The sequence below is a fragment of the Frigoribacterium sp. Leaf415 genome, assembly GCF_001424645.1.
GTDB lineage: Bacteria > Actinomycetota > Actinomycetes > Actinomycetales > Microbacteriaceae > Frigoribacterium.
Map to the genome: position 1 here is coordinate 113576 of NZ_LMQR01000002.1, position 56976 is coordinate 170551.

General features: G+C 72.9%; 52 protein-coding genes (2 of these 52 only partly in view). 23 read left to right on the top strand and 29 right to left on the bottom strand.

All coding sequences use genetic code 11. The annotated features are described in order from the left end of the window. Both ASG28_RS15195 and ASG28_RS15200 read left to right on the top strand, forming a co-directional pair. A protein-coding gene (locus ASG28_RS15195; RefSeq protein WP_055978018.1) for a hypothetical protein crosses the window boundary here: on the top strand, positions 1-226 show its final stretch. The gene continues 833 nt to the left of window position 1, outside the view; only the last 226 of its 1059 coding nucleotides appear in the window; its start codon lies off the left edge, out of view; its stop codon occupies positions 224-226. 134 nt (positions 227-360) lie between these two features. After that, the gene (locus ASG28_RS15200) at positions 361-1233 is read left to right on the top strand and encodes an endo alpha-1,4 polygalactosaminidase (RefSeq protein ID WP_055978020.1); all 873 of its coding nucleotides are present in this window, start codon (positions 361-363) and stop codon (positions 1231-1233) included. A gap of 36 nt (positions 1234-1269) precedes the next feature. Here the strand turns inward: ASG28_RS15200 and ASG28_RS15205 are convergent, their stop codons facing one another. From ASG28_RS15205 to ASG28_RS15215, 3 genes are read right to left on the bottom strand one after another with little or no spacing between them, the layout of a single operon-like run. Next, positions 1270-2115 (bottom strand): transglutaminase family protein, encoded by an 846-nt coding sequence (locus tag ASG28_RS15205; RefSeq protein ID WP_055978022.1) that lies wholly within the window; start codon positions 2113-2115, stop codon positions 1270-1272. Then, a complete protein-coding gene (locus ASG28_RS15210; RefSeq protein ID WP_043595802.1) occupies positions 2112-3038 on the bottom strand; it encodes an alpha-E domain-containing protein in 927 nt (308 codons plus the stop codon). The genes ASG28_RS15205 and ASG28_RS15210 overlap by 4 nt, the downstream gene beginning before the upstream one ends. Next, complete coding sequence (locus tag ASG28_RS15215) at positions 3032-4786, bottom strand: circularly permuted type 2 ATP-grasp protein (protein WP_082454800.1); 1755 nt, start codon at positions 4784-4786, stop codon at positions 3032-3034. Before ASG28_RS15215 ends, ASG28_RS15210 begins: the two co-directional genes overlap by 7 nt. 243 nt (positions 4787-5029) lie before the next feature. Between ASG28_RS15215 and ASG28_RS15220 the strand changes: the two genes are divergently transcribed. The 7 genes from ASG28_RS15220 to ASG28_RS15245 all read left to right on the top strand — a co-directional run bounded on the left by ASG28_RS15220 (position 5030) and on the right by ASG28_RS15245 (position 12019). Further along, positions 5030-5242 carry a hypothetical protein gene (locus tag ASG28_RS15220; protein WP_055978025.1) on the top strand — a complete coding sequence of 71 codons (213 nt, stop codon included), beginning with the start codon at positions 5030-5032 and terminating at the stop codon, positions 5240-5242. Between the two features lie 148 nt (positions 5243-5390). Further along, positions 5391-5660 carry a GlsB/YeaQ/YmgE family stress response membrane protein gene (locus ASG28_RS15225; RefSeq protein WP_043595797.1) on the top strand — a complete coding sequence of 90 codons (270 nt, stop codon included), beginning with the start codon at positions 5391-5393 and terminating at the stop codon, positions 5658-5660. Between the two features lie 782 nt (positions 5661-6442). Beyond that, positions 6443-7183, top strand: coding sequence for an aminoglycoside 3'-phosphotransferase (locus tag ASG28_RS15230; protein ID WP_082454801.1), 741 nt, complete (start codon positions 6443-6445; stop codon positions 7181-7183). A 58-nt stretch (positions 7184-7241) separates the two neighbouring features. Continuing rightward, entirely contained in the window at positions 7242-7436 is a 195-nt protein-coding gene (locus ASG28_RS17035) for an antitoxin VbhA family protein (protein ID WP_055978027.1), read from the top strand. Further along, positions 7429-7692: a hypothetical protein gene (locus ASG28_RS15240; RefSeq protein WP_055978028.1), complete on the top strand. Its 264-nt coding sequence runs from the start codon at positions 7429-7431 to the stop codon at positions 7690-7692. Before ASG28_RS17035 ends, ASG28_RS15240 begins: the two co-directional genes overlap by 8 nt. Positions 7693-7931: 239 nt before the next feature. Further along, positions 7932-9104 (top strand): hypothetical protein, encoded by a 1173-nt coding sequence (locus ASG28_RS16610; RefSeq protein WP_157485808.1) that lies wholly within the window; start codon positions 7932-7934, stop codon positions 9102-9104. A gap of 200 nt (positions 9105-9304) precedes the next feature. Beyond that, on the top strand, positions 9305-12019 hold the full coding sequence (locus tag ASG28_RS15245) for a phosphoenolpyruvate carboxylase (RefSeq protein WP_055978030.1): 2715 nt from the start codon (positions 9305-9307) through the stop codon (positions 12017-12019). 77 nt (positions 12020-12096) lie between these two features. On the opposite strand, the gene ASG28_RS15250 is transcribed toward ASG28_RS15245, so the two are convergent. The 10 genes from ASG28_RS15250 to ASG28_RS15295 form a co-directional block, all read right to left on the bottom strand. Further along, positions 12097-13083 (bottom strand): SDR family NAD(P)-dependent oxidoreductase, encoded by a 987-nt coding sequence (locus ASG28_RS15250; protein WP_055978032.1) that lies wholly within the window; start codon positions 13081-13083, stop codon positions 12097-12099. A gap of 268 nt (positions 13084-13351) precedes the next feature. After that, positions 13352-13675 (bottom strand): ferredoxin, encoded by a 324-nt coding sequence (locus tag ASG28_RS15255; protein ID WP_082454803.1) that lies wholly within the window; start codon positions 13673-13675, stop codon positions 13352-13354. After that, on the bottom strand, positions 13672-15078 hold the full coding sequence (locus ASG28_RS15260) for an NADH-ubiquinone oxidoreductase-F iron-sulfur binding region domain-containing protein (protein ID WP_082454804.1): 1407 nt from the start codon (positions 15076-15078) through the stop codon (positions 13672-13674). The genes ASG28_RS15255 and ASG28_RS15260 overlap by 4 nt, the downstream gene beginning before the upstream one ends. Then, positions 15075-15698, bottom strand: coding sequence for a ferric reductase-like transmembrane domain-containing protein (locus ASG28_RS15265; RefSeq protein WP_082454805.1), 624 nt, complete (start codon positions 15696-15698; stop codon positions 15075-15077). Before ASG28_RS15265 ends, ASG28_RS15260 begins: the two co-directional genes overlap by 4 nt. After that, complete coding sequence (locus ASG28_RS15270; protein WP_082454806.1) at positions 15695-16750, bottom strand: FAD:protein FMN transferase; 1056 nt, start codon at positions 16748-16750, stop codon at positions 15695-15697. The genes ASG28_RS15265 and ASG28_RS15270 overlap by 4 nt, the downstream gene beginning before the upstream one ends. Positions 16751-16752: 2 nt before the next feature. Next, positions 16753-17157: a hypothetical protein gene (locus ASG28_RS15275; protein ID WP_055978033.1), complete on the bottom strand. Its 405-nt coding sequence runs from the start codon at positions 17155-17157 to the stop codon at positions 16753-16755. Positions 17158-17582: 425 nt separating this feature from the next. Then, positions 17583-18209: a CDP-alcohol phosphatidyltransferase family protein gene (locus ASG28_RS15280; RefSeq protein WP_055978035.1), complete on the bottom strand. Its 627-nt coding sequence runs from the start codon at positions 18207-18209 to the stop codon at positions 17583-17585. A 150-nt stretch (positions 18210-18359) separates the two neighbouring features. Further along, the gene (locus ASG28_RS15285; RefSeq protein ID WP_055978037.1) at positions 18360-18794 is read right to left on the bottom strand and encodes a hypothetical protein; all 435 of its coding nucleotides are present in this window, start codon (positions 18792-18794) and stop codon (positions 18360-18362) included. A gap of 198 nt (positions 18795-18992) precedes the next feature. After that, a complete protein-coding gene (locus tag ASG28_RS15290; RefSeq protein WP_055978039.1) occupies positions 18993-20078 on the bottom strand; it encodes an alkene reductase in 1086 nt (361 codons plus the stop codon). Positions 20079-20184: 106 nt separating this feature from the next. After that, a complete protein-coding gene (locus ASG28_RS15295; protein WP_055978041.1) occupies positions 20185-21447 on the bottom strand; it encodes an MFS transporter in 1263 nt (420 codons plus the stop codon). 22 nt (positions 21448-21469) lie between these two features. On the opposite strand from ASG28_RS15295, the gene ASG28_RS15300 reads away from it, so the two are divergent. Continuing rightward, positions 21470-22045 carry a TetR/AcrR family transcriptional regulator gene (locus ASG28_RS15300; protein ID WP_055978042.1) on the top strand — a complete coding sequence of 192 codons (576 nt, stop codon included), beginning with the start codon at positions 21470-21472 and terminating at the stop codon, positions 22043-22045. Between the two features lie 52 nt (positions 22046-22097). On the opposite strand, the gene ASG28_RS15305 is transcribed toward ASG28_RS15300, so the two are convergent. Both ASG28_RS15305 and ASG28_RS15310 read right to left on the bottom strand, forming a co-directional pair. Beyond that, complete coding sequence (locus ASG28_RS15305) at positions 22098-22973, bottom strand: NAD(P)-dependent oxidoreductase (RefSeq protein ID WP_082454808.1); 876 nt, start codon at positions 22971-22973, stop codon at positions 22098-22100. 39 nt (positions 22974-23012) lie between these two features. Beyond that, complete coding sequence (locus tag ASG28_RS15310) at positions 23013-23762, bottom strand: lysophospholipid acyltransferase family protein (RefSeq protein ID WP_055978044.1); 750 nt, start codon at positions 23760-23762, stop codon at positions 23013-23015. A 377-nt stretch (positions 23763-24139) separates the two neighbouring features. Here ASG28_RS15310 and ASG28_RS15315 point away from each other — a divergent pair, with 377 nt between their 5' ends. Then, a complete protein-coding gene (locus ASG28_RS15315) occupies positions 24140-24613 on the top strand; it encodes a hypothetical protein (RefSeq protein WP_055978047.1) in 474 nt (157 codons plus the stop codon). On the opposite strand, the gene recQ is transcribed toward ASG28_RS15315, so the two are convergent. The 4 genes from recQ to ASG28_RS15335 all read right to left on the bottom strand — a co-directional run bounded on the left by recQ (position 24574) and on the right by ASG28_RS15335 (position 30770). Then, positions 24574-26694 (bottom strand): DNA helicase RecQ, encoded by a 2121-nt coding sequence (gene recQ / locus ASG28_RS15320; protein ID WP_082454809.1) that lies wholly within the window; start codon positions 26692-26694, stop codon positions 24574-24576. The two genes, ASG28_RS15315 and recQ, sit on opposite strands and share 40 nt — an antisense overlap. Positions 26695-26725: 31 nt before the next feature. Then, positions 26726-27688 (bottom strand): type II CAAX endopeptidase family protein, encoded by a 963-nt coding sequence (locus ASG28_RS15325; RefSeq protein WP_055978049.1) that lies wholly within the window; start codon positions 27686-27688, stop codon positions 26726-26728. 175 nt (positions 27689-27863) lie between these two features. Next, positions 27864-30152, bottom strand: coding sequence for a bifunctional metallophosphatase/5'-nucleotidase (locus ASG28_RS15330; protein WP_055978050.1), 2289 nt, complete (start codon positions 30150-30152; stop codon positions 27864-27866). Between the two features lie 198 nt (positions 30153-30350). Further along, positions 30351-30770, bottom strand: coding sequence for a GNAT family acetyltransferase (locus tag ASG28_RS15335; protein ID WP_055978052.1), 420 nt, complete (start codon positions 30768-30770; stop codon positions 30351-30353). 129 nt (positions 30771-30899) lie between these two features. Between ASG28_RS15335 and ASG28_RS15340 the strand changes: the two genes are divergently transcribed. From ASG28_RS15340 to ASG28_RS15350, 3 genes are all read left to right on the top strand, one after another. Further along, on the top strand, positions 30900-31775 hold the full coding sequence (locus tag ASG28_RS15340; RefSeq protein ID WP_055978054.1) for a shikimate dehydrogenase: 876 nt from the start codon (positions 30900-30902) through the stop codon (positions 31773-31775). A 2-nt stretch (positions 31776-31777) separates the two neighbouring features. Next, positions 31778-32617, top strand: a complete 840-nt coding sequence (gene aroD / locus ASG28_RS15345; protein ID WP_055978056.1) for a type I 3-dehydroquinate dehydratase — start codon at positions 31778-31780, stop codon at positions 32615-32617. Between the two features lie 219 nt (positions 32618-32836). Continuing rightward, positions 32837-33235 (top strand): hypothetical protein, encoded by a 399-nt coding sequence (locus ASG28_RS15350; protein WP_055978058.1) that lies wholly within the window; start codon positions 32837-32839, stop codon positions 33233-33235. A gap of 21 nt (positions 33236-33256) precedes the next feature. On the opposite strand, the gene ASG28_RS15355 is transcribed toward ASG28_RS15350, so the two are convergent. Then, positions 33257-33727, bottom strand: coding sequence for a DUF805 domain-containing protein (locus ASG28_RS15355; protein ID WP_055978060.1), 471 nt, complete (start codon positions 33725-33727; stop codon positions 33257-33259). 157 nt (positions 33728-33884) lie between these two features. Here ASG28_RS15355 and ASG28_RS15360 point away from each other — a divergent pair, with 157 nt between their 5' ends. Next, the gene (locus ASG28_RS15360; protein WP_043593189.1) at positions 33885-34139 is read left to right on the top strand and encodes a DUF6458 family protein; all 255 of its coding nucleotides are present in this window, start codon (positions 33885-33887) and stop codon (positions 34137-34139) included. An 84-nt stretch (positions 34140-34223) separates the two neighbouring features. On the opposite strand, the gene phoA is transcribed toward ASG28_RS15360, so the two are convergent. The 3 genes from phoA to ASG28_RS15375 all read right to left on the bottom strand — a co-directional run bounded on the left by phoA (position 34224) and on the right by ASG28_RS15375 (position 40609). After that, positions 34224-36158 carry an alkaline phosphatase gene (gene phoA / locus ASG28_RS15365; RefSeq protein WP_082454812.1) on the bottom strand — a complete coding sequence of 645 codons (1935 nt, stop codon included), beginning with the start codon at positions 36156-36158 and terminating at the stop codon, positions 34224-34226. Positions 36159-36380: 222 nt separating this feature from the next. Then, positions 36381-39383, bottom strand: coding sequence for an AAA family ATPase (locus tag ASG28_RS15370; protein WP_055978062.1), 3003 nt, complete (start codon positions 39381-39383; stop codon positions 36381-36383). Continuing rightward, positions 39380-40609, bottom strand: a complete 1230-nt coding sequence (locus ASG28_RS15375) for a metallophosphoesterase family protein (protein WP_055978064.1) — start codon at positions 40607-40609, stop codon at positions 39380-39382. The genes ASG28_RS15370 and ASG28_RS15375 overlap by 4 nt, the downstream gene beginning before the upstream one ends. Before the next feature lie 184 nt (positions 40610-40793). Here ASG28_RS15375 and ASG28_RS15380 point away from each other — a divergent pair, with 184 nt between their 5' ends. Further along, on the top strand, positions 40794-42005 hold the full coding sequence (locus ASG28_RS15380; protein WP_082454813.1) for a M20/M25/M40 family metallo-hydrolase: 1212 nt from the start codon (positions 40794-40796) through the stop codon (positions 42003-42005). 109 nt (positions 42006-42114) lie between these two features. Here the strand turns inward: ASG28_RS15380 and prpB are convergent, their stop codons facing one another. After that, positions 42115-43014: a methylisocitrate lyase gene (gene prpB, locus ASG28_RS15385; protein ID WP_055978066.1), complete on the bottom strand. Its 900-nt coding sequence runs from the start codon at positions 43012-43014 to the stop codon at positions 42115-42117. Further along, positions 43014-44672 (bottom strand): MmgE/PrpD family protein, encoded by a 1659-nt coding sequence (locus ASG28_RS15390; protein ID WP_082454814.1) that lies wholly within the window; start codon positions 44670-44672, stop codon positions 43014-43016. Before ASG28_RS15390 ends, prpB begins: the two co-directional genes overlap by 1 nt. Positions 44673-44823: 151 nt before the next feature. On the opposite strand from ASG28_RS15390, the gene ASG28_RS15395 reads away from it, so the two are divergent. Next, complete coding sequence (locus ASG28_RS15395; protein ID WP_055978068.1) at positions 44824-45576, top strand: Ltp family lipoprotein; 753 nt, start codon at positions 44824-44826, stop codon at positions 45574-45576. A 131-nt stretch (positions 45577-45707) separates the two neighbouring features. Then, positions 45708-46391 carry a hypothetical protein gene (locus tag ASG28_RS15400; protein ID WP_157485809.1) on the top strand — a complete coding sequence of 228 codons (684 nt, stop codon included), beginning with the start codon at positions 45708-45710 and terminating at the stop codon, positions 46389-46391. Between the two features lie 91 nt (positions 46392-46482). On the opposite strand, the gene ASG28_RS15405 is transcribed toward ASG28_RS15400, so the two are convergent. From ASG28_RS15405 to ASG28_RS15415, 3 genes are all read right to left on the bottom strand, one after another. Next, entirely contained in the window at positions 46483-47505 is a 1023-nt protein-coding gene (locus ASG28_RS15405) for an acetamidase/formamidase family protein (protein ID WP_082454815.1), read from the bottom strand. Then, a complete protein-coding gene (locus ASG28_RS15410) occupies positions 47502-48956 on the bottom strand; it encodes an APC family permease (protein WP_055978072.1) in 1455 nt (484 codons plus the stop codon). The genes ASG28_RS15405 and ASG28_RS15410 overlap by 4 nt, the downstream gene beginning before the upstream one ends. Positions 48957-49077: 121 nt before the next feature. Beyond that, the gene (locus tag ASG28_RS15415) at positions 49078-50004 is read right to left on the bottom strand and encodes a proline iminopeptidase-family hydrolase (RefSeq protein WP_235477951.1); all 927 of its coding nucleotides are present in this window, start codon (positions 50002-50004) and stop codon (positions 49078-49080) included. A gap of 127 nt (positions 50005-50131) precedes the next feature. Between ASG28_RS15415 and ASG28_RS15420 the strand changes: the two genes are divergently transcribed. The 3 genes from ASG28_RS15420 (at position 50132) to ASG28_RS15430 (ending at position 53835) form a co-directional block, all read left to right on the top strand. Next, a complete protein-coding gene (locus ASG28_RS15420) occupies positions 50132-50938 on the top strand; it encodes a FadR/GntR family transcriptional regulator (RefSeq protein WP_055978076.1) in 807 nt (268 codons plus the stop codon). A gap of 147 nt (positions 50939-51085) precedes the next feature. After that, on the top strand, positions 51086-52816 hold the full coding sequence (locus tag ASG28_RS15425) for a glycoside hydrolase family 13 protein (RefSeq protein ID WP_055978078.1): 1731 nt from the start codon (positions 51086-51088) through the stop codon (positions 52814-52816). Between the two features lie 326 nt (positions 52817-53142). Continuing rightward, the gene (locus tag ASG28_RS15430) at positions 53143-53835 is read left to right on the top strand and encodes a hypothetical protein (protein WP_055978080.1); all 693 of its coding nucleotides are present in this window, start codon (positions 53143-53145) and stop codon (positions 53833-53835) included. Between the two features lie 135 nt (positions 53836-53970). Here the strand turns inward: ASG28_RS15430 and ASG28_RS15435 are convergent, their stop codons facing one another. Then, positions 53971-54912, bottom strand: a complete 942-nt coding sequence (locus ASG28_RS15435) for a siderophore-interacting protein (RefSeq protein ID WP_055978082.1) — start codon at positions 54910-54912, stop codon at positions 53971-53973. A 143-nt stretch (positions 54913-55055) separates the two neighbouring features. On the opposite strand from ASG28_RS15435, the gene ASG28_RS15440 reads away from it, so the two are divergent. Then, entirely contained in the window at positions 55056-56654 is a 1599-nt protein-coding gene (locus tag ASG28_RS15440) for a pyridoxal phosphate-dependent decarboxylase family protein (RefSeq protein WP_055978084.1), read from the top strand. Next, positions 56651-56976 carry the start of a lysine N(6)-hydroxylase/L-ornithine N(5)-oxygenase family protein gene (locus ASG28_RS15445; protein ID WP_082454816.1) on the top strand. 1312 nt of this gene lie beyond the right edge of the window, so 326 of the gene's 1638 nt are visible here — the first part of the coding sequence; it begins with the start codon at positions 56651-56653; the stop codon falls past the right edge of the window. Before ASG28_RS15440 ends, ASG28_RS15445 begins: the two co-directional genes overlap by 4 nt.

Below are 56976 nucleotides of genomic sequence, written 5' to 3' on the forward strand. Positions count from 1 at the left end.
CGCCGCCACCCGCGCCCGCGACAACGCGCGCTCGCTCGCGGCCACCCGCGCCGCGTCCCGGGCCGCCGCCCGCCAGGCCGAGCTCGACCGGGAGTCGGCCCGACAGGCCGCGCGCCTCGACTTCCTGGCCTCGCGACGCGCCCCGACGACGCCGCCCACCGCGGTCGACGCCGCGGTGGACGCCGCGGTCGAGCGCGAGTCCGCCCCGCTCTCGCACACCGCCTGACGCGCGCACCCGCACAAGCACCCGCACTCGCACCCGCACCCGACGTCACCGCCGAGTGGACAGGGCACCTCGGCGTACGGGGGTGCCGTGTCGAACCGGCGGTGTCGCCGAGCGGTCTCCCCTAGGCTCGCCGCATGCGCGTACCCCTGGGATTCGTCGGCCTGGTCGCCGTGGCCCTCGCCGTGACGGGCTGCACGGCCGTCGGGGCCGGGGCCGGTGAGCGACCCGAGCGCGCCTCCTCGTCCGCGGTGGTGGCGTCGGGGGCCGCGACGGCCGACGGCGTCGTGCTGCCGCCCGAGGGTGCCCGCTTCGACTACCAGCTGGGAGGCGCGTCGCCCGTCCCCGACGGAGCCACCGTCGTCGCCCGCGACAGCACCGACGACCCCGCCGAGGGCGCCTACGGCATCTGCTATGTGAACGGGTTCCAGACGCAGCCCGGCGTCGAGTGGCCGGACGAGCTGCTCGTGCGCACGGCCGACGGCGAACCGCTGGTCGATCCGGGCTGGCCGGACGAGCACCTGTTCGACCTCTCCACCGAGGCGAACCGGCAGGCCGTGGCCGAGCGTCAGGCCTCGACGATCGACGGCTGCGCCGCCTCGGGCTACCAGGCGGTCGAGTTCGACAACCTCGACTCGTGGACGCGCTCGGACGGTGCCTTCGGCGAGGACGACGCGGTCGCCTTCGCGACCCTGCTCGTCGCCCGGGCCCACGCCGCCGGGCTGGCGACCGCGCAGAAGAACACCGCCGACCTCGGCACCCGGGGCCGCGACGAGGTCGGCTACGACTTCGCCGTCACCGAGGAGTGCGACCGCTACGACGAGTGCGACGCCTTCACGGACGTGTACGGCGGGCTCGTGTTCGACGTCGAGTACACCGACGACCTCCGCGGCTCGGTCGCCGAGGTCTGCGCCCAGGTCGGCGAGCTCGACCCGGCCCCCTCGACCATCGTGCGCGACCACGACCTGGTGCCGGCCGACGACCCGGCCCATGCCTACACGGCCTGCTGACCCGCGCCTCCTGAGCCCTCGGCGGGCCGGACCGCCCTAGGCCTCGCGGGTGATCTCGACCGTGACGAAGAGCTCGCTGTTCGACGAACCCGCGTAGACCCCGCGCAGCGGCGGCACGTCGCGGTAGTCGCGGCCCTGGCCGACGACGACGTGCCGTTCGCCGATGTCGATCAGGTTGGTGGGGTCGAAGCCGTGCCAGGTGCCGCAGAAGAACTCGACCCAGGCGTGCGACTCGCCCGTGACGGTCTCGCGCAGCTCGGCCGAGGGCTTCGGGTGGAGGTAGCCGCTGACGTAACGCGCCGGGATGCCCGCCGCCCTCAGGGCGCCGACCGTCACGTGGGCGATGTCCTGGCAGACGCCGGCCCGGGCGGCCCACGACTCCGCGGCCGTGGTCTTCACGTTGGTGACGCCCGGCAGGTACCGCACCGCGCCTCCGACCGTCTCGCAGATCGCCATCGCGGCGGCGCACGGGTCGGCGTGCGACGCCCGCGCCTCGGTGCCGACCTCGGCCAGGTCGGCAGGAGGCGCGGTGAGGGGCGTCTGCTCGAGGTGCTCGACGAACGACGTGCTGGCCCCCACGACCGTCGCCAGGTCGGCCCACGAGATCGTCTCGGACGGATGCGCCTGCGGCCGCACCTCGACGAGCGAGGTCGCCGTCAGCGAGAGCTGCCGGTGCGGCAGCAGCACCTCGAACGACGACACCCGCGTGCCCCAGTAGTCGACGTACTCGTGCGACGCGGCGACGGGTTCGATGCGCAGGTGCGACGAGAGCACGAACTGGCCCTCGGTGTGCGCCGGCAGCATGCGCGCCTCGTTGTAGCTCGCGACCGCCTCGCCCTGGTACGAGAAGCCCGTCAGGTGCCGGATGCGCAGCCTGCTCACGACCGCTCCCCCACCCAGGTCGGTGCCGCGCTCGTCGGGAAGTACCGCTGCCGGATCGCCTCGGACGCGGCGCTCGTCGCGGCCTGCACGGTGTCCATCTGGCCGGGCAGGTCGTCGAGGATCTCACCGATCGGCCGGTACTCGAGCTCGCTGCGCATCTGCCCGAGGATGCGCACCCCGCTGTCGGACGCCGCCACCCGGTGGTTCGTCGGCTCGACGTCGCGCAAGCAGGCCTCGGCCCGGCTGATCGCGAACAGCACGCTGCGCGGGAACAACCGGTCGAGCAGCAGGAACTCGGCGGCGTTGCGGGCACTCGGCACGCCCCGGTAGGTGCGCAGGTACGCCTCGTACGCGCCGCACGACCGCAGGATCGTCGTCCACGACGGCCCGGACGCCTCGGTCAGGGTGCGCGTCGCGAGCAGACGCGCGGTCATGTCGGCCCGCTCGATCGACCGGCCGAGGGTGAAGAACTGCCACACCTCGTCGCGGCTCGTGGCGCTCTCGATGATCCCGACGGCGAGCGCGCTGCGCTCCCGCACCCAGGCGAAGAACTCGTGCACCTTGTCGTCGGCGACCTTGCGCGGCATGCGGGCGCGCGTCGTGTTGAGGCACTCCCACAGCTCGGTCGAGACGATCTCGCGGGCCCGGCGCGCGTTCTCGCGGGCGGCACCGAGCGAGTAGGCGATGGAGGCCGGGTTGTGCCGGTCGACCGCGAGCATCGACAGCACGTCACCCCGGGCCAGGTCGCCCTCGGGGGCGTCGCTGCCCATCACGGCGAGGAGGCTGCGGCAGGCGACGTCCTCCTCGATCCAGGGGTCCTCGAGCAGCAGCTGCAGGTGCACGTCGAGGATGCGCGCCGTGCCGTCCGACCGCTCGATGTAGCGGCCGATCCAGAACAGGCTCTCGGCGATGCGGCTCAGCATGATGGCCCTTCGGTCGGGGTGGCTCCGTGGTCGGGAACGCGGGACGCAGGAGGCGCAGGTCGGCCTCGTGACCCGGCCCGCACCTCCTTCGTCTGTTGCTGTTGCGCCTGCTGGTCGTTGCGGGGGTCGTCCTGGGGCGCGTGGTCGGGGCTGTGGTCGGCCGCGGCGGCCGCGGCCTCGGCGAGCTGCTCGGGCGTGACGACCGGGATCGACTGGGTCGGGGTCGTCTGCTCGGCGATGAGCGCGCTGACGTCGTGACCGGCCCAGGCGTTGACGTCGCCGCCGACGATCCAGGTGTCCTTCGAGCCGCCGCCCTGGCTGCTGTTGACGACCAGCTGCCCCTCGGGCAGGGCGACCCGGGTCAGGCCGCCGGGCAGCACCCACACGTCGTCGCCGTCGTGCACGGCGAACGGCCGGAGGTCCGCATGGCGGGGGCGGAGGCCGTCGTCGACCAGGGTCGGGATCGTGCTGAGCTGCACGACGGGCTGCGCGATCCAGCCGCGCGGGTCGCGTTGCAGCTGCATGCGCAACTCGTCGAGCTCGCGACGACTGGCGGCCGGACCGACGACGAGGCCCTTGCCGCCCGAGCCGTCGACCGGCTTGACGACGAGCTCGTCGAGGCGGTCGAGCACCTCGTCGAGGGCGCCGGGGTCCTCGAGCCGCCAGGTGTGCACGTTCGGCAGCAGCGCCTCCTCGCCCAGGTAGTAGCGGATCAGCTCGGGCAGGTAGGTGTAGACGAGCTTGTCGTCGGCGACGCCGTTGCCCACCGCGTTCGCGATCGTCACCGTGCCGAGACGGGCTGCCATCAAGAGGCCGGGCGACCCGAGCACCGAGTCGGCGCGGAACTGCAGCGGGTCGAGGAACTCGTCGTCGACGCGGCGGTAGATCACGTCGACGCGTTCGGGTCCGCCGGTGGTGCGCATGAAGACGCGGCCGCCCGAGCAGTAGAGGTCGCGGCCCTCGACCAGCTCGACGCCCATCAGGCGCGCCAGCAGGGTGTGCTCGTAGTAGGCGGAGTTGAACACCCCGGGGGTCAGCACGACGACGGTCGGCTCGTCGACACCCGACGGGGCGCTCTTCTTCAGCGCGGCGAGCAGCCGGTTGGGGTAGTCCCCCACCGGACGCACCCGCATCGAGACGAACAGTTCGGGCAGCGTCTGCGCCATGACGCGACGGTTCGAGATGACGTAGCTGACGCCGCTCGGCACCCGCACGTTGTCCTCGAGCACGCGCCAGGCGCCCGCCTCGTCGCGGATCAGGTCGATGCCGCTCACCTGGATGCGCACGCCGTTGGCCGGGTCGATGCCGCTCGCCTGCCGGTGGAAGTGGCTCGAACTCGTGATCAGGCTCGCCGGGATGACCCCGTCGGCGATGGCGGTCTGCGGGCCGTAGACGTCGGCGAGGAACGCCTCGAGGGCCTTGACCCGCTGCTTGATGCCCCGCTCGACGGTCGTCCACTCGGCGTGCTCGACGACGCGCGGGACGGCGTCGAGCGGGAACGGCCGCTCTTCGCCGGCGAAATCGAAGGTGACGCCCTGCGCCAGGTACGAGTCGGCCAGCGCCGCGGTGCGACCCCGCAGGTCGTCCTGCGTCATGCCCTCGAGCGTCGCGTGGATCTCGTGGTACGCCCGACGGGGCGTGCCGTCGGGCTCGAACATCTCGTCCCATGCGGCCGCCGGCGGACGGGCGCCGGCCGGCCGGGCCGCGGCACCCGTGGTGGTCGCGTATCCCTCGAAGAGCTCACCCATGACTCGACGCTAGCCAGGGGGTGTTGCCGGGGTGTTTCGGCCGTGCGGCGGGGGTGTGTCGGGGGTCGGAGGTGGCTACGCGACACGTGTCGCCCGAGGCTCGGGCCGGGAGTCGACCGGCCGAGAAGGAGGGCAAAAGCGAACAACGGGCCTTTCCCGCCAATCCGATTTGTAACAGAGAACTCCCAGGAGGAATAGCGTCACCCCCGAACGACAAGAACGTCCCACTGGGAGGACCCCCACATGCGCTTCAAGTACCTCGTCATCGCCCTCATCGCGTTCCTCGCGTACACCTACGGCGCCAAGGCCGGAAAGGGTCGCTACAAGGAGATCAGCAACTTCTTCGACTCGTTCTGGAACGACCCCAAGGTGAAGAAGGCGCGTGCCCAGGCCAAGAAGGACGTCGCCAAGGCCCGCAAGGCCGCGGTGAAGAAGGCCCGCAAGGCCGCGCACTAGTCCTCTCAGCCGCAGGGGCCCGAGAGGACGACCTTCTCACGGGCCTCTTCGCATGCGGCCGTCACACAGACCCCGCTGGCACGCACCCGATCCCGACCGTCTCAGCAGCACCAGCGCAACCCGCGCACCAAACGAAAAGGAACACATCATGGGCTTCCTCGCCTTCATCCTCCTCGGCCTCATCGCCGGCGCCATCGCCAAGCTCATCCTCCCCGGCCGTCAGGGCGGCGGCTGGATCGCCACCCTGATCCTCGGTGTCATCGGCGCCCTCATCGGCGGCTGGATCGGCGGAGCCGTCTTCAACGTCGGCTACGACGGCTTCTTCAGCATCCAGAGCTGGATCATCGCGATCCTCGGTGCGCTCGTCGTCCTCGTCATCTGGGGCTTCATCACCGGCCGCAAGGGCAGCCGCGCGTAAGCAGCTCCCCCGCACCACGACAGAGCGGGCCGTCCCTCCGGGGGCGGCCCGCTCCGTCGTTGCCGGGGGTCGGGGGTCGTGTCGTTCCGGGTGTGCGAATCCCCACACGCGCCTCCGCACCCGGCGTGCCGAACCCGACCCGCGCCTCCCCGTCCCGCGTGCCTCCTACATCCCGCGTGCCGAACCCGACCTGCGCCTCCGCGTCCGGCGTGCCGAACCCGACAACCGCCGCGAACCACGCCGCTCATCTTCGCCCCACGGCCCCGATCCCCTGCCGACTGTCGCGAATTGCACGCCGCCGCGCGCCGGCTTCCCGACCCGCGCCTCCGCATCCGGCGTGCCGAACCCGACCCGTGCCTCCCCATCCGGCGTGCCGAACCCGACCCGCGCCTCCCCATCCCGCGTGCCGAACCCGACCCGCGCCTCCCCGTCCCGCGTGCCGAACCCGACCCGCGCCTCCCCGTCCCGCGTGCCGAACCCGACAATCGGCGCGCGCCACGCCGCTCATCTCCGCCCCACGGCCCCGATCGCCCGCCGACGGTCGCGAATTGCACGCCGCCGCGCGCCGGCTTCCCGACCCGCGCCGCCGCATCCGGCGCGCCGAACCCGACCTGCGCCTCCGCGTCCGGCGTGCCGAACCCGACAATCGCCGCGCGCCACGCCGCTCATCCCCGCCCCACGGCCCCGATCCCCTGCCGACTGTCGCGAATTGCACGCATCGGCCGGGCCGCAACGGCAGGAGGGGCGGGGCAGGGGCGCGGGACGGGTGCGAGACTCGGGGCATGTGGACGCAGAACCGGCCCGACCCCGACGTCGAGGTGCCGGAGGCGGTCGTCACGGCCGCGGACGGCGACACGATCACCGCGGTCTGGCGGAACGAGGCCGGCGGCACCACGTACCGCCTGGGCGACGGGCCGACCCGACGCTTCGCGAAGTGGGCCCCGCACGGCAGCGGCCTCGACCTGCACGCCGAGGAGATGCGGCTGCGCTGGGTCGTCGACTTCACCCCCGCCCCCCGCGTGCTCGAGATCGGCGGCGACGACGCGGGCGAGTACCTGGTGACGGCGGGCGTGCCGGGGCGCAGCGCCGTCGACCTGCTCTGGGCCGCCGACCCGGCGACCGCCGTGCGCGAGGCGGGACGGGGGCTGAGGCGACTGCACGACGTGTTGCCGGTCGACGAGTGCCCCTTCAGCTGGTCGGTGGACGACCGGATCGCGACCAGCGGGAAGGCGCGCACCGCACCTCCTGAACTCGGCGACCTGCCGGCGATCGACCGCCTCGTCGTCTGCCACGGCGACCCGTGCGTGCCCAACACGTTGATCGGCGACGACGGACTCTGGTCGGGGCACGTCGACTTCGACGCCCTCGGCGTCGCCGACCGCTGGGCCGACATCGCCGTCGCGACGATGAGCCTCGGCTGGAACTACGGACCCGGCTTCGAGCAGACCTTCCTCGACGCGTACGGCGTCGCCGACGACCCCGTCCGCACGGCGTACTACCGGGCGCTCTGGGCCGCGACGTGACCCGTCGAGCAGATAAAATGGGACGATCCGAGCCAGCCGCCATCGTCCGGGAGCGACCATGACACCGCCGTCCGACCCTGCACGACTGACCCTGTTCCGACAGCGGTCGGTCCACGAGGCCGAGCACAGCGGCGAAATGGAGGGCCTTCACGTCGACTCCGACACGTCGTCGCATGCAGACGACTACGTAGCGGGGCGGATCGACTCCGACGAGCTCGTCGCCCGAGCGAGGGCTCGCTACGGGCTTGCCTGACGTCGTCGACCCGTACGTCGATCCGGCCACGGGAATCCTCAGGAACCTCGTCGGCGCGACCGATCGACCGTCGTTGGACGAGGCCGAGGGTGCCCTTGCGTTCGCCCGGCTCGTCCAGCTCTCGGACCACGAGGCCCCCGGCACACGCGACCTGGCCGAGCTCTGCGGCATCCACCGTCATCTCTTCCAGGACGTGTACGACTGGGCCGGCATGCCGCGCGGCACCATAGACTCGAATGATATGACGAGCTATTGATACGAAAATCCGCTGTCTCGAGGCGGGGCAGTCAAACGGTCCGTAGCGTGAGGTGCCGCTAGCCTCCAGATATGTCAAAGATGCCTCATGCGCCCCTTTCGCTAACTTTGTTCATCTTTCCGGCTCGAAGCTTTGTCAACTCGATAGGTGCGACTCGGGCCGCGGCTACTGACTTGATGCGATCTCAAGCGCTCTCACCTAGCCAAGTCGAAGCTGACTTCGTTTCGGAGGCGGAGTACATGTATCCCAAGTACCCCCTCGACGCACATACGGCGGCGGCCAAGCTGGTCCATACAGCCGTTCATCGCTTTCAAGACGCGAGCGAGAATCTGACGGATAAAGCACAAGTTGATGCGGCCTACCGGAAAGCGTTCGGGCCATTGCAAAAAATCCTGCAGAAAATAACCGGCGATTCGGGTGCGGAGCATAACTATCAGCACGTGTGGGAGCGAATCAGCAGCCGCCCGTCAACGGAACGTCTTCTAGGTGCCGCCTTGCTCACGCAAGCAGTAAGCGAATTCGAAGTTCTTGTGGGGCGACTAATTCGCGGAGTGCTCGAGGCGAATCCTCAAATTCTCCTGGGCAATGAGCGTAAATTTACTCTTCGCGATCTGGAGACGTTCGACTCAATCGAGGGCGTTCGCACGTCCCTGGCAGAAGATGCGGCCGATCGAATCCAGCGTCAAGGTTTCGTTGCTTGGATGACCTGGTTCCAATCTCAATTGAAGATCGAGATACCTGGCGTCTTTGCGGACGCCCACGAATTGACTGAGGTTTTTCAGCGTCGTCATTTGATGGTGCACAACGGTGGCATCGTCAATGAGTCCTATCGCACGAACTTGGAAGGCTCGCCGTCTTTGCCCGAGGACGGGACTCGACTAAACGTGTCGCGAGCCTACTTGGCACACTCGATTGACCTTCTGGAAGCAGCAGGCGTCAAGATAGCCGCAGCCGCGGCCTTCAAGTACGCCGACGACGTAGACGGAAGGACGGCCTCCGAAGAGCAACTTGATAGAGCGTGCTTTGAAGCCCTCCAGCGGGAGCGTTGGGCCGTCGCAAGTGACCTCTCAGGCTGGCTTATCCCGCGAGTGCGGGACGATCCGGCCCGAATGCGACTCCAAGTCAATAACTGGGTGGCAAGGACTGCGCTTTTCGGTCCTGAGTCAATCGCGCCCGAGGTGGAGTCGTGGGATACGCGATCGCTGGAAGACCAGTACAAACTAGCGAAATTGGCTTTGCTCGGCGAGCTTCAGCAGGCGGTTGAATTGTCCACAGTCATGATCAAGGCCGGTTCACTATCCGAGGTCGGTTGGCGCACCTGGCCCCTTCTTGCTGTGGTCCGGGAACATGCAGAAGCAACCGGTGCCGGACTTCCAAGTTCGGACACATGGAACACCTCTCACGCTCACTAGTGTCAGGCGGGACAGCTTGAGGGGTAGGAAAAGCTTTCGCTGAGTGAGAGGCCAGCACAGTTTGAACACGCTTAGCCTCTGATGGTCTCGCGTCACGCTCCTGCCTCGACACCATGTTCTGGGCACCGCGCCACGAGAAAACCTGGCGGTGTGACCAGAACGTGGCGTCATACATCGCCCGGGTCGTCCAAGATGGTGCGGTGACCGACATCGAGACCACACGACGACACGACGGCAGCCGTGACGACATCAGCGGCGCCGTCGACGGCAGCCTGCGTCAGGACGTCAGCTACCTCGGCAGCCTGCTCGGCCGGGTGCTGCGCGAATCCGGCGGGGACGAACTCTTCCAGGCCGTCGAGGACGTCCGGGCGGCCGTCATCGCCGCCTACGAGGGGGCCGACGGCGCGAGCCTCGACGACGCCCAACGCCTCGTCGACGCCCTCGACCAGGGGCTCGCCGAGCAGGTCGCGCGAGCCTTCACCTGCTACTTCCACCTCAGCAACCTCGCGGAGGAGCACCACCGCGTCCGTGTGCTGCGCCGCCGCGGCAGCGAGGCGAGCGCCGCGGGCGACTCGGTCTCGGCCACGCTGCGCCAGCTGACCGACGAGGTCGGCGCCGACGAGGCCTCGAAGCGACTCGACGCCCTGCGCTTCCACCCCGTGCTCACCGCGCACCCGACCGAGGCCCGCCGCCGTGCGGTCGCGTCGAGCATCCGTCGCATCAGCGACCTGATGATCGACCGCGACCGACTCGAGAACGACGTCGCCGTGGCCGAGGCCGAACGCCGCCTGCTCGAAGAGGTCGACACGCTCTGGCGCACCTCGCCGATCCGCACCACGCGCCCCACCCCGCTCGACGAGGTCCGCACGGCCATGAGCATCTTCGACCAGACGCTCTTCGAGATCGTGCCGCAGGTCTACCGCCTGCTCGACGACCGGCTGCTCGGCGACGCCGCCGGCCGCGAACCCGCCGTCGCCCCCGCCTTCATGCGCCTCGGCACCTGGATCGGCGGCGACCGCGACGGCAACCCGCACGTCACGGCCGAGGTCACCCGGGCCGCGGCCGACATCGCCGCCGAGCACGTGCTGCTCGGCCTGCACCGCGCGACCACCCGCATCGGCGGCACCCTGACGCTCGACGAGGCCGAGACCCCGGCCTCCGACGAGCTCGTGGCCCTCGCGGAGGCGCAGCGCGGGATGGACGCGGACGTCGCGTCCCGCATCGGCGTGCGCTCACCCCACGAGCTGCACCGCCGCGTGCTGATGTTCGTCGCGGCCCGCATCGACGCCACCCGTCGAGAGGGAGCCCCGCTCGCCTACGGCCACCCCGACGAGCTGCTCGCCGACCTGCGGGTCGTACAGCAGTCGCTGCGCGCGGCCGGCGCGCACCGCAGCGCCAACGGCGACCTGCAGGGCCTCGTCTGGCAGGTCGAGACGTTCGGCTTCCACCTCGCCGAGCTCGAGGTGCGCCAGCACTCGCAGGTGCACCGCACGGCCCTCGCCGAGCTCCGCGCGGCCGACCCGGTCGCGGGCGGGGAGCAGTCGACCGGCGGCGACGCCGGGACCGACACCGCGCCTCCTGCACGCAGCGAGATGACCGACGAGGTCCTCGCGGTGTTCCGCACGATCGCCGACCTGCAGAAGCGCTACGGCGTGCGGGCCGCGTCGCGCTACATCGTGTCGTTCACGCAGTCGTCGGCCGACCTCGCCAACGTGTACGAACTCGCCGAGCGCGCGATGGGCGACGAGCCCGCGCCCGTGCTCGACGTGATCCCGCTGTTCGAGACGTTCGCCGACCTCGAGGCCAGCACGCGCATCCTCGACGAGGCCCTGCAGACCGAGGCGGTGCAGAAGCGCCTCGCGGCGACCGGCCGCCGCCTCGAGGTCATGCTGGGCTACTCGGACTCGTCGAAGGACGTCGGGCCCGTCTCGGCCACCTTCGCGCTCTACGCCGCCCAGGCCCGCATCGCCGACTGGGCCGCCGAGAACGACATCGAGCTGACGCTGTTCCACGGTCGCGGCGGCGCCCTCGGCCGCGGTGGCGGACCGGCCAACGAAGCCGTGCTGGCCCAGCCGCCGGCCTCGGTCGACGGCCGCTTCAAGATCACGGAGCAGGGCGAGGTCATCTTCGCCCAGTACGGCAACAAGACCATCGCCGCCCGTCACGTCGAGCAGATGGCGGCGGCCACGCTGCTGGCGTCGAGCCCGTCGAACGAGGAGGCCAACGCGACCGCCGCCACCCGGTTCGCCGAGGTCGCCTCGACGATGGACGTCGCCTCGCGTGAGGCGTTCTTCGGCCTGGTCAAGGCCGACGGCTTCGCGTCGTGGTTCGCCGCCGTCACCCCGATGGAAGAGGTCGGGCTGCTCGCGCTCGGGTCACGTCCCGCCCGTCGGGGGCTCTCGGTCGAGTCCCTCGAAGACCTCCGGGCGATCCCGTGGGTCTTCGCCTGGACCCAGGCCCGCATCAACCTCGCCGGCTGGTACGGCCTCGGCTCGGCCCTCGAGGCCGTGGGCGACCTCGACCTGCTGCGTGAGGCCTACGCGACCTGGCCGCTCTTCTCGGCGATGATCAAGAACGTCGAGATGTCGCTCGCCAAGACCGACGAGCACATCGCCCGCGAGTACCTGGCGCTGGCCGACCGCGACGACCTCGCCGGACGCGTGCTCGACGAGATGACCCGCACGCGGAAGTGGGTGCTCGCGGTCAGCGGCCACGGCGAGGTGCTCGACGGACGCCCGGTGCTGAGCCGCGCGGTGCGGCTCCGCTCGCCCTACGTCGACGCACTCTCGCTGCTGCAGCTGCGCGCCCTGCGGGCGATCCGCGTCGCGGGCGGTGGTGACCCGGCGGACGCCGACCACCGCCTCCTGCTGCTCAGCGTCAACGGGATCGCCGCCGGGCTGCAGAACACCGGCTGAGCCGCGGCGTCACATGGGACGCAGGAGGCGCGGGCTGGGTCGTCGACCCGGCCCGCGCCTCCTGCGTCCTCGGCCCGTCAGCCGACCAGCTGCTCGCTGAGCGCCCAGAGGCGGTCCGACTGCTCGGGGTCGAGGGCGTAGTCCTTGACGCCGCGACCGCGGGCGTCCTCGCGGAACGGCTCGGCCTCGGCGACGTCCTCGAAGTAGCTGGCGCCGACGCCCTCGACGAGCGGGTGGACGGCCACGAAGACCGACGTCGCGGCGCCCTGCTGGGTCGACTTGAAGGCCGGGTTGGGGGTGCCGTCCTCGTCGATCCAGCCACGGTCGAGCATCTCCTGCTTGGGCAGGTGGCGCTGCAGCGGAGTGAGGATGCCGCCCGGGTGCACGGCGTTCGCCAGCACGCCGTCGTCGGCCCAGCGCTGCGTGACGCCGACCGCGAAGAGCGAGTTCGCCGTCTTGGACTGGCCGTAGGCCGACCACGGGTCGTACTCGCGACGCTCGAACATCACGTCGTCGAACACGACGGGCGAGAAGTGGTGGCCGGTCGAGCTGAGCGACACGAGGCGCGACGGGGTGCCCGAGGCCTGTGCCCCCTCGACGAGGGCGCCGCGGAGCGCGTTGGCCAGGGCGAAGTGACCGAGGTGGTTGTTGCTGAACTGCAGCTCCCAGCCCTCGGGGGTGCGGGTCTCGGGCGTGGCCATGATGCCGGCGTTGTCGATCAGCACGTCGAGCGGGCCCTGCCACGCGTCGGCGAAGGCCTGCAGGGTGTCGCGCTTCTCGAGGTCGAGGATCGCGGCACGGACGGTGCCGGCGCCGTCGCTGCTGCCGCCGGACGTGCCCGCGCCCGTGCTGGCGCGGATGTCGGCGACGGCCTGCTCGCCCTGCTCGGGGCGGCGCACGGCGAGGGTCACGTCGGCCCCGGCGGCGACGAGGGAGCGGGCGGTCTCGATGCCGATGCCGGACGCGGCGCCGGTCACGACGATGCGTCGGCCGGACAGGTCGAGGCCCTCGACGACCTCGTTCGCGGTGGTGGCGGCACTGAAGGGGGTGGTGATGCGAGTCATGGGGTCGACGCTACGCCCGGAAGGGTGCACCTCTCTCGGCGCACCGGTGACGGCCGGGGACGTCGCGACCGACACCGCGGCTCCCGGGTGTGCCGATCCCGACCGGCGCCGCGCCTCCTTGCTGTGCCGTTCCCGACCGGCACTGCACCTCCCGGCGTGCCGAACCCGACAGAAGCCCGCCGACACACCGCTCACCGTGCCGCGGAACCGGGTTCGTCGGACGCGGTGGTCGCGAAGTGCACACGGGGGAGGCGGGAGGGCGGATAGCTCACGGCAGGGGCAGGGGACGGAGGCGCAGCGCGGCCCTCGGACACAGGGCGACGGCGTCCCGGGCGGCGTCGACGAGCTCGGGCGGGACGGTGACGTCCGAGCGCGAGGCGGGCGGCTGGCCCACGGCCACGGGGAAGCCCCATTCGTCGCGCTCGAGCAGTTCGGGCAGCAACTCGGTGCAGAGCCCCCGGCCGTCGCAGAGCGTCCAGTCGACGTGCACCGACCCCGCCGCACCGCGACCCGGCTCCGACCGACCGGACTCGACGGCACCGGCCGGCCGCGGGACCGACGACGTGCCCCGGCCGAGGTTCACGGCGCTCATCGCCGTCCCTCCCATCCGGTCGGCGTCGTCGGTGGGACGGGGGCCGAGGGAACACCGGTCGACGTGACTCCGGTCGATCGGACACCGGTCGACCGGACCCCGACGAGGCATCGACCCTCGAGGTGGCGCTGCACGTCGTCCGCGAAGACCTGCAGGGTGCTGAACACGAGCCGCGCCGTACCGTCGGGGTGGTGGCACGATCCGCGGCCGGTGACGAGCCCGGCCAACCGGGTCACCTCGCCCGGCAACCAGGCCGCGCGGTCGCCCCGGGCGAGCCGCCCGAGCACGTCGGCCAGCCGCGGCAGACCGTTGAGGCACGGCCCGCACTGCCGCGCCGACTGGCCCGCCAGGTAGGTCGTGACCTCGGCCGCCGCGGCGAGCCCGCACCGGTCGGCGGACAGTGCCCAGACGATGCCGGCTCCCGGGGAGGCACCCCAGGGCTGCAGTGCCTCCCGCGTGAAGGGCAGGTCGAGTGCCTCGACCGGCAGCCAGACCCCGTGGAACCCGCCCACGAGCACCGCGCGCAGCCGCGACGTGTCGATGCCGGCGGCCTCGACGATGCGGCGCAGGCTCATGGTGCCGGTGACCTCGAGGACCCGACCCGCGCCTCCCGGGCTGCCGGCGGTCGCGAGGGGCGACCGTCCGTCCCCACCGCCGACGGTGACCAGGCGCGTGCCGGGCTCGGCGGGGGCGCCGACCGAGCGGAACCAGTCGACGCCGAAGCGTGCCAGCAAGGCGAGCTGGGCGAGGGTCTCGACGTTCTGGACCAGCGTCGGCCGGCCGTCGACCCCGCTCGAGGTCAGGCGCACGACCCGGTCGGAGGGCACCGCGGGCCGCCCCTCGATCGCGGCCACCGCGGCGCTCGCCTCCCCCGACAGGAAGGTCTCGGGCGCCTCGACCAGCGTCACGCCCGAGGCGTCGCCCCGCTCGCGGAGCGCGGCCTCGACCCCCGGCAGGAGGCGCGAGGTCGTGTACAGGACGGCCCTCGACGCCCCCACGGTCGCCGCCGCCAGCAGCAGTCCGTCGATCACGAGGTGCGGTGCGTGCGCGAGCAGGGTCGCGTCCTTGCGGCTGAGCGGTTCGCCCTCGGCGCCGTTCGCGATGACCACGGCACGGTGGCGCCCTCGCGAGGCCGGGCCGCGACGGCCCTGCTGTTCGGCGCGGGCGGCCCCGAGCTTGCGCCAGGTGGCGAAATGGGCTCCGCCGCGGCCGTCGAGTCCGGCGTGCTGCAGGTCGGCGACGAGGTCGGGGCCGGCGTGCTCGAGCGGCAGAGGGCCGAACGTGTCGAGGTGGGTCGCGAACGACGCGTCGCGGGCGGCGAAGAGACGGCGGATGCCACTCGGGGCCGTGAGGCGCGGGCCTCCCGCCGGGGACGGGACGGGCGGTGGGGCGAGCGTGCTCATCGGGGCAGCCTCTCGAGGGGGCGGGACGGGGCGGCGACGGGGGTGACGGAGCCGAGGTCGTGCGGCGTCGCCCGGGGCAGCCGCTGCGCGTCCAGCTCGACGAAGCGCGTGCTCAGCCGCCAGACGACGGCGGCCACGACACTCGCGGTGCACAGCCCGGCGAGGGCGAGGAACCAGGCGTCGGTGCCGTTCGTGCCGTTGCCGATCGCGTGGGCCAGGGCGACGGGCCAGAGCAGGTACGTGCCCCAGTGCACGGCACGGAACAGGCGGCGACCGACGTGGCGGCGCAGCACACCGGTCAGCGCGATCGCGATCGTCAGGTCGAATGCGAGGGTGCCGAGGCCCTGCCAGAACGGCTCGTAGTCACCGAAGAAGGGCACGACCGTGTCGAGCAGGGTCAGCTGCGCGTAGGGGTCGAAGAGCAGCGCGACGATGTGCACGACCAGGAAGGCCGTCGCGAACAGCGACACGTCGCGGTGCACGAGCGTCACCGAGAAGCGGGGCAGCCCGGGCAGCGGGCGGCCCGAGCGGGTGACGACGCCCAGCACGACGGCGGCGGTGAACAGTACGAGGGCGGCGACGCCCATTCCTCGGCCCAGGGCCCAGAGCGCTTCGGTCATGAGCGGGTGCTCCCGCCGGTCTCGTCGGGCCGGTCGGTCTCGGCGGGCCGAGCGATCTCGGCGGACCGGTCGGTCTCGAGGGGCCAGCCGCCGGTCACGACGACCCGGCCCCGCGCGTCGACCAGGCGAGCCGGGGCACCGAGGGCCTCGAGCCAGGCGACGGCGCGCAGCCCCCGCACGACGGCGGCGGTGCTGAGCGTGTTCGCCCGCAGGCAGGCCGGCGCGGCGACGGTGACGCTGCGCCAGACCGGCGCGGCCGGCACGCCCCAACGCGGGTCGAGGATGTGGTGCACCGGCCGCCCGCCCGAGGTCCACCGCCGCTTCTGCGTGCTCGACGTGGCGAGGGCGTACCCGGCCGCGAGCTCGATCGTCGTGGCGGGATCGGTCGGCAGGTCCTGCACGACGACGCCCCAGCTCGTCCGTCCGTCGGGGGCGGGCCCCGCCGTGGCGATGTCTCCGCCCAGCGAGACCAGCACGCCGACGCCGAGCTCGTCGGCGATCCGTCGGGCCGCGAGGTCGGCGGCGACGGCCTTGGCCGTGGCGCCGAGGTCGAGGCGGACGCCGGAGGGGACGGTGAGGACGCGACCCTCGAGGCGGACACGCGGCCAGACCGGCGCCCGACGCGGGCCGAGGGCGAGGGTGACCCCCTCCGCAACCGTGAGCGGCGCCGGGGTCGTCATCGCGCCTCCTGCGGGGGTGTCGGTGGAGGCCGTGCCCGTCGGGACGCCGCGGTCGTAGCCCAGCGCGACGAGATCGGCGCCGAGGGTCGGGTCGACGTCTCCGTCGGTGTCACGGGCGGCGGTCAGGGCGGCGTCGACGAGCCCGGCGAGCATCGCGCTCACCTCGACCCCGCCGACGAGGGCCGGACCGAGCAGGCTCAGCTCGGAGTCGTCGCGGAACCGGCTGCAGGCCCGCTCGACCTCGTCGGTCACGTCGCCGACGACGGCCGCGGCCTCGGTGAGGAGGCGCGGGTCGGCGACCACGAGACGGGCGGCGGTCGTCCACAGGGTCCAGTCACGGACGCCGGGCAGGGTGGTGATCGTCGTCGACATGATCAGGACCCCGAGCTCTGGGCCTGCGAGCCCTGGCCGGTGCTCGGCTGGACCGGGGTCGTCACGGCACCCGAGCTACCGGAGTCCGAGGTGCCCGCATCCGTGCTCGTGCCGGAGTCGGTGGTGCCGCCCGACTCGGCGCTCGTGCCGGAGCCGGTGGTGCCGCCCGACTCGGTGCTCGTGCCGGAGCCGGTGCTCGTGCCGGCGCTGCCCGAGTCGGTGCTCGTCCCCGACTCGGCGCTCGTCGTGCCGCCGGTCGACGCGGCGGAAGCGTCGACGGTGCCGGCGACGTACACGCCGACCGAGGTGGCCCCGGCGATCGCCAGAGCAGACAGCCCGACCGCGGCCGTGACGGTTCGTGCGCGACGGCGTCCGGTGTCGCGGGTGGTGCCGGGTGTGCGGTCCATGGTGGCCTCCTCGGGATGATGGGCTCAACCATCGCTCCTGAGGCTTGCTCGTTCCCATGCGCTTCCCCTGAGGGGGCTTTGCGTCCTGGGCCGGCCCTGCTCCGCTCGTCGGTGCGCCGACCGGCACCGCGCCTCCTCACGTGCCGAATCCGACCGGCACCGCACCTCCCCGCGTACCGAACCCGACCGGCACCGCACCTCCCCGCGTACCGAACCCGACCGGCACCGCACCTCCCCGCGTACCTAACCCGACCGGCACCGCACCTCCCCGCGTACCCAACCCGACCGGCACCGCACCTCCCCGCGTACCTAACCCGACAACCGCCGGTCGACACGCCGCTCAGTTCAGGGGGAAATCGTTCTCCCCGACCTCGGTTGTCGCGAATTGCACACCAGGGCAGGGCGAGGGCGGGCGGGGGCGCGGGTCAGGCGGGGCGGCGGGCGCGGCGCGTGCGGACGAGCGCCGCGGCGTAGAGGGCGGCCGCGACCCAGTGGCCGGCGAGGCCGACCCAGAGCACCACGAGGCCGATCGTACGAGCGACGGCACCGGCGTCGGCGAGCGGGGCCGATGCCGTGCCTCCGGACCCGCCGAACTGGTCCACGACCGCCGCCGCGACCAGCACGAGCAGCAGCCCGACGAAGATCAGCGCCGTGCGGATCTTGCCGACCCACGTCACCGGGAACGACGCCCCGGCCAGCACGAACAACGCGTAGGCGCTCAGCAGCAGGTCGGGCACCAGCAGCAGCGGCAGCACGGGCCAGGGCACGAGCCCTCCGGCGACGAACGCGATGACGACGACGATCACCGTGATGCGGTCGGCGACCGGATCGAGCCATTTGCCGAGCTCGGACGTCGTGTTCGTGCGGCGGGCGATGAACCCGTCGAGGAAGTCCGTCACGAAGACGACCGCGATGACGACCATGGCCGACCAGTAGTGCTGCCCCACGATCAACACGAGGAACACCGGCAGCAGCAGCAGCCTCGCCGCCGAGATCGCGTTGGGCACGGTGCGCCACTCGTCCTGACGGAACAGCTTGTCGACGAGCGTCACGAGGCCCCCTCTGCGCGATCGCGCGGACTGTCGGTGCGGTCGCACCGGTCACACCCGAGGAGGCGCGGGTCGCGCCCCCGAGATCGCTCCGAGTCTACGGGTGCCCCGCCCCCGGCACCGGCCCGGGGCACGACCCGGTCGACGACGCGGTCAGGCTGTGCCGTAGAGCGCGTCGGGCAACTCGCGTGTGAAGATCTCGGCGGTCTTCGGGCCGACGCCCTTGAGGTCGGTGAGGCGGCGGGTCAGCTCGGCCCTGTCCGCCGACGACCGCACGAGGTGGTTCACCGACCCCCAGTCGGAGTCGACACGGCCCATCACCTCATGCAGCTCGTCGCTCATCACGTGGTCGATGCGGGCGTAGCCGGCCTCGTCGAGCAGGCGGCGCAACCCCTCGTGGTCGTGCTCGGCGAACCGGGCCGGGCTGGTCAGCCCGTGGTCGATCAGCACCTGGTACGTGTCGGCGGCGACGCTCTGCTGCACGGGTCGGCCGAACAGAACGCTCGCGAGCAGCCAGCGGTACAGCTGCTGCGGCGAGCCCTCGCTCACGTCGATCCCGAGGTCGGACGGGTGCTTCACGTCGCTCATGCCGTCCTGTCTACGCCCGGTGCGCGGCGCGGGTGACGCGACCCGCGCCTCCTCGGCCCGCCCCGGGCGGCGGATGCCGCGCGGACGGCGCGCGGACCGCGCGGACGGGCCTCACGACGACGAACCCCGTTCCGTGCGATGAACCACGAAGGAACGTGGTTCGTCGCACGGAACGGGGTTCGCGGTGCAGGCGATCGACTAGCGGTCGGCGTGCTGCAGCGTCGGGTAGTCGGTGTAGCCCTCGGCGCCGTCCGCGTAGAACGTCGCGGGGTTCGGCTCGTTGACCTCGTGGTCGCCCTGCCAACGCTCGACCAGGTCGGGATTGGCGATGGCGAAGCGGCCCACGGCGACGGCGTCGGCCTGGCCGTCCGCTACCTCGGCGATGGCCTCGTCGCGCGTGGTGATCTGGCCGAAGCCGCTGTTGGCGATGAAGGCGCCGCCGAAGCGGGTCCGCAGGTCCTGCACGAGCTCGCCGCGCAGGTCGGCCTGCAGCACGCTGAGGTAGGCGAGGCCGAGCGGGGCGAGGCCCTCGACGACCGCGCGGTAGACGGCGGTCACGTCGGCGACGTCGGTCTCGACGACGTCCTGGATGTTGTGCATGGGAGACAGGCGGATGCCGACGCGGCCGGCGCCGATCGCGTCGGCCACGGCGGTCGCGGTCTCGATCGCGAGGCGGGCACGGTTCTCAGGGGTTCCGCCGTACTCGTCGGTGCGGACGTTCGAGACGGGCGAGAGGAACTCGTGCAGCAGGTAGCCGTTGGCGCTGTGGATCTCGACGCCGTCGAGTCCGGCCTCGAGCACGGCGCGCTTCGACGCGGCGACGATGTCGGCCGTGACCTGGTGCACCTCATCGGTGGTGAGGGCGTGCGGCACGGGGAAGTCGACCTTGCCGGCCGAGGTGTGCACCTGACCGTCGATGGCGATCGCGCTGGGGCCGACGATGCGGTCGGTGCGGGTGATGTCGGTGTGCGAGACGCGGCCGCCGTGCATGACCTGCATGACGATCTGGCCGCCCTCGGCGTGGACGGCGTCGGCGACGCGCTTCCAGCCGGCGACCTGCTCGTCGGTGACGATGCCGGGCTGGCCGTCGTAGGCCTTGGACTCCTGCGAGGGGTAGGTGCCCTCCGTCGTGATCAGACCGAAGGAGGCGCGCTGCCGGTAGTGCTCCACCACGACGTCGCCGGGAACGCCGTCGTCGCCGGAGCGCAGACGGGTGAGGGGCGCCATGACGACGCGGTTGCGCAGCTCGAGCTGGCCGAAGGTGGCGGGAGAGAAGAGGTCCAAGGGTGGTCCTTCCGAACGGTGACGCGCCCTCGGGCGGGGGCGCTCGTGAGGCAACCCGGCGGTTGCACGCTGCATTCCCCGCCGGGTGCGCCGACACCCCGGGAAGTCATCGAGACCCCTGCGCGCGGGCTGGGGTGTCGGCGACTTCCCGGGGTCTCAGGCGGCCGAGGCCCGGGAGGGCGGCGAGGAGGGCGGCGAGCGCGGCCAGGACGAACGCCGTGCCGTAGCCGGCGGTTCCGACGAGCGCGCCCAGGACGACGGCCCCCACGGCCTGGCCCAGAACGAGCAGCACGAAGAGCAGCGCCGTCCCGCTCGCAGCCCGCTCGGCGTCGATCTCGGCGGTCCAGGCGATCAGCGCACCCGTCGCCGCCGTGTAGGCCCAGCCGAACGCCGCGCAGGCCGCGAACGACACGGGCACGACTCCGGGCAGGGCCGCCGCCCCGGCCGTGCCCGCCGCCATCACGGCCAGCGTGAGCGTCCAGACCGTCCCGGGGGCCAGGCGCGCCAGCGGTCGGGCGGTGACGATGACGGCCGTGCCTCCGGCACCGAGGCAGACCCAGGCCCCGACCGACAGCTCGGCCGCCACCCCGGCGTCCACCAGCAGGGTGCGTCCGTAGTTCCAGACCGCGGCCGAGGCGGCACCGGCGAGCAGGGCCGCGAGCAGCACCCACCGGTGGGCGACGAACCACGACCGCGGCGGCAGGAGGCCGCGGGGACCGGTCGGGCCGAGGCCCGTGGCGCCGCTCGGGCGGGCGGTGTCGGCGCGTGCGACACCGGTGGTGCCATCCGCGACGAGGGATCGAGCGGAGGAGGCGCGGCGGTCGAGCACGAGGACGGCCCCCGCCGCCGCGACGGCTCCCCCGGCGGCCACCAGCCAGGCGAGCCGCCAGTCGGGCAGCAACGCGAACGCCAGGAGGCCCGCCGCCACCAGCCCCGGCCCGGTGCCCGCGTTGACGACCGTCTGGGCGCCCGCCTGCCGCCCGTCGTCGAGACCGCGCTGCAGCACGCGCACGAGCGCGGGCGAGGCGAGCCCGGCACCGGCCGAGCCCAGCACGGCCGCGAAAGCGAACGGGACCACGTCGGGGGCGAGGGCCAGGCCCGCGGCCCCGACCCCGGCCGTGGCGCCGGCCGCGACGACGAGGGCCCGGGAGTGGCGACCGGCCGCGGCGAACCCCGCCACCGCACCGGCCACGTAGGCCAGCGAGCCTCCGGACGAGACCGTTCCCGCGACACCCGCGTCGAACCCGAGGTCGGCCTGCATCTCGGGCAGGTACAGCCCGAAGGCGAGGCGGACCAGGCCGTAGGTCACGGCGATCAGGGCCGTGCCGGCGGCGACGAGCCCGACGCCATTCGAAAACGTACGTTTCATTTTCACAGCCTAAGCTGTCCGCATGCCCCTGCGCCCGGCCAGCGAGAAGAAGATCCTCGACGCCGCCGACGAGCTGTTCTTCACGAACGGCATCGCGGCGACGCCCGTCGACGCCGTCCTCGCCCGCGCGGGCGTCTCGGCGGCGACGATGTACCGCGGCTACCGCAGCAAGGAGGCGCTGGTCGCCGCAGCGCTGACCCGTCGCCACCACGACTGGCTCGCCACCTGGGACACCGCCGTCGCCCGGTACGACGAGGCCGGCCCGCGCCTCCTCGCGGTCTTCGATGCGTTGGACGACTTCCGGTCCCGCCCGACGGGGGCACGCTGGTGCGCGTTCCTCGCCTCGGCGGCCGAGTACGTCGAGCCGCCCGCCGACGTCGCCGAGGCCGTGCGGCTCGACACCGAGACGCTGCGCACGCGACTCACCGACCTCGCCCGCCCGCTCGTCGGCGGGCAGGCCGAGGCGCTGGCCGAACACCTGTTGCTGGTCGTCACGGGCGACCTCGCCATGCATCTGCGCGAACCCGACCGTGACACCACGACCGCCCGCGCCGTCGCAACCGCGCTCGTGGCCGCAGCGAGCGGTCAGGGACGCTGACACCCCAGGAACGCGCCGAGACCCTTCCGCGCGCGCGAGGGTCTCGGCGGCTTCACGGGGTCTCGGCGGAACCGTTCCGGTCGAAGCCGGTGCGGACCGCGGCGATGTCGTCGTCGCCGTGGCCCTGCTCGGCGGCCGAGGCGTAGACGCCGGACAGCGCCTCGAGCAGGCCGGTGTCGAAGCGCGTGCCCTGGGCGGCCTCGCGCATCAAGCCGAGGTCCTTGCGGATGCCGTCGAGCGCGAACTGGGCCGGGTACTCGCCGGCGATCATCGTCGCGCCCTTGAGGTGCGCGTACGGGGTGTCGGACTGGCCGCCGTCGATCGCGTCGAGGAAGAGCTGCGGATCGAGGCCGAGAGCCTCCGTCAGCGCGAGCGACTGGGCCGTGGCGGCGGTGATGGTGGCGATCCAGGCGTTGGCGGCGAGCTTCAACGCCGTCCCCTGCCCGACCGTGTCGCCCGCGACGATCGTCTTCGAGCCCATGGCGTCGAGCACTGGACGCACGGCCTCGAGCAGGGCGCCGTCGCCGGCGGCCAGCATGACGAGCTTTCCCGTCGCGGCCGGCTTCTTCGTGCCGAGCATCATGGCCTCGACCAGCCGGAGCCCGTGCCCGTCGGCCGTCCGGACGACGCGGGCCGTGTCGGCCTCGCCGATGGTGCTGGCCTGCACCCAGACGGCGTCGGGACGGCTCGCGTCGGCCGCCTCGTCGAGGACCTCGAGCACGGCGTCGCCGTCGAACAGCACGGTGACGATCACGTCGACGCCCTCGACCGCCTGACGCGCCGTGTCGGCGACCACGGCGCCGTCGGCGGCCAGCGGCTCGGCCTTCGACCTCGTGCGGTTCCAGACCGTGACGTCGAACCCCTCGCGCAGCAGTGTCCCCGCCACGCCCTGACCCATGATGCCCGTCCCGAGCACTGCGACCTTCATGGCTCCGACGCTACGCCCGGCGCGGGCGAGCAGCGCGGCTCAGTCGAGCGGATCGGGACCCACGGGGTCGGGCCGCATCGCGCGGCGCACCCGCGCGACGACCGACGGGGCGGGCGGATCGTTGTACGAACCCGCCTCGACCTGCCCGCTGAGCCGCTGAATCGCCGCCATCACCTCGTCGGTCGCGTGCCGACGAGCCCGACCCGACTTCGCCTCACCGTGGCGCGAGAGGTCGAGGGGCTCGCCGAACTCGACGGTGACCTTCCGGAGGCGCGGGAGGCGCGCGCCCGCCGGTTGCAGTTCCTGGGTCCCCGTCAGGGCGACCGGCACGACCGGCGCCCCGCTCGTCAGCGCGAGCCAGGCGACGCCCGTCCGGCCGCGGTACAGCCGCCCGTCGAGGGAGCGCGTCCCCTCGGGGTAGATCGCGAACGCGTCGCCGTCCGTCAGCTTGCCGAGACCCAGGTCGAGGGCGTGCTGGGCGGCGGACCCGGCCCCTCGCTCGACACCGATGGCGCCGATGCCCGTGAAGAACGCGCGCGACGCACGACCCCTGAGACCCGTGCCGGTGAAGTAGGCGTTCTTCGCGAGGAACGAGACCTGACGGGGTGCCATGAGGGTGATCACGACGCTGTCCATGAACGAGAGATGGTTGCTGGCGAGGATGACGGCACCGCGCCGCGGGACGTTGCGGCGCCCGATCACCCGGGGACGCCAGACCACGCGCACGAGGGGTGACAGGACCGAACGGCTGAGGGTTGTGAGCACGCTCCACTGTGCCGGACACCACATTCCCCGAGGGGCATGGCTCGCCCCTGCGCCTCACCCGGGGCCCGTCGACACCCACCCGCACCACCCGATTCGGGGAACAACGGGTGTCCCCCTCAGGGAGGATTGCCGCCGACGGACCCGCGCCCTATCGTCGGAGGTCGATCGAAACAGGACACTCGTCCGGTTCACGACACCTCGAGCGAGTCCTCGTCGGGGGATCGACCCGAGACCCGGAACGGGCGCCGCGACTCACCGCCGAACCCCGTGGGCGGTGGCCCCGCCGTGCGAGCGGACGGTCCTGCGCATCGCAGACTCCGACGGTCGTGGACGCCCCAGGACGGCCCGGGGCGCCCGACACCATCTCCCGACGACAGCCCCGACGACCCGAGAGGACCGCCATGGACGACGAGACCGTGACCACCCGCCCCTCGCGCCTGCCGTTCGTCTTCGGTGCCACCGCGCTGATCTACACCTACTTCGCCGTCACCAGCATCGTCGGTGCGGCCACCTCGGTCGGCGTCGGTCTCACCGCGACGGTCGTGGCGACCGGCCTGTACGTGCTGTCGGCGATCGTCTGGCTCGCGCTCGTCGTCGTGGCGGTCTCGTCGGTCCGGCGGACGCGACGAAGCGCTGACCTCGACCAGACGAGCATGCGCTTCATCGGACTGGCACCCCCGGCGGGCGGCGCCCTGCTGCTCGCCGCGGCCTACGTCGCCCGCATGAACGGACAGCCCTTCCTCGGCGGGTTCGAGGCCATGGTGATCACGACGGTCGCACTGGTCGTCCTGTCGCAGGCGTTCCCGCTGCTCGGCTTCGGCCCGTCGGCCCCGGGTCAACGCCAGTCGTCGGGCGGCGGCGGCGCGTCGTCGTAAGGGTCGAACGGAGCGTCGGACGGCAGGTCGTAGAGATCGTCGGCCGGCACCTCGGGCACCTCGTCGACCGCGGGCGGTGCCGCACGGCGGGCAGCCCGACCGGCGGCCGGGGCCGTCGACGTCGTGCGGGGCGAACGGGCCGTGACGCTGCCCGCCGCGGACACGGACGCCGTCGCGACGGACCCGACGGCCGCCGCCTCGGCCGGGGCGGTGCCGCCCACGACGGCGAGGACCTGCTGACCGTAGGTGTCGAGCTTCTTCTGACCGACACCGCTGATGCCCGCGAGCTGATCGAGCGAGGTGGGCCGTTCGGACGCGATGCCCCGCAGGGTGACGTCGCCGAACACGACGTAGGCCGGGACGCCCTGCGCCCGGGCGACCCCGGCGCGCCACTCGCGCAGGGTCTCGAACAGGGCGGCGTCGTCGCCGGTCAGCTCGGCGGCACCCCGCGACGAGCCGCGGCTCGACGAACCCGAGCCACCCCGCGCGCGGGCCGAGCGCACCGGGCGCTCGGGCTCGCGTCGCAGCCGGACGGTGCGGCTGCCCGAGAGCACCTCGCCCGCGGCCTCGGTGAGCAGCAGCGTGCCGTACCCGTCGGGTGAGACCGCCAACAGCCCCTGGGCGAGCAGCTGTCGGACGACACCCCGCCACTCGACGTCGCTCAGCTCGGTGCCGATGCCGAAGGTGGACAACTGCTCGTGGCGGTTCTGGAGGACCTTGGGGGTCGACTTGCCGACGAGGATGTCGACGATCTGGCCCGCGCCGAACTGTTGGTTGCGCTCTCGCTTCAGCCGGACGACCGTCGAGAGCAGCTTCTGGGCGGGCACCGTGCCGTCGAGCGACTCGGGCGGCGAGAGGCAGGTGTCGCAGTTGCCGCAGGCGGTGCTCGCCTGGCCGAAGTAGCCGAGCAGCTGCACGCGTCGACACTCGACCGTCTCGCACAGGGCGAGCATGGCGTCGAGGTGGGCGCCGAGCTTGCGGCGGTGCTCGGCGTCGCCCTCGGACTGGTCGATCATGCGTCGCTGCTGCACGACGTCTTGCAGGCCGTAGGCCAGCCACGCCGTCGAGGGCAGGCCGTCGCGGCCGGCACGGCCGGTCTCTTGGTAATAGCCCTCGACCGACTTGGGCAGGTCGAGGTGCGCGACGAAGCGCACGTCGGGCTTGTCGATGCCCATGCCGAAGGCGATGGTGGCGACCATGACGATGCCCTCGTCGCGCAGGAACCGCGCCTGGTTGCGCGCCCGGGTCTGCGCCTCGAGGCCCGCGTGGTACGGCAGCGCCGGGATGCCCTGCTTGACCAGGAACTCGGCCGTGCTCTCGACCGACTTGCGGGACAGGCAGTACACGATGCCGGCGTCACCGTCGTGCTCGGTGCGGATGAACCGCAGCAGCTGCTGCTGCGGGCCGTCTTTCGCCTCGATGCGGTACTGGATGTTGGGCCGGTCGAAGTCGGCGACGAAGTGCTTGGCGTCGTCGAGCTCGAGGCGCCGCGAGATCTCGCGGTGGGTGGTCTCGGTGGCCGTCGCCGTCAGCGCGATGCGCGGCACGTCGGGCCAGCGCTCGTGCAACACGGACAGTTCGAGGTAGTCGGGGCGGAAGTCGTGCCCCCACTGCGCCACGCAGTGCGCCTCGTCGATGGCGAAGAGCGAGACGTGACCCCGGTCGAGCAACGACTTGGTGGACTCGAGCTTCAGCCGCTCGGGCGCGAGGTAGAGCATGTCGAGCTCGCCCTCGACGAACGCCTGCTCGACCGCCCGACGACGGTCGGGGTCTTGCGTCGAGTTGAGGAACGCCGCGCGGACGCCGACGGCCTCGAGGGCGTCGACCTGGTCTTGCATCAGGGCGATGAGCGGCGAGACGACGATGCCCGTGCCCTCGCGGACGAGGGCGGGCACCTGGTAGCAGAGCGACTTGCCGCCACCCGTGGGCATGAGCACGAGGGCGTCGCCGCCCTGGACCACCTGGTCGATGATCTGCGCCTGCTGGCCACGGAACGCGTCGTAGCCGAACACCCGGTGCAGCACGTCGAGGGCTGCGGTGGGGGCGTCGGGGGCCAGGGCGGGCGAGGCGGTGGTGGTCACGCGACGAGTCTACGAGCGGCCACCGACGCGGTCAGCCGACCCGCGCCTCCTGGGGACGGTCGTCGGCGGGAGGCGCGCTGGGGACGAGAGGAGCGCTGCGGACCGTCACGAGACCGGTGCGTCGAGCCGCCCTGAGCACGAGCCACACGTAGAGCGGCGTCGAGACCACCGTCACGGCGAGGGCGAGGGGGCTGCCGTCGCTCGACTCGACGCCCGCGAACGGTGCCGACAGCAGGAACAGCACGGTGTTGTTGAGCACGTGCGCGACGATCGCCGCCTCGAGTCCGCCGGTGCGCCAGGTCAGGTAGGCCGCGGCCACCCCGAACACGGCGACGTCGAGCATGCCCCAGGCGTTGTAGTCGTGCGCGAACGCGAAGGCGACCGTCGGCAGCACGACGGCCACGACCGGGAACGCGCCCCACGACCCCAGGGTCTGCATGGCCAGGCCGCGGAAGGCGTACTCCTCGGCGGTCGCCTGGAACGGCGTCACGACGAGGATCACCACGACGGCCCAGGCGAGCGTCTCGCCCGGCGTCGTGACCGGCCCCGTCCCGAGCGGCTCGCCGGCGACGAGCGGCGCCACGACGTAGCTCAGCCCGACGGTGACCGCCATGAAGGCGAGCCCGGGCACGACGCACCGCGCGAGCCACCGCCACCGCAGCCGCCCGGCGACGCTCCAGAGCCCGCCGACCGCCCCCGGCCCGACGATCAGGGCGCCCAGCATGATCGCCGGCAGCATGACCGCGATCGAGGCGAGCGTCGTGAAGAGCACGAGCGGGTCGGCCGCGGCCAGGGCGTCGCCCTCGATGCCGGCCTGCAGTCGTTCGCCGGCCGCCGTCCCGCCGACGGCCGTGGTCACCCCGAGGACGCCCACGTAGACCACGACCGAGGCGAGCAGGTAGGTGACGACCGCCACGACGGCCGCGAGCAGCGGTCGCCACCACCGGTACGAGGGCAGCGACCGGAACAGGCGGTGGTAGGCGAACGTCGTCACGCGACGAGCGTACGGGAGGCGCGGTGCCGGCCCCCGGGAACACCACGAGGAGGCGCGGTGCCGGTCGGTCGCGCCGCCGCCGTCACCACCGCGCGAGGCTCGCACCACGAACTGAACGTCGCACCGCCGGTTTCAGCGGTGCGACGTTCGGTCGGTGGTGCGATGCCGGGTGGCGTCAGCCCTCGGTGGGCGTCACCGCCGTGCGGAGGCGGCGTCGGCGGGCGACGACCAGCGCCGAGCCGCCGGCCAGCATCAGGGAGAGCGCGGCGAGGGCCGCGAGCCCCAGGCCGTCCTGGCCGGTGAAGGCCAGCGAGCCGTCGGCGTTGCGGACCGTGCCGGCGGGCGTGGTGCTCGAGCCCGTGCCCGTGCCCGCGCCGGGAACCGTGCCACCGGGGGTCGTGACCGGGGGCGTGGTGCCCGGGTCGGTCGGCGGGACGACCACGGGAGCGGCCGCTGCGGCGAAGACGAGCGGGACGGACGCCGTCGTGCCGGTCCCGTCGACCGTGAGCACGAGCGATCGGGTGACGGGCCCGGCCGCGGGAGCGGTGATGCCCTCGGGGACGACGAAGCGGAGGGTGGCGCGACCCTGTTCATCCGAGTTGTCGAGGATCGTCTCGTCGATCGGCGCCGAGGCGAGCTCGACACCGTCGAGGGTCGCGGTCACGGTGCCCGACGCGTCCGCGGCGGCCTGCTGCAGGACGAGCGACGACAGGGTCATCGACACCGTGTCACCGGCGACGAACCCGCCGACGGGTGCGGCGGTCAGCCCTGAGACACCGACCGAACGCGACGCGAAGTCGGGGTCGGAGGGGTCACCGGCCTGGGCGTCGAAGTACTCGAGCTGGCTCTGCAGGTCGACCTTGCCGCTGTCGGCGTGGGCGCGACCGTTCGCGAAGGCGGTGAAGCCGTCGCCACCCGAGGCGAGGAACGAGTTGACGGTCACCTTGTAGATGGTCGCGTCGTCCATCGCCGCACCGTCGAGCGAGACGGCGGCGATGCGCGAACCCGCTGCCGCAGCGGGGTCGTAGGTGTAGGTCAGGCCCTCGGACGTGCCGAGCTTCAGGGTGCTGGTGCGTGCGGCGGTCGGCCACTGCTGCTCGAGCACCTGGCGGATCTCGGCGCCGGTCATGTCGACGACGACCAGCGTGTTGGCGAAGGGCTGCACGGCCGCGGCGGCCTTGTAGGTCACGTCACCGTTCGGCGCCACGAAGGGCAGGTCGTCCCGCAGGCCGCCGGGGTTCATGAAGGCGAGCTGGGCACCGCTCGCGGTGGTCGACGACAGCTGGATGTCGGCGACGAAGTTGCCCAGGGTCGACTCACCCGCACGGTTCGACACGGGCAACCCGTTGGCGTCGGGGTTGGCGTTGTAGGCCCGGTTGAAGGAGTCGCTGATCGAGCCGATCACCTCGGCCCCCCGCTCGGCGGCGACGCCGACGGCCGCGGTGACGATGGCCTCGACGGTGGGGTCGGGCGTGAAGGCGCCGTAGAGCGGCACCAGGCGGTGCGAGGCGATCGTCACCCGGTCGCGGAAGGCGGTGGCAGCGGGGTCGACCGTCATGGTCACCCGGGCCAGGTTCGTCCCGTAGCTGCCCGTCTGCACGACGGCGCGCTGCGGGCCGCCGTCGGAGGGCGTCACGAGGTAGTCGTACCCCTGATGCGTGTGTCCGGAGAAGATCGCGGAGACGTCGCCCGAGACGCCCCGGGCGATCTCGCCGAACGCGTTGTCGCCCGTGACGGAGTCCAGGCTGCCGGTCTCGGCGCCTTCGTGCAGCAGCAGGACGATGGCGTCGGCGGCGTCGGTCTCGACGATGTCGTCCGCGACCGCGTTGACCGAGTCGACGACGGGCGCGAAGGTGAGCCCCTCGATGCCGGCCGGGCTGACGAGCGTCGGCATGGTCTCGGTCAGGGCGCCGATGAAGGCGACGCGGACGCCCCCGATCTCCTCGACGACGTACGGACGGTACGCGGGGGTCCCGTCGCTCTTCAGGATGTTCGCGTTGACGTAGGGGAAGTCGCTGTTCGTCTGGACGCGACCGTTGAAGTCGTCCTGGCCCTTGTCGAACTCGTGGTTGCCCGGCGTGCTGACGTCGAGGCCCATGGCGTTCAGGGCGTCGAGGGTCGGCTCGTCGTCCTGGATGAACGACGTGAACGTCGAGGCGCCGATGTTGTCACCCGCCGAGACGAAGAGCGTGTTCGGGTTCTCGTTCTCGACCGACTTGACGGCACCGGCGAGGACGGCCGCACCGGCGATGGACGCGCGAGCACCCGGGGCGTCGGCCTCGAGCCGGCCGTGGAAGTCGTTGATGCCGACGAGGTCGATCGTGACCGGCACGGCCTGGGCGGGTGCGGCGGCGACGAGGCCGAGCAGCAGGGTTCCGGCGGCGACGGACGCGAGGGCGGCACCGCGGACGCGCCGCCGGCCTCCCGTCGGGGTGGACTCGGATGACGGGGGGCTGATGCGCATGGGCGTCGGTGCTCCTGGAGAAGACGGTTCGGGTGGGACGGCACCCCCCGACAGGGGGCACAGCACACGACCATAAGTTCTCGCTGGGTGACCGACAAGAGTCGGCCGAAGATCGTCACATGTTGTTCATCCGGCGCGTGGCGGTCGACCGACGAGCCGGCCGGTGGGCGCCCGCCCAGAGAGACCGCCCGCTCCGCCTCAGTCGGCGATCAGCCGCTTCCCCATGCTGAAGGCGTCGTCGACCGAGTACCCGAGGTGCTCGTAGAACGCCCGAACCCGCTCGTTGCCGGTGCGCACCTGGAAGTTCGCCTTCGGGCACCCCATCGCCTCGAGCGACCGCTCCACCTCGGCCATGAGCTGTCGACCGAATCCCTCCCCCTGGCGATCGGGCTCGACCGCGACGTAGTAGACCCAGCCGCGATGGCCGTCGTAACCGGCCATGGCCGTCGCAACCAGCGCCTCCTCGTGATCGACGCCGACCAGGAACAGCTCGCGCTGCACCGTCAGCTTGCGTTCGATGTCGCGTCGTGGGTCGTTCCACGGGCGGGTCAGCCCGCAGCGCTCCCAGAGCGCCACGACGGTCTCGGTGTCGGCCTCGTCGAAGGGTCGGATCTGCATGCCCCGACCCTGCCAGAGCCGACGAACCGAGGAGGCGCGGTGCCGGTCACCGCGACCCCGCGCCCCCTCAGGGCCCTCGCGTTAGGGTGGGTCGTCGTCCGAGCCGCGGGCGCAGGGAGGGGCCCACCCGTGACCGATGCTCGCCGACGTCTCGCCGTCCTGGGGTCGCCGATCGAGCACTCGCTGTCACCGGTGCTGCACCGCACGGCGTACGAGCACCTCGGGTTGCCCTTCGACTACGACCGGGTCGAGGTGGCTTCTGGCGGTCTCGCCGACTTCGTCGGGGGCCTCGACGCGAGCTGGCGCGGGCTGAGCCTGACGATGCCGCTCAAGCGCGAGGTGCTGCCCCTGCTCGACACGGTCTCGCCTCTCGCCCGGCGCCTCGGTGTCGCGAACACCGTGGTCCTCGACGACGACGGCCGACGCCACGGGCACAACACCGACGTCGACGGCATCGTCCGCAGCATCGAGGGGTTCCACGACGCACGGCCCGCCGCGGCCACCATCCTCGGCGGCGGCGCGACCGCCCTGTCCGCCATGGCCGCCGCCTGGGACCTCGGCGCCCGGTCGTTCTCGATCCACCTGCGCAACCCGATGCGGGCCGGCGAGCTGACGTCGCTGGCCGCCGAGCTGGGTGCCGACGTCATGGTCGCCCCGCTCACCGAGCTGCCCTCGCTCGGCCCGTTGGACTTCGTCATCAGCACGCTGCCCGGCGGGGCCGCGGACGACCTGCACCTGCGTCCGACCAGCAGCTCGTCGGTCCTGTTCGACGTCGCGTACGAGCCCTGGCCGACCCGCCTCGCGTCTCGCTGGTCCGCTGACGGCGGCATCGTCTTCAACGGTCTCGACATGCTCGTCGAGCAGGCGCTCGGTCAGGTGCGGCTCTTCTCCGGGCGGGCACAGGACGAGCCGGTGCCCGACGAGGGCGTCCTGCGCGAGGCGATGCGCGCCTCCGTGGGTTCACCGATCCGCGGCCGGTCGACGACCGACAGCGTGGTGGGCTGACGATGGCGACTCCTCTGCCGGTCTCGATCGGCCGGGTCGCGCTCGGCACCGGGCGGCCCGCAGTCTGCGTCCCGCTCGTGGCCCGCACCGCCGACGCACTGGTCGACGCCGCCTCGGCGCTCGACACCCGGACGGCCGAACTGGTCGAACTGCGCATCGACTTCGTCGACGCCGCCTTCGCCGCGGCACCGGACCCCGACGGGCCCGTGCGCGCCGGTGCCCCGGCGACGGGCCCGGCCGACCTCGACCTGGTGGCCGACGTCGTCCGACGGGTCCGCGGCGCGCTCGACGCGGACCTGCCGCTGCTCTTCACCCTGCGCACCGAACCCGAGGGGGGCGAGCGTGACGTCGCCCCGGCGACCTACGCCGCCGTGCTGCGCTCGGCGATGGCCACCGGCCTGCTGGACGCCGTCGACGTCGAGATGTACACCGACCCCGACCTCCTCGGCGGACTCGTCGACGCCGCGCACGACGCCGGTCTCGTCGTCGTGATGTCGTCGCACGACTTCAGCGGCACCCCCACGCAGGGCGAGATCGTGTCGCGCCTGCTCGAACAACAGGAGAACGGCGCCGACGTGGCGAAGTTCGCCGCCATGCCGTCCAGCACGGACGACGTGCTGACGCTGATGCGGGCCACGGCCGAGTTCCGGGCGGGGGCCGGCATCGTGCCCGCGATCACCATGTCGATGGGGCCGCTCGGCGTCGTGTCCCGACTCGCGGGCGAGACGTTCGGCTCGTGCGTCACGTTCGGGTCGGCGGGGGCGTCGAGCGCACCGGGCCAGGTGCCGGCGGTCGGGCTGCGGGCGGCGCTCGAGCTGGTGCACGCGGCACAACAGGGCTGACGGCGCCGGACGGGCGTCGCTCGGGGCCTCGCACGGGGCCTCGAGCGTCAGGGCTCCGGCGACCCGACCCTCGCAGCGTCCACCACCGGGAAACGAGCGACGGACGTCGCTCAACAGGACCACCGCGGCGGTCGGGTCCACCGGAGTGCGAACAGGTTAGCGGTCGGCGGCGCGGCGCCGGAACCCCCTCGTGAACAGCCGGCGGGCCTACCCTCAGGCATGGACGAAGCAGAGATCGACGACCACGCCCACCGATTCGTCACGGCCTTCGCGCTGCCGAGCAAGGTCGGACGCCTGAACAGCCTGCGCTCGACCGACGAGAAGCGGGCGAAGTTCCGGGCGGGTCTCGGCCTGATGCCGTTCCGATCGGACCGCACCACCCGGCTCAGCCACGCCGACTCGTCACCGGCCGCCGTGCTGACACGATTGCGCGACCTCGGCGCGGGCGAACGCTGCGTCGTGTTCGAAGAGAGCAAGGAGTGGGCGGGCACCCTCGACGACGCGGTCGCCGCCGTGGTCGGGCAGGGCTACGGCGCCGTGATCTCGTGCCTGCCCGGCCGTCTCGGCTACGCCGAGTCCGAGTCGGGCGAGCGACTCGTCCTGTCCCTCGACGAGTGACGCGGAGGCCCGAGCGTCCGATCAGGCGGGCCCCGGGTACTGCCGCTCGCCGCCGGTGTCGAACCGCTCGCCCGAGGCGCGCGAGGGCAGCAGCGACATGACCAGCAGCGTCAGCCAGCCGAGCACGGGCAGCAGGTAGAAGAGCACGTACCAGGCGGTGAAGCCCCCGTCGTGCAGGCGCCGCGACTGCAGCGCGACGGTCGGCAGGAAGCTCACGGCGGCCCAGAGGATCAGCACGACGCCCTGGTGGTCGATGTAGCCCAGGTCCGTGCTGTCGCCACCGGCCCAGATCGACGTACCGCCCGTCCCGGTCGCCCACGCCTGCAGCGCTCCCTGGAACGCGAACGCGATGACGAACCACCACCAGTACTCGCTGCGGCTCGCGCGCCCGTGGAAGGTGGCGTACTTCCGCCAGAACCGGACGACCGCGACCTTCGGCGAGGCACGGTGGTACGGCTGGTCGAGGGGCACGGGGCCGGCGGCTCCGGTCATGGGATCTCCTGCGGTGTCGGGTGACGGGCTGCCCCATCCTCTCAGCGCCGTCGCCGCGTCGTGGCCGCTCGACGCGGCCCGTCGGTACTGTGGGGCCCGCCGACCCTCGCGTCGGCGCCGTCGCCCACCCGGGGCGGCGCCAGACGAAGGAGACCCCATGAGCATCGGCGGCGGAATCGCCTTGATCGTGATCGGCGCGGTCCTCGCGTTCGCTCTCGACTTCCAGGTCGCGGGCATCGACATCAAGCTGATCGGCTACATCCTCATCGCGGCCGGCGTGGTCGTGACCATCATCGGCATCGCCTTCGCGTCGCGCCGACGCTCGACGGTCTCCACGACCCGCAGCGCGGTCGACCCGGCCACGGGCGAGCGCGTCGAGCGTCGCTCGACGGACAGCGACCCGCTGGTCTGACCCGAGGGTCCGACGCGACCCGAGAACGCAGGAGGCGCGGTGCCGGCTGGCACCGCGCCTCCCGTGTGTCGGGGCCGGGGGTGGCTAGAGCTGCACGCCGTCCTGCACGGACGCGGCGCGGTGGCGACGGCGCAGCACGAGGGCGGCACCGGTGCCGGCGAGCATCAGCGCGAGCAGCAGGGCGGGCAGCGCGTCGGAGCCGGTGAACGCCAGGGGTCCGCTTCCGTTGCCGGCCGTACCCGCGCCTCCTGCGCTCGTGCCGTCACCGGGTACCGCCGCGGGCGGGGTCGTCGGCGCCGGGGTGACGGCCCCTTCGACGACCGCGACCGTCGCGGCCAGCGTCGTGCCGCTCTGCGTGCCGGTCAGCGTGATCGTGTAGCTGCCGGGATCGGTGGGGGCGGTGACCGTGTAGGTCGCGACGCCGTCGATCACGTCGGCGATGCCGAGGTCGGTCACCGTGCCGTCGACGTCGAGCGTGCCCGTGACCTGGCGGTCACCCGCGAGGCCGGCGGTGCTGACCGGGAAGTCGGCGCGGGGGGCGACCTCGGTCGGAGCCGAGATCGTCGCGGCGGCGCTGAGGCCGTCGAGGTCGCGGTCGAGCTGCAACGCGTTCACGATGGTGAAGAAGTTGTCGGTCTGGTCGATCAGGCCGACGACGTTCGCGGCGCCCGGGCCGTAGCCCGCGACGCGCAGCTGCGTGCCGGTGTGCTGTTGCGATCCACCGGCCGCGGCCGTGCCGTAGGCGATCTTCATCGTGGTGCCGTCGACGGTCGTCAGCGCGGTGCTGAGCGTGGCGGGCGGCGTCGAGTCGACGATCTGGCTGGTGTGGGCGTGGTCCGCCGTGACGATGACCATCGTGTTCCCGTCGGCCTTCGCGAAGGCGAGGGCGGACTGGACGGCCTCGTCGAGGTCGAGCACCTCACCGATCTGACCGCAGGCGTCGGCGCTGTGGTCGCGCTTGTCGATCGAGGCACCCTCGACCTGCAGGAAGAAGCCCTGGTCACCCGTGTCGAGCAGGTCGATCGACTTCTCGGTCAGCGACTGCAACGAGAGGTCGGTGCCCAGGCGGGCCGGGTTCGGCTGGCAGGTCTGCGGGGCCAGGTCGGCTCCGCCGACGGTCGCCGTGGTGGCGGCGTACCGGGTCGGGAAGTTGCCGTCGGTGAAGGTGCCGAGCACGGGCTGCGCCTGGTCGGCGGTCGTCAGCGCGTCGAGGCCTGCCGCGTCACGCACGACCTGGTAGCCGCGGTCCTGCGCCTGGGCGAACAGGGTGTCGCCCTGCCACTGACCGGCGCGGGCCGACTGACCGAACGAGGTCGCGCCTCCTCCGAGGGTGACGTCGGCGCGGGTGCCGATGATCTGCTCGCTGATCGAACCGAGGCCGCCCTGGTCGAGGGCGTCGGCACCGCACTGGGTGACGGAGTCGGGGCCGTAGCAGCTGCGCGCGGCGACGTGCGCGGCCTGGACGGCCGGGGTGGCGTCCTGCAGCTCGGCGGTCGAGACGTTGCCGGTCTTCTTGCCGTTGGCCTTGGCGATCTCGAGCAGGGTGTCCTGCGGGACGCCGTCGACGTCGACCGAGATGGCGTTGTCGTAGGTCTTGGTGCCGGTGGCCCAGGCGGAGCCGGTCGCGGCGGAGTCGGGCACGTAGTCGGGCTTGCCCTTGTTCGCGCCGTCCTTGTAGACCGAGTACGTCGTGTACTGGCCGGTCAGGGGCAGGGCGTCGATGCCGGGCAGCGTTCCGCCGGCGCCGTAGGCGTAGTTGCGCGCCGAGGTGATCTCGCTGTCGCCCATGCCGTCGCCGATGAGCAGGATGACGTTCTTGGCGGGCCCGGCCTTCACCGAGTCGAGCAGCAGCTGCGTGCTGTCGTCGATGCTGCGCGCGGCGCCGCCGTTCTGGGCGACGTTCGCGGGGGTGGCCGCGAAGGCGGCGACGGGGCTGAGGGCGAGGGCGGCGACGGCGGCCGTCGCGACGACCCCCGTCGTCAGGGCCGCACGCCGGCGGTTCGGGGTGTTCTTCGACACGGTTCTGCTCCTGTGATCGTGATCGTGATCCGGTCGCCACGCGACGGAGTCGTCACGGGGCGGGGATCAGCAGACTCCTGCCGGGTGGCCGCCACGTGAACGAGGCCGTGCGCGCAGGTGAACACCCTCGGATGAGGGCCACCGCCGGCCGCCGAGATCGGGCGAACCGTCGGGGTCAACTGCGCCGCGCGGACCCCCGCGCCGCGCGGACCGCCACCGACCTCAGCCGACCGTCGAGCGGAGCACCGACGACCCGTCGGGCCGGCGTCGCACCTCGACCCGGTCGGCGATGCGCTGCTTGAGCTCGTCGACGTGGCTGACGATGCCGATCACCCGCCCCGAGGCACTCAGGCGACCGAGCTCGCTCATGACGGCGTCGAGGGTGTCGGGGTCGAGCGAGCCGAACCCCTCGTCGACGAACAGGGTGCCGAGCTCGAGCCCGCCGGCCTCGGCCTGCACGACGTCGGCGAGGCCGAGGGCGAGGCTGAGCGAGGCGTAGAAGGTCTCGCCGCCCGAGAAGCTGCCGGGGTCGCGGGTGGTGTCGGTGGTCGCGTCGCGGATGACGAGCGAGAGCCCGGTCTTGCGCGAGCGCGACCCGACCTCGCGCTCGTCGGACGAGGCGAGCTCGTACCGCCCGCTCGACATGACCGACAAGCGCACGTTCGCCGCCGCCACGACCTCGTCGAACCGGCGCAGCAGCACGTAGGTGCCGAGCGTCACGCCCTTCACGTTCTCGCCGGTCGAGGCGCTGGCGAGGTTGGCCATGCGCACCACCGCCCGGGCGTGCTCGACTGCGTCGTCGGCAGCGGCCGTCACGGCCTCGAGGGCGGCCAGGGCCTGCCTCGTCCGCTCGGCCCGGTCGCCGGCCCGCGTCGCCCGGTCGGTGACCTCGTCGAGCTCGGACTCGACCCGATCGAGGGCCTCGACGGCCGACTCGACGTCCGCCGTCTCGTCGCCGGCCAGCACGGCGACCTCGGGCTCGGCCAGCCCGGCCGCGACGATCGCCCGTTCGCGCTCGTGGGCCGACACCCGCGTCTCGAGGGCGGCCAGGTCACCTGCCTCGAGGGCGGCGTCGGCGACCTGGTCGACGTCGTCGAACCCGCTGCGCTCGAGGGCGGCGGCGAGCTCGGCACGTCGGACGGCCGCCGCGGCGGACGCCACGTCGGCGGCGTCGAGGAGGGTCAGGAGGCGCGTGTCGCGTTCGACGCCGTCACCGACCGAGGCGGTGAGCTCGGCGATGGTCGGGGCCCGACCGTCGAGCAGTCGCGCGATCTCGGCCTCGTCGTCGAGCAGGGCGCGTCGGTCGGCGGCGACGCGCTCCCGGCCGGTGGCGGCCCGCTCGCGGAGGTCGTCGAGCTCGGCCCGCAGCCGGTCGACCTCGCGGTCGTGGGCCACGAGGGCCGCGTCGGCCGCCGCGAGGGCGGTGCGGGCCCGGGTGGCCTCGGACACGCGCAGGGCCAGCCGGGCCAGCTCGGACTCGACGTCGTCGCGGGTCAGGTCGCCCAGGGCGCGGCGGGCCTCGGCGACCCGCCCCTCGGCGGTCGCGTGCCGGGCGGCGGACTCGCGCTGACGCACCTCGGCCGCGCGTGCCGTCAGCGACGCGGCCTCGACCTGCTCGTCGGTGGGGTGCTCGGCGCCGGGAGACGCGGGGGCCGGATGCTCTCGCGAGCCGCACACGGGGCACGGGTCGCCCACGACCAGGCTCGCGGCCAGGTGGCCCGCCATGCCCTCGATCTGCCGACGGCGGAGGCCGGCCTCGTCGTCGAGGGCCCTCAGGGCCGCCGCCGAGTCGTCGGCCAGTCGTCCGGACGCCGCGTCGACGGCCCGACCGAGGGCGTCGAGGTCGTCGAGGTCGCGCAGGCGGACCCGCGCCTCGGCCGTCGCCTGCTCGGCGGCGGAGAGGTCGGTCGACGTGTCGGCCAGGGCCTCTCGCTCGACGACGAGCGAGGACCGGACGACGGGGGCCGCGACGAGGCGGTCGTCCAGCTCTCGGCGCCGCTCGTCGGCGTCGACGAGGGACTGCTCGGCTGCCTCGAGGGCTGCACGCCGCCCGGGCAGGGCTCTCTCGGTGCGGGCCGCCTCGGCCAGGAGGGCGAGTTCGGAGAGCCGGGCGTCGCGACGCGCGGCGACGTCGGCTCGGACCGGGGCCCCGTCGGCTGCAGCGGACCCGGTGCCCTCGCCGTCCGTGACGCCCCGGGTGGCCTCGGCCAGACGGGACGCCGCGTCACGCTCGGCCTCGTCCGCTCGCGTGACCGCGGCGAGGGCGTCGGTCACGGTCGCGGCTCGGGTCGCCGCGGCGACGCGCAGTCGGACCGTGGCGATCTCGGCGGCACCCTCGTCGAGACGCGTCTGCCGGTTGCTCAGGTCGGCCCGCCGGTCGAGTGCAGCCTTCAGCGCTCGCACGCGATCGAGCGACCGTCGCGCCGCGTCTCGTGTCTCGACCACTCGTGACCGCCGGGCCGCCGTGTCGGAGGCCTCGCTCTCGAGGGCCCCGAGCGCGGCAGCCGCACCGTCGGCGGCCAGAGCCTCGTCGAGGACGTCGGCGTCGAACCCGCTCGCCTCGAGCAGTCTCGCTCGGGCCAGCTCGATGTCTCGGTCGGCGGCGGCCACGGCGGCGTTGGCGACCTTGCGCCGTTCGACGAGCTCGGCCGTGGTCCGCTCGTAGATCTCGGTGCCGAAGAGGGACTGCAGGACCTCTTTGCGTTTCTCGCCGGTCGAACGGAGGAAGGCGGCGAACTCGCCCTGGGGCAGGACGACGGTCTGCACGAACTGCTGGCGCGTGAGTCCGAGGATGCGCGAGACCTCGGCGCCGGCCTCTTGGGCGCTGATCGAGACGATCTCGCCGTCGACGGCGTCGGGCGACGAGAGGCGCCACAGCTTCGCGGTCGCGTTCGCCGGCGTCGTGCCCGTGCCCCGCGCCTTCGGACGGCGGTACGCGGGAGTCCGGCGGATGCGGTGGACGCCCGCACCGTTCTCGAAGACGAGCTCGACGAAGGGTTCGACGTCGGGTGCGGCGTGGTGGCTGCGCAGGCGGTCGGGCGTCGAGGCCGACCCGGCGAGCCCGCCGTAGAGGGCGAAGACGATCGCGTCGATGATGGTCGACTTGCCCGACCCCGTGGGGCCCTCGAGCAGGAAGGTGCCCGAGGCGCCGAGCGCGGCGAAGTCGATGCTGTGCTCACCCGCGTAGGGCCCGATGGCCCGCAGCGTCAGCCGGTGGAGGTTCATTCGCTCGCCTCGCTCGCCCGCGCGGCCTCGTAGGCGCCGCGCACCACGGCCAGCTCGGTCTCGCTCGCGGCCCCGCCCGAGGCGAAGGCGACGAAGTCGGCCGCGACCTCGATCGGGTCGGACTCGGACGTCACGGCGGCGAGCGCCGGGGCCTCGACCGCTCCGACGGGCGTGTGGTGGATCGCGAGGGCGTGCGGGAAGTGCTCGGCCACGCGCGTGTAGAGCCGCTCGGGGTGCACGGGATCGGTGACGAAGACCCGCAGCCAGGCGTCGCGCAGGTCGTCGTGCCGCCCGTCGAGCAGGGCGTCGAGGGTGTCCGTCACCTCGGCGAGTCGACGCGGCACGGGGGCCGGGACGAGGTCGACCGAGACCGAGCCGTCGGCGGCCAGCTCGACGATCGTGGACGACTTGACCTGGTTTCGCTCGCCGAACGAGAACGCCAGCGGCGAACCCGAGTAGCGCAGGCGACCGGACGGGCCGACGCGTTGGGCACCGTGCAGGTGACCGAGGGCGACGTAGTCGACGCCGTCGAACACGGTCGACGGGACCGAGTCGACGCCGCCCACCCGGATGTCGCGCTCGCTCTCGCTGCGCTCGGGTGCGGTCCCGACCTCGACGTCGACGCCGCCACCCCCGACGGCGGCCTCGGCCTCGCGGTCGGCTGCGGGCCCGGCCACGACGAACGCGTGCGCCACCACGACCGACCGGGTGCCGGGCCGCCTTGCGAGGTCAGCGCGCACCCGCTGCATCGCCGCGCCCATGACGGCCGCGTGCGACCGGGCCAGCGGCTCGTCGACGCCCGCCGTCGCCAGTGACCGCCGGACGCTGTCGGGGTCGAGGTAGGGCAGTCCGTAGAAGGCGACCGGCCCGTCCGGGTCGTCGACGACCACGGGCTCGTCGAGCAGGTCGACCGACGCCCGAAGGTGCAGCCCGGGTCGCATCAGCTCGGCCGCGAACCCCAGTCGCACCGCGGAGTCGTGGTTGCCCGGCGTGACGATCACGGTGGCGTGCTCGGTCAGCCGCGCGAGGGCCCGGCCGAGGAGGCGCACGCTGGGCACCGCGGGGACGGCCCGGTCGTACACGTCGCCCGCGACCACGACGACGTCGATCGACCGGTCGGCCACGAGCCCCACCAGGTGGTCGACGAAGGCCTGCTGGTGATCGTGCAGGTCGACCCCGTGCAGCGTGCGCCCCAGGTGCCAGTCGCTGGTGTGCAGGATGCGCACGGCGCCCCTCTCGTGGATGTCGCGGTCGGTGCGGCAACGGGTGCCGGAGTCGGTGCCCCCGACTGTATCGGGGGCCTCCGACAGAGCCGGGCGCGCCTCCTCGGGTCCGGCACCGCGCCTCCTCGGGTCCGGCACCGCGCCTCCCGGCCGGTCGCCGTCCCGCCCACGGGAGTGAGATGGTCAGATGCCCGCACACCACGGCGGGCCCGACGAGAGCGAGACCGTGAGCCACGACCCCCTGCAGCCCGACCAGGTCACCGCCCTGCGCCGCGAGGTCGAGGCACGCCTCGACGCGATGGTGGCCGACCTGACGACCTACGCGAGCCTCGAGACGCCGTCCGACGACGTCGACCTGCTCGAGGCGGGGCTCCGCTGGATCGAGACCTGGCTCGGCGAGACCGTCGGTCCGCCGGCCGACCGCAGGGTGCACGTCGTCGAGGGCTACGGCGACACGGTGACGCTCGACTACCCGTCGCCGTCGGGGTCGACCGAGTGGGTGTCGGCCCTGTGCCACTACGACACGGTGTGGTCCGAGGGCACGCTGGCCGGGTGGCCGGTGACGGTCGAGGGCGACCGCATGACCGGCCCCGGGGTCTTCGACATGAAGTCCGGGCTGATCCAGCTCGGCAACGCCCTCGCGATCGGCGACCGCCTGGGGCTGCCCCGCCCGAACGTGCGTCTGCTGCTCAACGGCGACGAGGAGGTCGGCAGCATCGCCTCGCGCGAGGCGATCGAGCGCGAGGTCGGACGAGGAGGCGCGGTGTTCGTCTTCGAGTCCGCCGCCGACGGCGCCGTCAAGACCGCCCGCAAGGGCGTCGGCATCTTCGAGGTCGAGGCCTTCGGGGTCGAGGTCCACGCCGGCCTGCACCCGCGGTCGGGTGCGAGCGCCGTCGACGAGATCGCCCGCGTCGTCCTGACGCTGCACGCGGCCGCCGACGTCGAGGCGGGCACCTCGCTCAACGTGGGAGTGCTGCAGGGCGGCACCCGCACCAACGTCAAGGCCGGCTACGCCCGGGCGATGGTGGACGTCCGCGTCACCTCGTCGACCGAGGCCGAGCGCATCGAGCGGGTCTTCGCGGGGCTCGCGGCGAACGATCCGGCCGCGACGCTGAAGGTCACCGGCGGCTGGAACCGTCCGCCGATGGAGCGCTCGGCCGCGACCGGCGCCCTGTACGAACGCGCCGCCCGGGTCGCCGCCTCGCTCGGCTTCGAGTTGCGCGAGGTGTCGGTCGGCGGGGCCAGCGACGGCAACTTCGCCGCCGCGCTCGGCCTGGCCGTGCTCGACGGGGTCGGCGGCGTCGGCGGCGGAGCCCACGCCCGCCACGAGTGGATCAGCGTGCACGGCATGGTCGAGCGCACCGAGTTCGTCAGCGCCCTGCTCGCCGACCTCGCCTGACCGCCGCCCTCCCCGGCGACCGACGCCGCGCCTCCGCCCGGACCCCACGAAGTCGCCGAGACCCCGGTGTGCGCGCGGGGGTCTCGGCGACTTCCTGGGGTCTCGGGCCTCAGGCCTCGAGCGTGAAGTCGTAGACGCCGGCGTCGAAGCGCGCGTAGCCGGGGTAGTCGATCAGCTCGTACAGCTCGGCACGGGTCTGCATCGACGGCACCTGCGACTCGAGCGACCCCTCGGCCGTGAGCGCGTCGAGCGCCCGGGACGCCGCGCCCATCGCGGCGCGCATCAACGACACCGGGTGGATCACCATGCTGACGCCCACGTCGTGCAGCTGCTGCCGGGTGAAGAGGGCGCTCTTGCCGAACTCGGTCATGTTGGCGAGCACCGGCACGTCGAGCGCCGAGCAGATCGCCTCGAACTCGCCGAGGTCGGCCATCGCCTCGGCGAAGATCGCGTCGGCACCGGCGTCCACGAGCGCACGGGCCCGGTCGATCGTCGCCTCGAGGCCGTCGAGGGCCCGGACGTCGGTGCGGGCCATGATCACGAGCGCGGGGTCGCGTCGCGCGTCGACCGCGGCCCGGATGCGACCGGTCGCCGTCGCCGCGTCGACGACCTGCTTGCCGTCGAGGTGGCCGCAGCGCTTGGGGTTGACCTGGTCCTCGATGTGCAGGCCGGCCACGCCGGCGGCCTCGAGCGCCTGGACGGTGCGGGCGACGTTCATCGGCTCGCCGAACCCGGTGTCGGCGTCGACGAGCACGGGCAGGTCGGTCATCGACGCGATCTGCCCCGCCCGCGTGGCGACCTCGGTGAGCGTGGTGAGGCCGATGTCGGGCAGCCCGAGCTCGTTGGCCATCACGGCACCCGACACGTAGACGCCGTCGAAGCCCTTCTGCTCGATCAGGCGGGCGGTCAGCGGGGTGAACGCCCCCGGGAACGTCAGGGTGCGCTCGTCGGCCAGTCCGGCCCGGAACGCCGCACGCTTGTCGGCCGGCGACACCGTCGAGTACAGCATCAGAACAGCCCGCCCGGCTGGGCGACGGCACCGGCGAGCGCGTCGGGGGCGACGATGCCCAGCTGTCGCACCTCGGCCGCCGTCAACGAGGGGAGGCGCGTGGCCAGGTCGACGAACCGCTCGACCTCGGCGTCGGACAGCACGCCCTCGGCCAGGGTGCGGAACTTGCGCACGTAGTCCTCGCGTCCGAAGGGCCGTGCCCCCAGGGGGTGGGCGTCGGCGACGGCGATCTCGTCGACGAGGGTCGTGCCGTCGACGAACTCGACCTCGATGCGGCCGCCGAACGCCTTCTCGGCGGGGTCGGTCGAGTGGTAGCGGGCCGTCCAGGCGGGGTCCTCGGCCGTGGTGATGCGCTGCCACAGCTCGACCGTGTCCGGACGCTGTGCCCGGGTCGGGGCGTAGCTGCGCTCGTGGTGCCACTCGCCGTCCTGCAGGGCGACGGCCACGATGTAGGGGATGGAGTGGTCGAGCGTCTCGCGGCTGGCCGTGGGGTCGTACTTCTGCGGGTCGCCCGCCCCCGAGCCGATCACGACGTGCGTGTGGTGGCTGGTGTGCAGCACGATGCTCCGCACCTGCGCGGGGTCCCGCAGCGCCGGGTGCGAGCGGCCGAGCCGCCGGGCGAGGTCGATCCACGCCTGGGCCTGGTACTCGGCCGAGTGCTCCTTCGTGTAGGTGTCGAGGATGCCCCGCTTCGACGCCCCCGGCGCCGGCAGGGGCACGTCGTACGACGCCCCGGGCCCGTCGAGCAGCCAGGCGATCACGCCGTCCTCGCCCTCGTAGATGGGGGCGGGACTGCCCTGGCCCCGCATCGCCCGGTCGACGGCCTCGACCGCGGCCTTGCCGGCGTACGCCGGGGCGTAGGCCTTCCACGACGAGATCGCCCCCTTGCGCGACTGCCGCGTGGCCGTCGTCGTGTGCAGCGCCTGGCCGATCGCCTGGTGCACCACCTCGGTCGACAGCCCGAGCATCGTGCCGAGGCCCGCCGCGACCGACGGGCCGAGGTGGGCGACGTGGTCGATCTTGTGGGCGTGCAGGCTGATCGCCCGGACGAGGTCGACCTGCACCTCGTAGCCGGTCACGATCCCGCGCAGCAGGGCCGCGCCGTCGAGTCCGCGGTGCTGTGCGACGGCGACCAGCGCCGGGATGTTGTCGCCGGGGTGCGAGTACTCCGCCGCGAGGAACGTGTCGTGGAAGTCGAGCTCGCGCACGGCGACCCCGTTCGACCAGGCGGCCCACTCGGGCGAGACGGGGTGCTCGGGCGCGACGCCCGTGACCTGCGAGCCCGCGCCTCCGGTGGTCGGCGGGTGCGCGAGCGCCTGGTCGCGGGCGACGGCGACCGGCGCACGCAGCAGCGACGCGGCCGAGACGGCGGCGTTGTCGATCAGGCGGTTGATCACCATCTCGGTCACGTCGTCGTCGACGGGCGCGTCGTCGGTGGCGAGTGCGGCGAGGCGCCAGGCGAGCTCGTCCTCGCGGGCCAGCGGCTCGTCGCTGCGGTGCACCCGCACCGTGTGCACGACGAGGTCGGCGGTCGGAGCGGCCGGCCCGCCCGTGACCCGGGACGAGGAGGCGCGGCTCGCGTCTCCCCCGCCGCTTGCGTCGGTCGTCGCCCCGGCGTCGTGTGCGTGCTCGGACGCCTGCTCGTGCTGCGTGCCCATCGGCCACCCTCTCTGGTGGGGCGGGCGTCGTCGCGGCCCGCCGTGCGCCGTCGTCGGTGACGGCCGTGTCGTTGCCGTCCAGTCTCGCACCCCGGGCCCCAGCCCCGTTCGGGGGCGGACGCACCGGTCGGTCCCATGGCAGGCTCGAGGAATGACCACCGAGAGCCCGCTGGGGGGCGGCTCCGACGAGCGACGCCCCTCCACCGATCAACCGACCACGTCCTACCCCGCGACGGGGACGTCGACCCCGCCACCGCGCCCGGGTCACCCCCGCGGCCTCGCCCTGGCGGCCCTGATCGTCGGCATCGTCGCCTTCCTGCTCGGCCTGGTGCCGGTGGTCGGCACGATCGTCGGCCTCGCCGCCGTGGTGCTCGGCGTCATCGCCCTGGTGCGACGGCAGCCGAAGGTGCTGGCGTGGATCGGCCTCGGGCTGGGAGCCGTCGCCACCATCGTGTCGATCGTCGTCGCCGTCGGCCTCGGTGCGGCGATCGACAGCGTGCAGCAGGACGACCCCGCCGTGACCGCGACCTCCGAGCCCGCCCCCGCCCCCACGTCGTCGACCACCGCCCCCACCCCGTCGGCCACGCCGACGTCGGCGGCCGCCGACGTGCCGGCCGACTACGCCCAGGCCCTCGAGGACGCCGAGCCCTTCGCGATCAGCCTCGGCAGCAGCAAGGCCTACACGTTCTCGAAGCTCGTGGCCGGTGGCGCGTCCGAGGCCGCGGCGCAGTACGCCGTCGACACGGTCGGCGCCGACTGGCAGGCCAACGCCGTCCGCAAGGCCAAGGCCTATGCGCGGGACGGCATGACCGGCGACGTGCTGCGCAACCAGCTCGTGAGCGAGTACGGCGAGTGGTTCACGGCCGAGGAGGCCGACTACGCCCTGGCGCACCTCGACGACTGACGCCCCGTGACGCGATCGTGACCCGGGCCGGCCCGACGTCATCCTGCGGGACGACTGCACGGGTCGGACCGGTCGGTAGCGTCGAGATCGGCGAACGGGTGGGACGGCCCGACGACCAGGAAGGCACGACCATGAGGAGCACGACCATCAGGGGCACGACCGCGAAGCGGAGGGCGACGATCACGGGGGCGACGGCCTGCCTGGTGCTGGCCCTGACGGCGGGCTGCGCGAGCGGTCCCGGCGAGGCGACGCCCGATCCTTCGAGCCCCGGCTCGTCGGCGCCGTCCTCGCCCGCGCCGTCGGACACCTCCACGCCCACTCCGACCGAGGCCCCCGGGCCGATCGCCCTGCCCACCGACTGCACCGACGTCGTCGACCAGGCGACCTACGCCGCGACCTTCGGCGACATCCCGCTCAACCCCGTCGAGTTCGGCGGCTCGGGCACCACGTCGGGCGTGGTCACGCCGACCGAACCGCCCACGGGGGCCGGCGCGATCGAGATCGTCGGGGCCGCGAACGAACTGAGCTGCCTGTGGCGTGACCCCCGAGGCGACGTCTCGGGCATCTCGGTGACCATGGCGCACCTCGACCCCGCGGCCTCGGGCCCGGCCTTCGACGGGCTCGCCTCGGCCGGCTTCACGTGCACGACCGTCCACGAGGGCCGCAGCTGCCAGCTCGTGACGTCCGATCCGCAGTACCCGGTCGACCGCACGCAGACCTACTGGGCCCGGGACGACGTCGTCGTCACGGTCGATCAGACGAACGTGCCGACGGACGACCTGATCGGCTCGATCGCGACGCGCCTCTGGGGCTGAATGCGCGCCTCCTGCCGTCGTCAGACCCCAGGAAACGGCCGAGACCCCCGTGCGCGCACGGGGGTCTCGGTGACTTCCTGGGGTCTCGCGCTCAGAGCACGCTCTTCGGCACGCGGTGCAGCGTGACCGCGCCGACGGCGTCGAACGGGTGCAGCGGGTCGGGGGCGACCGAGCCGGTCGGGCCGCCGAGCCGCGAGTGCCCCACGGCACTGAGCACCGCGTAGGCGTCACCGCGCGACCAGCCGTGGTCGTCGACGAGGAACGAGAACGCGTCCTCGTAGCCGCGGCGGATGCTCTCCTGCACCGGGTCGCCGAGGCCGACGAAGATCCAGTCGTCGGTGGTCTCGATGCGCGGCGCCCGCAAGCCGAGGCCCGGCACCAGGTCGACCGAGACGACCGCCGTGCCCTCGGCCTCGATCGCCACGAACGACGACTCGCCCTCGGCCATGATCGCGTGCACGTCGCCGATCGACAGGTACGCGCCCTCGACCATGACCGGCAGGTAGACCGTCGAGCCGACCGTGTTCTCGGTGACGTCCATGTTGCCGCCCTGGGCGTACGCGGGCATGATCGTCGAGTTCTCGCCCTCGGCGGGCGCCGTGCCCATGCAGCCGATCATCGGCCGCGCCTCGAACACGTGCCGATCCGTGACGTGCACCCCGTCGGAGTCGATCGGCACGCGGCGGGTGAACATCTCGTCGCCCATCACGTGCTGCAGGGCTCCGGACCCGGGCAGGCTGACCGACCAGCCGTGCTCGATCAGTCGGATCTCGTGCACCGTCACGGCGAGCGCGTCGCCCGGCTTGGCACCCTCGACGTACACCGGCCCGGTGACGGGGTTGATCGGCACGGACAGCTTCGCCAGGTCGTGGTGCCGGTGCAGCTCGGCGTAGACGGCGTCGCTCGTCTCGAATCCGATGCGTTCACCCGTGCCGGGTTCGATGCGCAGGGCCGGCTCCACCGTGGCAGTGAAGCCGGGGCGACCGTGCTCCTTGCCGAGGAAGTGGTCGATCCCGTCGTGCCGTGGCCCCGAGGAGGCGCGGGTCGGCTCCCCGACGGAGGCGCCGGCCCCCGGGCCGGTCCCGTCGGCGCCGGCAGCGTCCCCGGAACTCATGCGTCGTGCCGTTCGGAGTCGGTGGCGGGGGTGGACGCGACCGCGGAGTCGTCCGCGCCCTGCCCGAGGGTCGGCGCCGCGCCTCCTCGGCTGCGGTAGTAGAGGAACACGCCCGCACCGAGGACCAGCCAGATCACGCCGCCGATCTTGGCCTCGGGCGCGGCGTTGACCAGCACGTAGCCGATGATCAGGAACCCGACCACGGGCACGACGAGGTGCAGCAGCCAGTTGCGCGACTTCTTCTTCACGACGTAGTGCACGACGACCGACACGTGCAGCAGCATGAAGCCGAAGAGGGCCCCGAAGTTGACCAGCGAGGCGATCACGTTGATCTGTCCGACGAAGAACAGCACGAGCACGGCCGAGAGCGCCGACACGACGAGGATCGCGGCCTGCGGCACCTGACGCGTGTTGATCTTCGACAGGAACGCCGGCAGCTGCTTGTCGCGGCTCATCGAGAAGAGCAGGCGCGAGGTCGCGGCCTGGGCGGCCATCGCGTTGGCGATGCCGACGGCGAGCACGTTGACGACGAAGAACGCCGTCGCCCACCCGCTGTTCGACGCCTCGCGCACGAGGTCGAAGAAGGCGTTGCCGGCCTCGCCCTCGGGGAACGACTCGCGGCCGCCGGCGAGCGCGCTGGCCAGCCAGGTCTGCAGGATGAAGCAGAACGCCACGATGAACAGGGCGATGATCATCGCCTTGCCCGCTCCACCACGCTTGCCGGTGCTCTCCTCGGACAGCGTCGAGATGCCGTCGAAGCCGAGGAAGCTGAGCACGGCGATCGACAGCGCCGAGGCGATCAGGGGTGCGGTGACCTTGCTCGAGTCCCAGATCGGGTCGGTGGTGAACTCGGCGCCGGGGATCGTGCCGCCGTTGAGCGCGGTCACGGCGATGATGACGAAGATCACGATGAAGACGACCTCGATCGCGAGGAACACCCGGTTCATCAGCTTGATCGAGCTGATGCCGAGCAGGTTCACCGCGGTGTTGATCGCGACGAAGATCAACGCCCACATCCAGCGGGCGGTGCCGGGGAAGATGCCGATCATCGACTCGGCGGCGAAGACGTAGAGCAGCGTCGGCACGAGCAGGTAGTCGAGCAGGATGGCCCAGCCGGCGAAGAACCCGGCCACGGGGTGGATGCCCCGCCCGACGTACGAGAACACCGACCCGGCGAGCGGGATCGACTTCGCCATCTGCGCGTAGGCGAGGGCGGTGAAGATCATCGCGACGAGGCCGACGAGGTAGACCAGCGGCACCATGCCCGACGAGGCGTTGTAGACGGTGCCGAAGATCGCCCAGGGCGCGATCGGCACCATGAAGATCAGGCCGTAGATCAACAGGTCGACGGTCGAGACCGACCGCTTGAGTTCTTGCTTGTAGCCGTACTGCTCGAGCTGCTGCTGGTTGCTCAGCTCACCGCCGGAGGCGGCCTTCGTGGGCAGGGACATGGTGTGCTCTCTCGCTCGGGTGGGGATCGGGTCGGTGCGGTGGGGTGTGCGGTGGGGGTGCGGCGGGGTGGGGATCGGGAGGCGCGGGTCGCGCCGGTTCAGGAGGCGCGGCCCGCGCCGGTCAGGAGGCTCGCGCGACGTCGCGCCGCTCGTCGTGCGCCGTCAGGAAGGGTGCGACGACGGCCCGGAACTCCTCGGGCTGCTCGAGGTGCGAGCAGTGGCTGGCGCCGGCGAACACGTGCGAGCGGACGTCGGCGATGCCGTCGACGAACGGCTGCCAGGTGGCGGGCGTCGCCTCGTCGAACTCGCCGGCGACGACGAGGGTCGGCGCGACGATCGACGGCAGGCGGTCGACGATCGTCCAGTCGCGCATCGTGCCGATGACGTGGAACTCGTTCGGCCCGTTCATCGTGTGGTAGACGGTCGGCTCGGCCTCCATCTGCTCCTCGCTGTCGACGAAGTCCTGCGGCATGGGCACCACGCGGCAGACGTGACGCTCGTAGAACACCTGGGTGGCGGCGAGGTACTCGGGGTCGGTGGTCGTGCCGTCCGCCTCGTGCCGGGCCAGCGCCTCCTGGGTGTCGGTCGGCAGCTGGTCGCGCAGCTCGCCGGCGCCCTCGACCCAGAGCTGCATGGAGGCGGGCGAGTTGCAGATCGCCAGGCTCGCGAGCCCGTCCGGCGCCGTCACGGCGATCTCGGCGCCGAGCATGCCGCCCCACGACTGGCCGAGCAGGTGGTACCGCTCGAGGCCGAGGTGCGCGACGAGGGCCTCGAACTCGGCGACGAACAGGCTCGGCTGCCAGAAGTCGACCGGGGCGTCGGGCAGGTGGGTGCTGCGACCGCAGCCGAGCTGGTCGTAGTGCACGACCGTGCGACCGGTCTCGTCGGCCAGGGCACCGAGGTTGCGCAGGTAGTCGTGGGCCATCCCCGGGCCGCCGTGCACCACGACGAGGGGCAGCGCACCCTCGCGCGGCTCGTCGGGCGTGGTGACCCGGTACCAGGTCTCGGCGTCGTGGAAGGGGGCGGTGCCGGTGGTGATCGTGGACATGCGGGTGAGCATGCACCCGGCTAAGGTCTCGCGACAAGACCTTTCGCGATGCCTTAATCTGCTCGTAACACGACGAGACCTCGAGTGCTCCGCGCACGACGGGTCGGCGAACCGGAACGGGGACGCGATGGGCCAGGACGAGAGCCGAGGAGGCGCGGGCGGCGCACGCTCGGACGTCGCGGTCGACGGCGCCCTCGGTGGTGCCCTCGGGGCCCCTCTCGCCCCGACGACCCGGGTCGACGACCTCACCGACCGCCTCGTCACCGCCATCACGATCGGCGAGTACCTGCCCGGCTCGCGCCTCCCCCCGGAGCGCGACCTCGCCGCCTCGCTGCGGGTCGGCCGCATGACCGTGCGGGCCGCCCTGGCCCGGCTCGTCGAGCAGGGCTTGATCGTGACGCAACGCGGGCGCGGCGGCGGCTCGTTCGTCCAGGCGCCGGCACCGGGGTCGGGCACCGACGTCGTGCGCCGCACGCTCGCCGCACGCTGGTCCGACCTGCGCGACACGAGCGAGGCGATCAGCCGTCTGCACGGCGTCGTCGCCGAAGCGGCAGCCGAGAACCGCACCGCGACCGACGTCGACCGGTTGCACGACCGACTCGAGGGCTACCGCGACGCCGCGTCGGGGCTCGCGTCGCAGAAAGCCGACGAGGCCCTGCACGTCGCGATCGCCGAGGCCGCCGGCAACGCGACGCTGCGCGGCGTGCTGTTCGACCTCGAGGCCCGGGTGAGCATCTCGGCACCGGCGCACCTCTGGGGCGGGCCGGACGGCATGCGCGAGATGGAGCTGCGCGCCCTCGCCGACCACGAGGCGCTCGTCGCCGCGATCTGTGACGGGCGCGCGGCGGACGCCGCGGCCATCGCGCGCGAGCACGTCAAGATCGACCTCGAGCTGCTCGAGCGCGAACTCGGCCGCACCGACGCGACCGGCTGAAGCCTGCCCTGGCGGCCGACCCGCGCCTCCTGAGCCCTCGGACCCCAGGAACTCGCCGAGACCCCCTCGCGCGCACGGGGGTCTCGGCGAGTTCCCGGGGTCTCGGCGTGACGGCGCGGCCGAGGCCGGCCGTGACAGGCTGGGCGGGTGAGCGACTCGACGACGAACGACACCGGCCCCACGACCGCCCCGCCCGCCTGGTGGACGACCGCGACGGTCTACCAGATCTACCCGCGCAGCTTCGCGGACTCGAACGGCGACGGGGTGGGCGACCTCGGCGGCATCCGGCGGCGACTCGGTCACCTGCACGATCTCGGGGTCGACGTGATCTGGCTGTCGCCGATCTACCGGTCTCCGCAGGCCGACAACGGCTACGACATCAGCGACTACGACGACGTCGACCCGCTGTTCGGCACGCTCGAGGAGTTCGACGCCCTGACGGACGAGGTGCACGCGCTCGGCATGAAGCTGGTCATGGACCTCGTCGTCAACCACACGAGCGACGAGCACCCGTGGTTCGTCGAGGCCCGGTCGTCGCGCGACGCCCCGAAGCGCGACTGGTACCTCTGGCGCGACCCGCTGCCGTCCGGCGAGGGGACGGACGCCGCGGGCACTCCCGGCGCCGGCACCCACCCGACCGCGTGGCGCAGCGCGTTCAGCGGCCCGGCCTGGACCCTCGACGAGCGCACCGGCCAGTACTACCTGCACATGTTCGCGTCGAAGCAGCCCGACCTCAACTGGGAGAACCCCGACCTGCGCCGGGCGGTGTTCGACATGATGAACCGCTGGCTCGACCGGGGCGTCGACGGCTTCCGCATGGACGTGATCAACCACATCGCCAAAGAGCCCTCGTCGCTGGCGCCCGGCGCGTCGCACTTCGTCATGGGCGGGCAGATCCACGACCATCTGCGCGAGATGCACCGCGAGGTCTTCGCGCACCGCACCGACCGCGAGCTGATCACGGTGGGCGAGATGCCGGGCGTGACGGTCGACGACGCCCGGCTGTTCACGGCCGCCGACCGGCACGAGCTCGACATGGTGTTCCAGTTCGAGCACGTCGGCCTCGACCACGGGCCGGACTCGAAGTTCGACAACCTCCCGTTCGACCTCGTGGCCCTCAAGCGCTCGCTGTCGCGCTGGCAGGACGGTCTCGCCGACCAGGGCTGGAACAGCCTCTACCTCGGCAACCACGACCAGCCGCGGTCGGTTTCGCGCTTCGGCGGCGACGACCGGTACCGGTTCGAGTCGGCGACGTTGCTCGCCACCGTGCTGCACCTGCACCGGGGCACGCCGTACGTCTACCAGGGCGACGAGATCGGCATGACGAACGCCGGGTTCACCTCGATCGAGCAGTACCGCGACATCGAGTCGGTCAACTGGTTCGACGAGTCGGTCGCGGCGGGGGCCGACCGCGAGGCCCTGCTCGAGGCGTTGCGCTTCCGCAGTCGCGACAACGCGCGCACCCCGGTGCAGTGGTCGGGAGGCGCGGCGGCGGGCTTCAGCACCGGCACCCCGTGGATCGAAGTGGTCGCGAACCACGACACCGTGAACGTCGAGGCCGACCGAGCGGCGGGCGACCGCTCGGTGTTCGAGCACTACCGCCGCCTGATCGCGTTGCGGCACGAGTCGCCGGTCGTGGCGCTCGGGTCGTTCGAGCTGCTGGCACCGGACGACGAGCGGCTGTACGCGTTCACCCGCACGCTCGGTGACGAGCAACTGCTCGTGCTGGCGAACTGGTCGGGCGAGGCGTACGAGCTCGACCCCGCCCTGCACCCGGCGCTGCGGCGTCGCTCGGTGCCGCAGGTCGTGATCGGCAACGTGCCCGGCGGGGCCGGGCTGACGCTCGCGCCCTGGGAGGTGCGCGTCCTGCGGTCCTGACCCGCGCCTCCCCGCGCGCGCTCGCCCCGCCCCTCGCCCTCTCACGTGTGCAAATCGCGACAGCGGAGGCGCGGCGCGCCGCTCAGGTCGGAAGATGAGCGGCGCGCCGCGCTCCCCTCGTCGGGTTCGGCGCGCTGCACGGGGCGCGAGCGGTCGGGTTCGGCACGCCGCACGGGGCGCGGGCGGTCGGGTTCGGCACGCCGCACGGGGCCCGAGCCCCCGACGCGAGCACGCGTCGCACCGTCCATGTGCACGGTGCGACGTTCATCCGACGCTGCGACTCGTGCCCCGGACCTCACGCCCCGGACCCCGGTAGCGTCGCCGAAGTGAGCGATCCCGACGACGCGCCCGCGCCTCCTGAGAACTCGACCGAGCACGACCCGACCGGCCCGAGCGACCCCGACCCCGCACCCGCCGAGCTCCCGCACGGCTGGGTGCGCATCGGCGAGCGCCGCTGGTGGTCGACGTGGGTCGGGGCGACGACGTTCTTCGTCACCTTCTCGGCACTCCAGGGCGTCAACTTCGTCGCGGGCATCGCCGGGGCGACCGTCCGTTGGGACCTCGCGCTGCTCCTGGGAATCGCGGTCACGGTCGGGATCTTCGCCATGATCACGCTGATCCGGAACGCCCTGTCCCCGCAGCCCTGGGTCGACCTCGACTCCGGGCAGCTGCGGGCCGGCACCCGCCGACCGATCCCTCTGGCCCAGGTCGACCGTGCCGTCCTGACGACGGCGCCCGTCGGCACCGGCGGCCGGGTGGTCGTGCTCCGGCTGACCGCCAAGGAGGCGCGGGTCGAGTTCATCCTGCGCGACCGGCAGGACGCGACCCTCGACCCGACCTCGACCGCCGTGTTGGCGGAGGCGCTGCGCCGCACCTCCGTCGCCATGCCGACGTCGATCCACGATCCGAGCGGCCGGTTCGCCCGCTACAACTTCCCCGGCCACATCGGCCGCGACGACGCCGTCGCCCTCGTCGAGCACCCGCCCGCCGCCGGCGAGCCGTTGCCAGCCGCGTGGTGACCGCGGCCTGGTGACCGGTTCGCCCTCGATCACCCTCGTCCGCGACCACGTCGCACCACCGTCGTGTCGTCGAACCACGCCGGACGGTGGTTCGACGACACGACCGTGGTGCGACCTCCGAGCAGGTGGCGGCCCTCAGCGCTTCCAGTACCCCGAGAACGTGATGCGGTTCTTCGGCAGGCCCGCCGCGTGCAGGTGCCGCCGTCCTCCGGTCGCCAGCGCGGACTCGCCCACGACGTAGGCGTAGGCCCGCGGGTCGGCCGCCGACCGCGAGAGCAGTGCGGCGAGCGCCCCCTCCCCCGGCGCGGCACCCCCGGCGCCCCCGGCACCCCCGGCACCCCGACCGTCAGCGTCGCCGCCGTCGAGCGCCCGGGCGTCGAGCTCGTCCCGCACGACCCACGTCACCTCGACGCCGTCGGGCGCGTCGAGCGGACGCACGTCGCCCCGGGTCGGCACCTCCTGGATCACCGATCCCACGGAGGCGCGGTGCAGCGACCGCACGATCCCTTCCGTTCCCGGCAGCCCGGTCTCGTCGGCGACCAGGTGGATCTCGGTCGCGTCGTCGGGGGCGTTGAACAGCACGCCCTGGTCGAGCAGGCCGAGGGCGTCGCCAGGGCGGGCGGCGCAGGCCCAGATCGCCGCGGCTCCTTCGAGTTCGCCGGACTCGCCGCGGTGCAGCACGAAGTCGATGTCGAGCTCGGCGCGCGACGCCCCGGCCGCACCCGCACCCGCACCGGCACCCGCGCCGGCCGCACCCGAGCCGGCACCCGCCGAACCCGCCGGCCGGAACTGGCGCACCGTGTAGTTCGCGCAGTGTGGCCGCTCGGCCTCGGGGATCGCCAGGTACTGAGCGTACCAGAGCGACGTCGTCGCCCGCGGCAGCCGCAACGAGTCGCTGCCGGGCAGCGGCAGGAACAGCCGGAACCACTGGTCGAAGCCCATGTCGCCGAACTCGTGCAGGTCGTCGCCGACGACGGTGACGCGCTGGAAGCTCGGCGAGACGCGCTCCGAGCGCAGCACCTCGAGACGGTGCACTCGGGGGTCGGCGGGCTTGACGGGCGGGCGGCGGGTCGACATAAGGTAAGGCTAACCTAACGAACTGCGGGCCGCATCCGGCGTCGACGACCACGCCTCCGACGGGCACGCCGACGCCGAGCCACCCGCCCGACCTGCACGACCCGCACGACCCGCACGACCCGCACGACCCGCGAATCCGCGCCATGCCCCACCGCTCCACCACGATCCGAAGGAGACCCGTGTCCGAACGCCACGCGTCCGCACTGCTCACCACCGCGACCGCCGACGAGTACGAGCGCCTCACCGGCGCCGCCGTCGCCCGCGTCGCCGACCGCTTCCGCATCACACGCCAACCCTTCTCGGGCGAGAGCCGTGCGCACCTGCAGCACCTCGTCGACGCCGTCGACCTCGACGCACCGGGCACGGGAGTCGACGACGCCCTGCGCGAGGTCGACGAGCTCTTCACGGCGAACGCCGTCTGGTTCCACGACCCCGCCTACCAGTCGCACCTCAACTGCCCCGTCGCCCTGCCCGCGGTCGCCGCCGAGGCCGTGCTGGCCGCGGTCAACCCGTCGGTGGACACGTACGACCAGTCGGCCGTCGGCACCCTGATCGAGCGTCGCCTCGTCGACTGGACGGCCGAGCGCATCGGCTTCGACCCGGCCACCCGTGACGGGATCTTCACCTCGGGCGGCACGCAGTCGAACCTGCACGCCCTGCTGCTCGCCCGCGAGCACGCCACGGCCCGCGCCCGCGCCGACGCCGAGGACGAGGAGGCGCGGCTGCGGAACACGGCCGCCCCCGGTCACCGTCACGTCCCGCGCGCCACGGCGCTGCACGACCTGCTCGGCCGCATGGTCGTGGTCGCCACCGCCGAGAGCCACTTCAGCGTGCAGAAGTCGGCCCGGCTGCTCGGGCTCGGCGAGGACGCCGTCGTGACCATCCCCACCGACGACGCCGGCCGGATGCTGCCCGAGGCCCTCGCCGTCACCCTGGACGCACTCGTGCAGGCGGGTCACCTGCCGGTCGCCGTGGTGGCGACCGCCGGCACGACCGACCGCGGCTGCCTCGACCCGCTCGCCGCGATCGCCGAGGTCTGCGACCGCACCGGCGTCTGGCTGCACGTCGACGCGGCCTACGGCGGCGGCCTGCTCGTCTCGCCGACGCGTCGGCACCTGCTCGACGGCATCGAGCACGCCCGGTCGGTCACGGTCGACTTCCACAAGACGTTCTTCCAGCCGGTGTCGTCGAGCGCGTTGATCGTGCGCGACGGGCACGACCTCGACCCGGTCGCCTGGCACGCGGACTACCTCAACCCGCTGTCCGACCCCGAACCGAACCAGGTGTCGAAGTCGCTGCAGACCACCCGCCGGTTCGACGCTCTCAAGCTCTGGGCGACGCTGCGCGCCCTCGGCCCCGACGGCGTGGGCGAGCTGGTCGACCGGGTGGTCGACCTCGCGGCCGAGGCACACGACCTGCTGCGGGGCGACGACGAGTTCGTCCTGCTCGCCGAGACGCAGCTCAGCACGGCGCTGTTCCGCTGGCAGCCGGCCGGCGTCGACGACGCCACCGCCGACCGGCTCGTCCCGCTCGTCCGACGCGTGCTCTTCGAGTCCGGCAGGGCGATCGTCGCGAAGACCGTGGTCGACGGGCGCCCCTGCCTCAAGCTGACGCTGCTCAATCCCGACGCGGGTCTCGACGACGTGAGGGGCGTGCTCGAGCTGGTCCGCGCCTCCTCGTGGGCCCTGCTCGAGAGCGACGCCCCCGCGCTCGTCGCCGCCGGGACGGAGGCCGCCCGATGACCGCCGCCACCGCAGCAGCAGCCGCCACCACCACCGCGGCAGCCGCCACCACCGCGCCCCGCACCGCACCGCACCTCCACGACCTCGTCGGCATCGGCCTCGGCCCGTTCAACCTCGGCCTGGCCGCCCTGACCGACCCGCTCGACGACGTCGACGCGGTGTTCCTCGACGAGAACGACGGCTTCGCCTGGCACCCGGGCATGATGATCGAGGGCGCGACGATCCAGGTGCCGTTCCTGGCCGACCTCGTGACGATGGCCGACCCGACCTCGCGCTTCGGCTTCCTGAACTGGCTGAAGGCGACCGGGCGGCTCTACCCGTT

Excerpts from the sequence above, each read along its gene's own strand:
- ASG28_RS15200 (WP_055978020.1), top strand. The coding sequence starts at position 361 with ATGCGCGTACCCCTGGGATTCGTCGGCCTGGTCGCCGTGGCCCTCGCC.
- ASG28_RS15210 (WP_043595802.1), bottom strand. The coding sequence starts at position 3,038 with ATGCTGAGCCGCATCGCCGAGAGCCTGTTCTGGATCGGCCGCTACATC.
- ASG28_RS15215 (WP_082454800.1), bottom strand. The coding sequence starts at position 4,786 with ATGGGTGAGCTCTTCGAGGGATACGCGACCACCACGGGTGCCGCGGCC.
- ASG28_RS15220 (WP_055978025.1), top strand. The coding sequence starts at position 5,030 with ATGCGCTTCAAGTACCTCGTCATCGCCCTCATCGCGTTCCTCGCGTAC.
- ASG28_RS15225 (WP_043595797.1), top strand. The coding sequence starts at position 5,391 with ATGGGCTTCCTCGCCTTCATCCTCCTCGGCCTCATCGCCGGCGCCATC.
- ASG28_RS15230 (WP_082454801.1), top strand. The coding sequence starts at position 6,443 with ATGTGGACGCAGAACCGGCCCGACCCCGACGTCGAGGTGCCGGAGGCG.
- ASG28_RS17035 (WP_055978027.1), top strand. The coding sequence starts at position 7,242 with ATGACACCGCCGTCCGACCCTGCACGACTGACCCTGTTCCGACAGCGG.
- ASG28_RS16610 (WP_157485808.1), top strand. The coding sequence starts at position 7,932 with ATGTATCCCAAGTACCCCCTCGACGCACATACGGCGGCGGCCAAGCTG.
- ASG28_RS15250 (WP_055978032.1), bottom strand. The coding sequence starts at position 13,083 with ATGACTCGCATCACCACCCCCTTCAGTGCCGCCACCACCGCGAACGAG.
- ASG28_RS15255 (WP_082454803.1), bottom strand. The coding sequence starts at position 13,675 with ATGAGCGCCGTGAACCTCGGCCGGGGCACGTCGTCGGTCCCGCGGCCG.
- ASG28_RS15260 (WP_082454804.1), bottom strand. The coding sequence starts at position 15,078 with ATGAGCACGCTCGCCCCACCGCCCGTCCCGTCCCCGGCGGGAGGCCCG.
- ASG28_RS15265 (WP_082454805.1), bottom strand. The coding sequence starts at position 15,698 with ATGACCGAAGCGCTCTGGGCCCTGGGCCGAGGAATGGGCGTCGCCGCC.
- ASG28_RS15270 (WP_082454806.1), bottom strand. The coding sequence starts at position 16,750 with ATGTCGACGACGATCACCACCCTGCCCGGCGTCCGTGACTGGACCCTG.
- ASG28_RS15275 (WP_055978033.1), bottom strand. The coding sequence starts at position 17,157 with ATGGACCGCACACCCGGCACCACCCGCGACACCGGACGCCGTCGCGCA.
- ASG28_RS15285 (WP_055978037.1), bottom strand. The coding sequence starts at position 18,794 with ATGAGCGACGTGAAGCACCCGTCCGACCTCGGGATCGACGTGAGCGAG.
- ASG28_RS15295 (WP_055978041.1), bottom strand. The coding sequence starts at position 21,447 with ATGAAACGTACGTTTTCGAATGGCGTCGGGCTCGTCGCCGCCGGCACG.
- ASG28_RS15300 (WP_055978042.1), top strand. The coding sequence starts at position 21,470 with ATGCCCCTGCGCCCGGCCAGCGAGAAGAAGATCCTCGACGCCGCCGAC.
- ASG28_RS15305 (WP_082454808.1), bottom strand. The coding sequence starts at position 22,973 with ATGAAGGTCGCAGTGCTCGGGACGGGCATCATGGGTCAGGGCGTGGCG.
- ASG28_RS15310 (WP_055978044.1), bottom strand. The coding sequence starts at position 23,762 with ATGTGGTGTCCGGCACAGTGGAGCGTGCTCACAACCCTCAGCCGTTCG.
- ASG28_RS15315 (WP_055978047.1), top strand. The coding sequence starts at position 24,140 with ATGGACGACGAGACCGTGACCACCCGCCCCTCGCGCCTGCCGTTCGTC.
- ASG28_RS15330 (WP_055978050.1), bottom strand. The coding sequence starts at position 30,152 with ATGCGCATCAGCCCCCCGTCATCCGAGTCCACCCCGACGGGAGGCCGG.
- ASG28_RS15335 (WP_055978052.1), bottom strand. The coding sequence starts at position 30,770 with ATGCAGATCCGACCCTTCGACGAGGCCGACACCGAGACCGTCGTGGCG.
- aroD (WP_055978056.1), top strand. The coding sequence starts at position 31,778 with ATGGCGACTCCTCTGCCGGTCTCGATCGGCCGGGTCGCGCTCGGCACC.
- ASG28_RS15350 (WP_055978058.1), top strand. The coding sequence starts at position 32,837 with ATGGACGAAGCAGAGATCGACGACCACGCCCACCGATTCGTCACGGCC.
- ASG28_RS15355 (WP_055978060.1), bottom strand. The coding sequence starts at position 33,727 with ATGACCGGAGCCGCCGGCCCCGTGCCCCTCGACCAGCCGTACCACCGT.
- ASG28_RS15360 (WP_043593189.1), top strand. The coding sequence starts at position 33,885 with ATGAGCATCGGCGGCGGAATCGCCTTGATCGTGATCGGCGCGGTCCTC.
- ASG28_RS15370 (WP_055978062.1), bottom strand. The coding sequence starts at position 39,383 with ATGAACCTCCACCGGCTGACGCTGCGGGCCATCGGGCCCTACGCGGGT.
- ASG28_RS15380 (WP_082454813.1), top strand. The coding sequence starts at position 40,794 with ATGCCCGCACACCACGGCGGGCCCGACGAGAGCGAGACCGTGAGCCAC.
- prpB (WP_055978066.1), bottom strand. The coding sequence starts at position 43,014 with ATGCTGTACTCGACGGTGTCGCCGGCCGACAAGCGTGCGGCGTTCCGG.
- ASG28_RS15390 (WP_082454814.1), bottom strand. The coding sequence starts at position 44,672 with ATGGGCACGCAGCACGAGCAGGCGTCCGAGCACGCACACGACGCCGGG.
- ASG28_RS15395 (WP_055978068.1), top strand. The coding sequence starts at position 44,824 with ATGACCACCGAGAGCCCGCTGGGGGGCGGCTCCGACGAGCGACGCCCC.
- ASG28_RS15400 (WP_157485809.1), top strand. The coding sequence starts at position 45,708 with ATGAGGAGCACGACCATCAGGGGCACGACCGCGAAGCGGAGGGCGACG.
- ASG28_RS15405 (WP_082454815.1), bottom strand. The coding sequence starts at position 47,505 with ATGAGTTCCGGGGACGCTGCCGGCGCCGACGGGACCGGCCCGGGGGCC.
- ASG28_RS15410 (WP_055978072.1), bottom strand. The coding sequence starts at position 48,956 with ATGTCCCTGCCCACGAAGGCCGCCTCCGGCGGTGAGCTGAGCAACCAG.
- ASG28_RS15415 (WP_235477951.1), bottom strand. The coding sequence starts at position 50,004 with ATGTCCACGATCACCACCGGCACCGCCCCCTTCCACGACGCCGAGACC.
- ASG28_RS15420 (WP_055978076.1), top strand. The coding sequence starts at position 50,132 with ATGGGCCAGGACGAGAGCCGAGGAGGCGCGGGCGGCGCACGCTCGGAC.
- ASG28_RS15435 (WP_055978082.1), bottom strand. The coding sequence starts at position 54,912 with ATGTCGACCCGCCGCCCGCCCGTCAAGCCCGCCGACCCCCGAGTGCAC.
- ASG28_RS15440 (WP_055978084.1), top strand. The coding sequence starts at position 55,056 with ATGCCCCACCGCTCCACCACGATCCGAAGGAGACCCGTGTCCGAACGC.